The organism is Anabaena sp. AL09 (genome assembly GCF_001672255.1).
GTDB lineage: Bacteria > Cyanobacteriota > Cyanobacteriia > Cyanobacteriales > Nostocaceae > Dolichospermum > Dolichospermum lemmermannii.
The window spans coordinates 1-43,116 of record NZ_LJOQ01000013.1; the positions used below are offsets into that span (position 1 = coordinate 1).

Annotated in this window: 37 protein-coding genes; 15 read left to right on the forward strand and 22 right to left on the reverse strand. The window is 38.7% G+C overall.

Annotated elements, in window-relative coordinates; all coding sequences use genetic code 11:
- Positions 1-98: 98 nt before the first annotated feature.
- Positions 99-338 carry a hypothetical protein gene (locus AN490_RS02360; RefSeq protein WP_299999607.1) on the forward strand — a complete coding sequence of 80 codons (240 nt, stop codon included), beginning with the start codon at positions 99-101 and terminating at the stop codon, positions 336-338.
- A 10-nt stretch (positions 339-348) separates the two neighbouring features.
- Positions 349-2,178, forward strand: a complete 1,830-nt coding sequence (locus AN490_RS02365) for a glycosyltransferase family 39 protein (RefSeq protein ID WP_299999608.1) — start codon at positions 349-351, stop codon at positions 2,176-2,178.
- A gap of 542 nt (positions 2,179-2,720) precedes the next feature.
- Here the strand turns inward: AN490_RS02365 and AN490_RS02370 are convergent.
- Positions 2,721-5,957 (reverse strand): ATP-binding protein, encoded by a 3,237-nt coding sequence (locus tag AN490_RS02370; protein ID WP_299999609.1) that lies wholly within the window; start codon positions 5,955-5,957, stop codon positions 2,721-2,723.
- A gap of 627 nt (positions 5,958-6,584) precedes the next feature.
- Here AN490_RS02370 and AN490_RS02375 point away from each other — a divergent pair.
- The 4 genes from AN490_RS02375 (at position 6,585) to AN490_RS02390 (ending at position 11,446) form a co-directional block, all read left to right on the forward strand.
- A complete protein-coding gene (locus AN490_RS02375; protein ID WP_168653010.1) occupies positions 6,585-7,163 on the forward strand; it encodes a KaiA family protein in 579 nt (192 codons plus the stop codon).
- Positions 7,164-7,262: 99 nt separating this feature from the next.
- The gene (gene kaiB / locus AN490_RS02380; RefSeq protein ID WP_015081529.1) at positions 7,263-7,577 is read left to right on the forward strand and encodes a circadian clock protein KaiB; all 315 of its coding nucleotides are present in this window, start codon (positions 7,263-7,265) and stop codon (positions 7,575-7,577) included.
- A gap of 166 nt (positions 7,578-7,743) precedes the next feature.
- Complete coding sequence (gene kaiC, locus AN490_RS02385; RefSeq protein WP_299999613.1) at positions 7,744-9,300, forward strand: circadian clock protein KaiC; 1,557 nt, start codon at positions 7,744-7,746, stop codon at positions 9,298-9,300.
- A gap of 109 nt (positions 9,301-9,409) precedes the next feature.
- A complete protein-coding gene (locus tag AN490_RS02390) occupies positions 9,410-11,446 on the forward strand; it encodes a TolC family protein (protein WP_299999615.1) in 2,037 nt (678 codons plus the stop codon).
- Between the two features lie 58 nt (positions 11,447-11,504).
- Here the strand turns inward: AN490_RS02390 and AN490_RS02395 are convergent, their stop codons facing one another.
- From AN490_RS02395 to AN490_RS02405, 3 genes are all read right to left on the reverse strand, one after another.
- Positions 11,505-11,873 (reverse strand): helix-turn-helix domain-containing protein, encoded by a 369-nt coding sequence (locus AN490_RS02395; protein ID WP_366925008.1) that lies wholly within the window; start codon positions 11,871-11,873, stop codon positions 11,505-11,507.
- A 195-nt stretch (positions 11,874-12,068) separates the two neighbouring features.
- Entirely contained in the window at positions 12,069-12,860 is a 792-nt protein-coding gene (locus AN490_RS02400) for an RNA polymerase sigma factor SigF (RefSeq protein WP_299999616.1), read from the reverse strand.
- Between the two features lie 682 nt (positions 12,861-13,542).
- The gene (locus tag AN490_RS02405; RefSeq protein WP_299999618.1) at positions 13,543-14,373 is read right to left on the reverse strand and encodes a photosystem II manganese-stabilizing polypeptide; all 831 of its coding nucleotides are present in this window, start codon (positions 14,371-14,373) and stop codon (positions 13,543-13,545) included.
- A gap of 510 nt (positions 14,374-14,883) precedes the next feature.
- On the opposite strand from AN490_RS02405, the gene AN490_RS02410 reads away from it, so the two are divergent.
- The 3 genes from AN490_RS02410 (at position 14,884) to ftsZ (ending at position 18,448) form a co-directional block, all read left to right on the forward strand.
- On the forward strand, positions 14,884-15,246 hold the full coding sequence (locus AN490_RS02410) for a hypothetical protein (RefSeq protein WP_299999620.1): 363 nt from the start codon (positions 14,884-14,886) through the stop codon (positions 15,244-15,246).
- A gap of 231 nt (positions 15,247-15,477) precedes the next feature.
- Positions 15,478-16,419 (forward strand): FtsQ-type POTRA domain-containing protein, encoded by a 942-nt coding sequence (locus AN490_RS02415; RefSeq protein ID WP_299999622.1) that lies wholly within the window; start codon positions 15,478-15,480, stop codon positions 16,417-16,419.
- 721 nt (positions 16,420-17,140) lie between these two features.
- A complete protein-coding gene (gene ftsZ, locus AN490_RS02420; RefSeq protein WP_015081472.1) occupies positions 17,141-18,448 on the forward strand; it encodes a cell division protein FtsZ in 1,308 nt (435 codons plus the stop codon).
- Between the two features lie 443 nt (positions 18,449-18,891).
- Here the strand turns inward: ftsZ and gshB are convergent, their stop codons facing one another.
- The 7 genes from gshB to AN490_RS02455 form a co-directional block, all read right to left on the reverse strand.
- Entirely contained in the window at positions 18,892-19,854 is a 963-nt protein-coding gene (gene gshB / locus AN490_RS02425) for a glutathione synthase (protein ID WP_299999625.1), read from the reverse strand.
- 127 nt (positions 19,855-19,981) lie between these two features.
- The gene (gene grxC / locus AN490_RS02430; RefSeq protein ID WP_213712109.1) at positions 19,982-20,242 is read right to left on the reverse strand and encodes a glutaredoxin 3; all 261 of its coding nucleotides are present in this window, start codon (positions 20,240-20,242) and stop codon (positions 19,982-19,984) included.
- Positions 20,243-20,348: 106 nt separating this feature from the next.
- Positions 20,349-21,971, reverse strand: a complete 1,623-nt coding sequence (guaA, locus tag AN490_RS02435; RefSeq protein ID WP_299999628.1) for a glutamine-hydrolyzing GMP synthase — start codon at positions 21,969-21,971, stop codon at positions 20,349-20,351.
- Positions 21,972-22,133: 162 nt separating this feature from the next.
- Positions 22,134-23,249, reverse strand: coding sequence for a cobalt-precorrin-5B (C(1))-methyltransferase CbiD (gene cbiD, locus AN490_RS02440; RefSeq protein ID WP_299999630.1), 1,116 nt, complete (start codon positions 23,247-23,249; stop codon positions 22,134-22,136).
- Between the two features lie 209 nt (positions 23,250-23,458).
- The gene (locus tag AN490_RS02445; protein WP_299999632.1) at positions 23,459-23,758 is read right to left on the reverse strand and encodes a hypothetical protein; all 300 of its coding nucleotides are present in this window, start codon (positions 23,756-23,758) and stop codon (positions 23,459-23,461) included.
- A gap of 158 nt (positions 23,759-23,916) precedes the next feature.
- Positions 23,917-24,507: a DUF3177 family protein gene (locus AN490_RS02450; protein WP_299999634.1), complete on the reverse strand. Its 591-nt coding sequence runs from the start codon at positions 24,505-24,507 to the stop codon at positions 23,917-23,919.
- Between the two features lie 205 nt (positions 24,508-24,712).
- On the reverse strand, positions 24,713-24,958 hold the full coding sequence (locus AN490_RS02455) for a Calvin cycle protein CP12 (protein WP_213712105.1): 246 nt from the start codon (positions 24,956-24,958) through the stop codon (positions 24,713-24,715).
- A gap of 446 nt (positions 24,959-25,404) precedes the next feature.
- Here AN490_RS02455 and AN490_RS02460 point away from each other — a divergent pair, with 446 nt between their 5' ends.
- Positions 25,405-25,983: a Uma2 family endonuclease gene (locus AN490_RS02460; RefSeq protein WP_015081463.1), complete on the forward strand. Its 579-nt coding sequence runs from the start codon at positions 25,405-25,407 to the stop codon at positions 25,981-25,983.
- Positions 25,984-26,038: 55 nt separating this feature from the next.
- On the opposite strand, the gene pgeF is transcribed toward AN490_RS02460, so the two are convergent.
- Positions 26,039-26,818, reverse strand: coding sequence for a peptidoglycan editing factor PgeF (gene pgeF / locus AN490_RS02465; protein WP_299999638.1), 780 nt, complete (start codon positions 26,816-26,818; stop codon positions 26,039-26,041).
- 92 nt (positions 26,819-26,910) lie between these two features.
- On the opposite strand from pgeF, the gene AN490_RS02470 reads away from it, so the two are divergent.
- Complete coding sequence (locus tag AN490_RS02470) at positions 26,911-27,723, forward strand: biotin--[acetyl-CoA-carboxylase] ligase (RefSeq protein ID WP_299999660.1); 813 nt, start codon at positions 26,911-26,913, stop codon at positions 27,721-27,723.
- A gap of 98 nt (positions 27,724-27,821) precedes the next feature.
- A complete protein-coding gene (locus AN490_RS02475; RefSeq protein WP_299999640.1) occupies positions 27,822-29,447 on the forward strand; it encodes a peptidoglycan DD-metalloendopeptidase family protein in 1,626 nt (541 codons plus the stop codon).
- 218 nt (positions 29,448-29,665) lie between these two features.
- On the opposite strand, the gene AN490_RS02480 is transcribed toward AN490_RS02475, so the two are convergent.
- Entirely contained in the window at positions 29,666-30,325 is a 660-nt protein-coding gene (locus tag AN490_RS02480; RefSeq protein ID WP_299999643.1) for a riboflavin synthase, read from the reverse strand.
- Between the two features lie 406 nt (positions 30,326-30,731).
- On the opposite strand from AN490_RS02480, the gene AN490_RS02485 reads away from it, so the two are divergent.
- Positions 30,732-31,226, forward strand: a complete 495-nt coding sequence (locus AN490_RS02485; protein WP_015081458.1) for a bifunctional nuclease family protein — start codon at positions 30,732-30,734, stop codon at positions 31,224-31,226.
- Positions 31,227-31,726: 500 nt separating this feature from the next.
- The gene (locus AN490_RS02490) at positions 31,727-32,977 is read left to right on the forward strand and encodes a glycoside hydrolase family 10 protein (protein ID WP_299999645.1); all 1,251 of its coding nucleotides are present in this window, start codon (positions 31,727-31,729) and stop codon (positions 32,975-32,977) included.
- 41 nt (positions 32,978-33,018) lie between these two features.
- Here the strand turns inward: AN490_RS02490 and AN490_RS02495 are convergent, their stop codons facing one another.
- From AN490_RS02495 to AN490_RS02530, 8 genes are all read right to left on the reverse strand, one after another.
- Positions 33,019-33,552: a hypothetical protein gene (locus AN490_RS02495; protein ID WP_366925007.1), complete on the reverse strand. Its 534-nt coding sequence runs from the start codon at positions 33,550-33,552 to the stop codon at positions 33,019-33,021.
- A 235-nt stretch (positions 33,553-33,787) separates the two neighbouring features.
- A complete protein-coding gene (locus AN490_RS02500; RefSeq protein WP_299999647.1) occupies positions 33,788-34,393 on the reverse strand; it encodes a VWA domain-containing protein in 606 nt (201 codons plus the stop codon).
- A 35-nt stretch (positions 34,394-34,428) separates the two neighbouring features.
- Positions 34,429-35,034: a VWA domain-containing protein gene (locus AN490_RS02505; RefSeq protein ID WP_299999649.1), complete on the reverse strand. Its 606-nt coding sequence runs from the start codon at positions 35,032-35,034 to the stop codon at positions 34,429-34,431.
- A gap of 323 nt (positions 35,035-35,357) precedes the next feature.
- Positions 35,358-37,961, reverse strand: a complete 2,604-nt coding sequence (locus AN490_RS02510) for an HDIG domain-containing metalloprotein (RefSeq protein ID WP_299999651.1) — start codon at positions 37,959-37,961, stop codon at positions 35,358-35,360.
- 140 nt (positions 37,962-38,101) lie between these two features.
- Entirely contained in the window at positions 38,102-38,998 is an 897-nt protein-coding gene (locus AN490_RS02515; protein ID WP_299999653.1) for an ADP-ribosylglycohydrolase family protein, read from the reverse strand.
- 69 nt (positions 38,999-39,067) lie between these two features.
- On the reverse strand, positions 39,068-39,511 hold the full coding sequence (aroQ, locus tag AN490_RS02520; RefSeq protein WP_168653331.1) for a type II 3-dehydroquinate dehydratase: 444 nt from the start codon (positions 39,509-39,511) through the stop codon (positions 39,068-39,070).
- A gap of 25 nt (positions 39,512-39,536) precedes the next feature.
- Positions 39,537-39,677, reverse strand: coding sequence for a hypothetical protein (locus AN490_RS02525; protein ID WP_015081449.1), 141 nt, complete (start codon positions 39,675-39,677; stop codon positions 39,537-39,539).
- A 173-nt stretch (positions 39,678-39,850) separates the two neighbouring features.
- Positions 39,851-40,069 carry a hypothetical protein gene (locus AN490_RS02530; RefSeq protein WP_299999656.1) on the reverse strand — a complete coding sequence of 73 codons (219 nt, stop codon included), beginning with the start codon at positions 40,067-40,069 and terminating at the stop codon, positions 39,851-39,853.
- Positions 40,070-40,235: 166 nt separating this feature from the next.
- Here AN490_RS02530 and topA point away from each other — a divergent pair, with 166 nt between their 5' ends.
- The gene (gene topA / locus AN490_RS02535; RefSeq protein ID WP_299999657.1) at positions 40,236-42,878 is read left to right on the forward strand and encodes a type I DNA topoisomerase; all 2,643 of its coding nucleotides are present in this window, start codon (positions 40,236-40,238) and stop codon (positions 42,876-42,878) included.
- Here topA and AN490_RS02540 read toward each other — a convergent pair.
- Positions 42,837-43,116, reverse strand: a 280-nt coding sequence (locus AN490_RS02540) for a transposase (RefSeq protein WP_299999658.1), incomplete at its 5' end; no start/stop codon positions are given. The two genes, topA and AN490_RS02540, sit on opposite strands and share 42 nt — an antisense overlap.

Consider the following 43,116-nt stretch of genomic DNA (forward strand, 5'->3'; position numbering starts at 1 on the left):
TGAGTCCTCTACTCAGGCTGGAGAGATCCTGTCTGAGCAAGTCATGTCTTTGATTAAAGAATCCCCGCGTCTTTAGACCGGGGAGTGTCAAAAAATAGGTGATATTGGAGAAGTCAGGAGTTCAGGAGTCAGGAGTCAGGAGTTCAGGAGTCAGGAGTTCAGGAGTTCAGGAGTTCAGGAGTTCAGGAGTCAGGAGTTCAGGAGGAAGAAGGAAGAAGGAAGAAGGAAGAAGGAAGAAGGAAGAAGGAAGAAGGAAGAAGGAAGAAGGAAGGAGTTCAGGAGTTTTTTTGAATTGTAAACTATTGTGTATTGGCAGGACGCGATTTCAGTGTCTTTAAGTATGAATTCATGAGTATAAAATTGAGTGTTTCTTGGCAAGTGGTGGATAAGTGGTTGAATAATTTAGAACAGCGTCCAGTGCTAGCTGTGGCTGTTTCGTCCCTGTGGTTATTGGTAATTGGTTGGATAGCTTTTGGCTGGAATTTGGGTAATGTGGGCTTAATTGATGAGACTGAGCCGCTGTTTGCGGAAGCTTCCCGACAAATGCTGGTAACTGGTGATTGGATTACGCCGTTTTTTAATGGTGAAACTCGCTTTGATAAACCTGCTTTAATTTATTGGTGTCAAGCGATCGCTTACTCTATTATGGGAGTAAATGAATGGGCTGTGCGTATCCCTTCAGCATTGGCAGCAATGGGCGTAATTGCTTTGGCATTTTACACTGTGCAGTGGTACTTTGCCAAAAAAGATGAATTAGAACAAGTTACTAATTTGCCTAGACGTTACTTTACAGCCGCCATTGCCGCTGCTTTAATGGCACTCAACGCAGAAATGATTGTTTGGGGCAGAGCCGGGGTTTCTGATATGTTACTCAACGGCTGTATAGGTTCAACTTTATTATGTTTTTTCCTGGGATATGCTCAGAATAATTCCCCAATCGTCACTGCTAATTGGCGACTTCCCAATAAATGGTATTTAGCAAGTTATGTCTTAATTGCTGGGGCAATATTAACTAAAGGTCCTGTAGGCATTGTCTTACCAGGACTAATTATGATTGCTTTTGCCTTGTATGTGGGGAAATTTTGGGAACTATGGCGAGAAATGCAGCCGATTTTGGGAATGGGGATAGTTTTAGTTATCTCACTTCCTTGGTATGTTTTGGTAACTTGGCGCAACGGCTGGAATTTTATTAATGCCTTTTTTATCTATCACAATATAGACCGTTTTACCGAAGTTGTTAATGGCCATTCAGCCCCTTGGTATTTTTACTTTTTAGTCGTTTTGTTGGGCTTTGCACCATATTCAGTGTACATCCCTGCGGCTCTAGTTAGAATAAATCTTTTGCAGCGATCGCAGTGGTTAAAGCAAGAACGCTCTCAACAATTAGGTTTATTTGTCTGTTTATGGTTTTTGGGTGTATTTGGATTTTTCACAATTTCTGTTACCAAATTACCCAGTTATGTATTACCCTTAATGCCAGCAGCAGCTATTCTTGTGGCATTATTTTGGAGTGATCTTTTCCCCAATTCACAAACTCCGACTCCTCCCAAATTTTTACGCATCAGTGCTTGGGTAAACTTAGCTTTTCTAACAGTTATTTCCATTGCCCTCTTTAATCTTACCCAAATTGCTGGGCCTGATCCTGCTGCTCCTGAATTATACGTACAAATGGAGAAATCAGGAATCCTCAAATTTGCGGGAATAATTTGGTTACTATCTACAGTTACTTCGGCTATCTTAATATTAAGTCACCGTTATCAACAGATAATTACAATTAATTTATTAGGATTTATAGCCTTTATTGCTATTTCCTTAATGCCTGCTGTTTTGATTATGGACCAACAGCGTCAACTACCTCTGAGAGAATTATCAGCCTTAGTTGTTGAATCAAAACAACCCAATGAAGAATTAATTATGGTTGGGTTCAAAAAACCTACCGTGACTTTCTACACGCACAAAAACGTTAATTACATTAAATTTTCTCAACAAGCTCTTGAATATATTCAAAAGCAATCATCACAAGAAAACAGACCACCATCATTGTTAATCTTAGTTGAACAGGGAAAATTTCAGGAAATGGATTTACCACCTGATACTTACAAAAACTTAGCCACCAAAGGCGCTTATCATCTCATTCGCATTCCTTTGAAAACAGCTAAACGAGATAACTTGTCTTAAACTATGATTTTTTTGATTGATGTGATTTATGTGATGATTGATTGTTGTGATTGAAGTGATTATTACATAAAATCATCATAATCATCTTAAACTATGATTTTTTTGATTGATGTGATTTATGTGATGATTGGTCATTGTGAGGATTATTTTCATCATCACAATCATCTTAAACTATGATTCTTTTGATTGATGTGATTTATGTGATGATTGATTGTTGTGAGGATTATTTCCATCATCATAATCATCTTAAACTATGATTCTTTTGATTGATGTGATTTATGTGATGATTGATTGTTGTGAGGATTATTTCCATCATCACAATCATCTTAAACTATGATTTTTTTGATTGATGTGATTTATGTGATTTATGTGATGATTGGTCATTGTGAGGATTATTTTCATCATCATAATCATCTTAAACTATGATTTTTTTGATTGATGTGATTTATGTCATTTATGTGATGATTGGTCATTGTGAGGATTATTTTCATCATCATAATCAAATGAATCAAATGAATCAAATAAATCAAATAAATCATAGTCTAATTTGCTAAAGATTGATTAATCTGAATTAATAGTTCCTCCATTGAAATCGAACGGGGTAATATCTGGGTAGCAATTCCCCGAACCGCAGTTTCTACAGAAGATGTATATCGTTGTTTCCGAGATTTTGTTACATTTTCATAATTGGGTTCATTGAATTTCTGGTCAAGTACCAAAATTGGCGGCAAATTAAATGGTAAATTCCCTAATGATTCAATAGCTTTTTGTACTTCCTTATTCATTGCCGTCTCGTTCAAGCAAATCAAAAGTAAATCAACACTTTGATGACTGACTTGTTGGACAACTTCCGACCAACAACCGGCAATAGAAGCTCTAAAACCAGCAGTTTGTAAGTATTGAATTAAAGCTTGAAACCACTCATATCCTCGATTAATTTGCTCATCTTCAAAATTAACAAAAGAACTTTTGACTGACTGATAATCTTTAAGTGGTTTGCGTTTTACCGTGGATAAATCACTCAGCATACTTATATCTACAACTAAAATATTTATTGGACAACAAATACCAGCAGCAATTTGTAATACAGATGATAAAGCATCTTGTTGATAATTTTGATGATTATTTTTCTGTGTTAAGGGACTTAAACAAGGAAATACAGACAATCCTGGTATTTGGGAAGCAGCTAAAGTAGTCGCAACATCACAAGTTACCAATGGTAAAGTTGCCAATCTTTGATGTTTTGTTAATTGTTCTAAATAAGTGCGAGCAGTAGAAATTTCCATATCTAGTAAAATTACATCAAACTGCCAAACTCGCGCTAATAAATCTGCTTGATCTAAATCATCTACTTCAATAACTCGATGTTCTCGCAGAGAAGGGTAGAGATTAATAGCCTCTATTTCCGGATTTACTAACCTGAGAATTCGCAAAGGAATATTTTGAGAATTGATCTGATGATTTTCCATCACTGAATTCTTAAATTCAGTTGTTGTTGATATTTTTTCTAACAATGATGCCAACGCTTGATGCTTAATTGGTAAACTCAAAAAACTATCAGCCTGTTTATTAAATGCTTGTTCCTTTTCGGCCGCTGTGGCTGTGACAATAACATGAATATGACGAGTTAAAACATCAGATTTTAGTAAAGTCATTACGTCCCAACCAGAAAGTAAAGGTAGTAAAGGATTTAAAAATATTGCCTTTGGTTGCAAACGTCGAGCTTTTTCTAGTGCCTCTGTTCCTGATCTAGCAATAACAACACGATAACCTAAACCTTTAAGTTGTTCAGTTAATTCTTCAATATATTGAGCTACTGCTTCCACTACTAACACCAGTCTTTGGGAAGAACTATTGAGGTTTTGAGGAGAAGAATTGATGATATTGCCTATTTCCCTCTTGGTCGCTATGTCTTCAGACTCATTAAAACTGGCTTTTGGTGGACTTGGAGGTAAAAGCAAAGTAAACTGACTCCCTTTCCCCTCACGAGATAAGAAACTGACATCTCCACCATGTAAACGAGCCAAAGCTCTAGTTAATACTAATCCTAAACCCGTTCCTTCAAACTGACGAGTGAGTGGGTTTTCTAATTGCTGGAATTTTTGAAAGATTAAATGTTGTTGTTGTTCAGGAATTCCAATCCCTGTATCCCAAATAGTAAAGGCAATCCAGCCTTCCCAACGGCTAACCCATAAACCAATTTCCCCAGATATTTCCGTGAATTTAAAGGCATTAGAAAGTAAATGTACTAACATCTGTCGCAAGCGTAATTCATCTGCGACCATTTCTTCTAAACCTGGTTCAATTACTAGGCTAAATTGGTGATTAGAATTAGATGAATTTTGATTTTCTGCTGGGGATGATTGTTTAGTTTTGTGAGTTTGATGATAAATGTTTTTAACGTCTGAGAAAGCCCGTTCACATACTACTTGAATTTGTACCGGGGTGAGGGTAAGTTCCATCTGTCCCGTTTCCATTCGCGTTAAATCTAAAATATCATTCACCACACTCATCAAATGTCTACCACTTTGATGAATTAATCCAGCATAACGAGCTTGACGCTCATTTAATTGTCCCAACTGTTGATCTACCAGAAGGCGAGATAGTCCTAAAACTGCTGTTAACGGTGTTTTTAATTCATGACTAATGCAAGCTAAAAATTCATCTTTTAAGCGATTGAGTTGAATCAAATCGGTATTTTTTGCTGCCAACTCTTTGCAAAGTTGTTGTTGTTCAGTTACATCTGTGGCTAATATTAACCATAGTTCTTCTGAATTTTTTGGTAATTCTGACTCCGAAACCCAAACTTTTAACTCGTTACTATCTAAAGGAATTTTTGCAAATTCCCAAACTCGTTCCTGACCAGTTTTAATTTCCACCACACAAGTACAAATACCCAATTTCTTATCGAAAACACAGTGGTTAGAACCGTCATTTATCGGCAGAGATAGTTCTTGCAAAAAAGGGAAAGCTGATGGTGAGTCAGGAGAAAAAACTGTCGGTGAGATACTGTGTTTGTGCGTCGTGAAAGTATCGGTTTTCTGATTTTCTTGAGGATTGGTATAAATATATTTTGGAGTAAGTATAGTCTCTACCTGTTTTCTAATGCCTTCAGGATCTTTTGATGTTCCTAGTTGTTGCCACCAAGGGAGGTTTTGCATAACTACTTCGCCTTGACTAGTTTGTAACATCATTGGCCAGGGCAATCTAGCTAATAAGTGGACTATAGACTTGTGTATTTTTGGCTGGCATTTATTGGCTGTATCTTTGATGTTTTTTTGGTGTGGAGAAGTTTTGGTGTTTGTCACATATTTGTGACTTTCTTCTGCTTTGGTTAAACTAATGGAAATTTTCTTCTGAGCTAACAATATTAATAGGCTTAAAGTATTTAGGATTCCTAAATATTTACCATCTGAATCAACTAGCGCCCAATCTAAGTTACTTTTTTGTTGTGCTTCTTGATCTTTGAGAAATAAACTAAATTTTTCCAGATTTGCTGCGGCTGGTATGGTCTGTATTGGTGCTATGAGGGATTTATCCACCTGTGAGAGTGGTTGTTGCAAATGCAAATTCAAGATGTGGTTATCAGCATCTGCGGCTAAGAATTGTGGCAGTAATCGAGCAGAATACAATACACCAATTGGGCATTGTTGGGAATTAACTATTACCAAGCGATCGCACTGTTCTTCGACAAAAATATCCAGCACTGCTGCCAGAGTATTCGTTTCCCAGCACATTGGTACAGTTACTATAAATTCATCAAGTGGGTACTGTAGCATTAAAATAAGTCCTCGGTGGTCTTTCTGCTTGTGATCAACTTCAGCATTACCATCAGCACTTGGTTTAGATAGTTTTCAAGCCTGAAGCAATATCCTCCAGGAATATTGAAAATGGGCGACGCTATCAGCGATTCTGGTGACAATTGACAGACCTCTTCAAACTAGCTATTTAGCTATAGCTTGTGGTCACACTCCGTCATGGACATACATTGTCTCGAAGTCAATCACTAATAATTTTTACCCTTGTGATCCAATATGTGAGTTTCTATCCAGAGCAAGTAACCATATTTACCAGAAAAGCTACTGGTATTGGAAATCATCATTTTCTAGGGTGACAACTACAACAATAATTATGGCTCTAAAGATTCGCTTTAGAACCTTGAGGAATTATAATGATTTAAAATGCGACAATTCTTTAAGTTCGTTTAAGTATCTTATCAATAAGTGAAATAATGTCATCTATCTGTCGTCGGATATCCTCATACACATTATCCATTAGCCATGACTCTCTCTCAATGCAATGAGCCATCAAAGAATTTATCAGTTATACTACTTAGCCCCGCTATGTATAATTGATTGCGTGACAGTGTATTGCACTTTCAAAAATTCATGATCTATAAATAGTAGATGTTATTACCTATATTGCTTTTACAAACAAATATAAAACAAATTCTCGATAGACCATTTGTAGAAGAGAGGCACAAAAGTTTAATTGCTCAAATATGGAACTTCCTTGAGAAATTAATCACTCAATGTTACTGGCAACCTATACTTTGTCAAATACACTATTTGCCCCATTGTCAGCCACAAAACCCAGATCAAAAAGATAATTATTTCTTTGCAGTTAGCCAGGAAAAAAAGACACAAAATTTTCAGGACATGGCTGCTATCGAAAAACAGGAAATTTTAAAATCACTTAAATCAGATTACCGTCAAATAATTATCAATTATTTTATCAGTGACAAAACACTACCAGAAAAACTTGATAAATTTGTTAATACCCTATTTTATACAGGTATTCCCATACCACAAATTATAGAAATGCATATGGAAGTCATTGATGAATTTTCTAAGCAATTAAGGATGGAAGGCAGAAGTGATGAAACATTGCTCGATTACCGTTTAACCTTAATAGATATTTTGGCACATCTTTGTGAAATTTATCGCTGTTCTGTTGCTAAAATTCCGTTGAATATTCCAAAGTAGAATTTGCATTTGCATTCATGATGAATTAATGCTTGATTGTGTATGTAAAGAATACGGCTTTTGGTCTTTCACCTCTATGTTTTTAGGAGTTTATATTGTATGAATGAAGCTAAAAAGACCTATGTTCTCAAGCTATATGTAGCAGGAAATACCCCTAATTCAATGCGGGCTTTAAAAACCCTCAAAAATATCTTAGAAGAAGAATTTAAAGGAGTTTATGCTTTAAAAGTAATTGATGTCCTGAAAAACCCCCAGTTGGCCGAAGAGGATAAAATACTCGCCACACCAACACTATCAAAAATTCTGCCCCCACCTGTGCGAAAAATTATTGGTGATTTAACAGATAGAGAAAGAGTATTAATTGGGTTGGATCTGCTGTATGAAGAATTGAGTGAAGAATATGGGAAAGAATAACACAAAATGCAGGAGGCAAGAGTAAAGCCGTGGTGTTAGCCATTCTTTGATGAAAATTCGGGAATTATTTTTACCTGCAATTTGGTATATTTATTTAGTTATTAAAAATAATTAAAAACTTTCTTGATTTTAAAAACCTGGGGTGAATATCCATATTAGACAAACCATGAATAAAAAAGAGCAACCTGAACCCAAAAAAATACCTATTGGTGTCGAAAAAATTCGCACGATGATCGAGGGCTTTGACGATATTAGTCATGGCGGTTTACCTGTTGGTAGAACTACTTTAATTAGTGGAACTTCAGGAACTGGCAAAACTTTATTATCACTGCAATTTCTTTATAATGGCATCACTTACTTCGACGAACCAGGAGTATTTGTCACATTTGAAGAATCACCCAGTGACATTATTAAAAATGCCCATATTTTTGATTGGAATTTACAAGGTTTAATTGATGAAGGTAAATTATTTATTCTCGACGCATCTCCTGATCCTGAAGGTCAAGATATCGTAGGTAATTTTGATTTATCAGCCCTGATTGAACGTTTACAATATGCCATTCGTAAATATAAAGCTAAACGGGTTTCCATTGATTCCATGACCGCCATATTTCAACAATATGAAGCGATAGGAGTAGTCCGGCGAGAAATTTTTCGGTTAGTAGCACGGCTGAAACTATTGAATGTCACCACCATCATTACCACTGAACGGGGTGAAGAATATGGACCAGTAGCATCTTTTGGAGTTGAAGAATTTGTTTCTGATAATGTAATAATTGCTCGTAACGTCTTAGAAGGAGAACGTCGCCGCCGAACTATTGAAATCCTCAAGTTACGGGGAACAACTCACATGAAAGGCGAATATCCCTTCACAATTACCAATGAAGGAGTCAATATATTCCCCTTGGGAGCAATGCGTTTAACACAACGATCTTCTAATGTGCGCGTATCTTCTGGAGTGAAAATTCTTGATGAAATGTGTGGTGGTGGTTTCTTTAAAGATTCGATTATTTTAGCCACAGGAGCTACAGGAACTGGGAAAACTTTATTAGTGAGTAAGTTTATTCAAGATGGCTGTATTAATGGTGAACGAGCCATATTATTTGCTTATGAAGAATCTCGCGCCCAACTTTCCCGGAATGCTTCTTCCTGGGGAATTGATTTTGAAGAATTAGAACATCAAGGATTACTGAAAATCATTTGTACCTATCCTGAATCCACTGGTTTAGAAGATCACTTACAAATTATTAAATCAGAAATCTCCCATTTCAAACCTGCTCGCATTGCCATTGATTCACTTTCCGCAATGGCTAGAGGCGTTAGTAATAATGCTTTTCGTCAATTTGTAATTGGGGTGACAGGTTATGCTAAACAAGAAGAAATTACTGGTTTCTTTACCAATACTACAGATCAATTTCTGGGTTCTAATTCCATTACTGACTCCCACATTTCTACGATTACAGACACAATTTTGATGTTACAATATGTAGAAATTCGGGGAGAAATGTCACGGGCAATTAACGTATTTAAAATGCGCGGCTCATGGCACGATAAGGGAATTCGTGAATATAATATTACGGCAGATGGTCCTGATATTAAAGATTCATTCCGTAACTATGAGCGAATTATTAGTGGTGCGCCTAACCGCGTTACTATAAACGAAAAAGCAGAACTTTCTCGGATTGTCAAACGTTTTGAAGACAACCCGAGTTCGGATGTTTAACACAGGGTATAGTCCGATATTTCTGCTTAAATCTCTAGATCGTGCTATATTTTGTGGTGAAGACAAGTATTCTGCCGCTAAATTAATATTTTTTGTGTGAGGGGATGCGGTGAAAGGACAGCAATTATTCCATTGTTTCTTACCTGGTGTGACAGCAGCAGTATTAACAACTCAGCCCGCTTGGGCTAATGTTATTCAAGTAAGTCAGTTACAGCTAACGTCTTCTCCTAGTGTGTTAATTTCTACTAATAGTGGGAATTCATTAACAGACAATAGCCTACAGCCCAAAAGTAACGTTAAAAGTAACCCAGGATTATTACCTGTTAATTATCTCAGTCAAGGTAGTATCCAGCCTATCGGCAACCACGGTCTACCTGTAGTTGTTGCTGACAATTATCTCAGCATTGACGGAGAAAAAATTTCTAAACAAGATCACAGTAGATTTGTCGGTTTTTCTGATTTATCAAATAATAATTTTCTGGCTGTTAGTAATCCACAATCAAGTAATTTAAGTAACTCTGATCAGCAAGGTGATGTAGAGGTAGCAAAGTTACTAAAATCTGGTAATTGTCCACAGTCTCAGCCAAAGAGTCAAGCGGCTTTACTTTTTACTTCTAACACCTGCTTACCTCAAAATACTGATACTTGGATAGCACAAACAACTGTTCCTACTACTTCAGAAACCAGTACACCTCCGGCGGAGAATGTAAAGCCTACACCTCCGACCGTGGAGAATGTACAACCTACAAGTCAGCCCGTAGATTTTCCTAATGTTTCTAATGATTTGAATCCTAGTCCTAATCCGCTGCTATATCCGACCCAAGCAGAGGAAGTGAAGGTTCAAGGAACTCAGACAATTAGTTTGTCACAGGCGCTGGAACTGGCTAAACGGAATAATAATGATTTACAAGTGTCTGTATTACAACTGCAACGGAGTAAATCAGTTCTCCGCGAAGCGCAAGCCGCTTTCCTACCCAGTGTAGATTTGAGTGGTGATGTTACTAATAGTCGCAGTGTGGGATCTACGCTACAGTTTGACCAAGCTAGGAAAACAAATCCTTTAGTGGGCGATCCTCCCTCCAATACGGCATTTAGCGGTACAGCACAGATAAGATATGATCTTTACACCTCTGGTAGACGTAATGCAGCGATTAAAGAGGCTGAAGAACGGATAAGGGTGCAAGAATTGGATGTGGAAAGGCAATCTGAAGAAATTGGTCTGAATGTGGCCAAGGCATATTATGATCTGCAACAAGCTGATGAAAATGTGAGAATTTCCCAGTCAGCCGTAAACAATGCTCAAGCTAGTTTGAAAGATGCAGTGGCTTTAGAACGGGCTGGTGTGGGAACTCGTTTCGATGTGTTGCGATCGCAGGTAAATTTAGCTAACTCCCAACAGGACTTAACTACTGCCTTTTCTCAACAACAAATTGCCCGCCGCAAGTTAGCACCACTGTTGAATTTGCCTCAGTCAGTGAGTATTAGTGCAGGTGATCCTGTTAAACTAGCGGGTTTATGGCAACAGCCACTAGAGCAAAGTATCATTTTAGCCTATCAAAACCGTTCTGAACTACAACAGAACTTAGCACAGCGTAATATTAGTGAAGCTCAAAGAAAACAGGCATTAGCATCTTTGGGTCCCCAGGTGAGCTTAGTGGGCAGATATAACTTGTTAGATCAGTTTGATGATGGCACAAGCGTCAGCGATGGTTATTCTGTGGGAGTGCAAGCGACCCTCAATTTATATGATGGGGGAGCAGCAAAAGCTAGAGCAGCCCAATCTAAGACCAATATTGCGATCGCCGAAACTCAGTTTTCTGAACAGCGCAACCAAATCCGCTTTCAAGTAGAACAAGCATATTCTACCCAAGCATCAAATTTGGAAAATGTACAAACTTCTAATGTGGCTTTAGAACAAGCTAAAGAGTCTTTGCGGTTAGCGCGGTTGAGATTCCAAGCCGGTGTCGGGACTCAAACTGATGTAATTAACGCATTAAATGACCTCACCCGTTCTGAAGGTAATCGCGTCAAAGCAATTTTGGATTACAACCGAGCTTTAACAGAACTACAAAGATATGTTACATCCAGGGGTTTAAATCAATTAGATAACTCAGGAGTCAAGAGTCAGGAGTCAGGAGTCAAGTAACAGGAAGGGAGCGGGGGAGAATATTTTTCTTCCCAGTTCCTAGTGGTCTGTCAATTTTCTATTTGTGGATAAAGACGCTTGAGACGGATACGTTTGAGTTCGTTTTTTTTAGCACTTGGCGCAAGGTTTCGTGACTAATTGCTGGCACAATTTCTAACTCAACCGCAATGTCTGCCAGTAACCGCAATGTCCAACGAGCCTGACCAGCAGGCGGTTCTCCACAACGCAAGGCGATTAGTTTTGCTTCCACCTCTCCATGAATAATCGGTTGACGAGGCGGCATTTTACTGGGCTTGCGGTTTAATGCTGAATCTATACCTTCTTTTACCAATCGCTCTCTAAGATTTGCGACTGTGTTTCGGTGGCAACTAAAGGCGGTAGCAGCTTCCTCGTCCGTCCATCCCTGTCCATTAACATCAATGTTTATAGGACTTACGCATTGACAGGATCAACCAAATATGGGGTATGGGTTTCGGGTATTTTAACATGATTTTTTGATGATTTTTGAGCGATAGCCGCTATTGATCGGAAGTTAATCGCCAAAAGCCTGAAACGACGGATTTTCGTTCATGCACATGATGGTGAATTTGTACAGTGCGTAAGTCCTAGCCCATATAAACCACTAATCTTCCGCTACACCCATAATCTTTTTCAACATATCTAAGCCTTTTTTAACTTGGCGAGAAACTGTGACAACACTAATGCCTAAATGTACTGCTACTTGTTTTTGGGTTAAATCATACAAAAATACAAACTCAACAACGTCACGAGTCCGCTGTTCTAACTGAATCAGGGCTTGTTGTAACCTAATTTTGTCTTCTTGGGCTAATTGAAAACTGCGATATTTGCTATCTGGAACTAACTCACCCAAACAAGTAGAGCCTTCTTCTCCATCTTGGATAGGTACATCCAAACTCAACGGAGCGCGGTTAATCCATGCTAATTTAATTTCCTGCCATTCACTCAGAGAAATTGCCAATGCAGCCGCTAATTCGCTATCAGTCGGTGGGCGATTATATTGCTCGCACAGAGAACGGGAAAGCCCAACAGCTTGTTGTTGGAGTGCTAACCACCGTCTGGGTATTCTCACAGTTACACCTTTATCTCGCAGATAATGTTGAATTTCACCACGAATATAAGGCATCGCATAGGAACTAAAAGCATTTCCCTTAGAAAGTTCAAATTTCTCAATTGCTCTAATTAAGCCCATACAGGCTACCTGGAGAAGATCCTCATAGCTCTCATTACACTGATTAATCCAATAATGGGCTTCCTTTCTGGCTAGTCCAAGATTGAGTTTTACCAGTTGATTGCGAACTATTTCCGAACGGGATCGCTGATACTCTCGCAACAACTGTGAATTTTCATGTTTCAGTTTGTTAGTAGATGTTTCGTCAGTAGTTTTATTAGGCATAACACTTTGGTTCTTAAACAAGTATATTTGGTATATAATCGCTTTTGAAAATAGCCACTATTTCTGCTCTTGGCTGAATGGTGACAAGTTCTACATCACAGAAAAATCTTGTCCAGACAAAATCGCCGTAAATGCTTTGCACAATACAATTAGCAATGGCAAGATTGTCCTGATATTTTTTTACTCAAATTAGTTGAGTATACTTCCTAATTTATTAAACAACTGTCATAAACTTAAAATATACAATTAGCAATCTAATATTAAACCGGGATTGCGCCTAATTTAACTAATTAACCATGAGATTTACTTATAGGTCTTGAGAATTGGCAATAGTTGATGAGGATCAAGCTTTGGGCTGCGATTATTTTTGTTTATCTGCTGTCTTCTCTGGATTGAATGAGTAATATTACGTAATTAAATAATTAAATTCATCTCCAACTTTTCAGCAAAAAAAAATAAAATTTTAAATCAGTAAATTTACGTGGAAATTAAACAACCCTAGTTTTCCAAAAAAAACCAAGATGCAGATTACCAGCAGAGTGCATCTTGGTTAAGGCATTGCCACAAATAAATTTTCGTGACTGCTGAATTTTTGTTCATTCCCAAACTCATGGAGGTATATTAGATTACTAAATTACCAAAATACTTATGGATTTAAACTCCCATGAGGTTGTATCAATATTTAGGCGCGAGGCTCAATTCGACCGTAGAATAAACCACGAATCTTCACTTCTTTAGGTTCACCTGCACCTAAATCGGTATCAGAAGGTTGTTCACTTTCAAAAGTCCCAGCTATTTCACCAGAAGCGCTATCTACTTTGGCTACTTGCAAGGAAATTTTACCTTTGAGGATTTCTGCCCGCTTGACATTAGTACGAGTTAGATCTTCATTATCAGATCCGGCTGGTAAAGCTACAGCATTGTCATAGCCACTAACAACACCACGACCTTTAGGATCTAAGAAAGCTGCACCACGATAGGAAGGGACTTTAAAAGTTCCTTCAAAGTCAGTGGATGTGTTAATGCTAGTTAAATTAGGTTGTGTTTGTGCAACCAAGCTTTTGATGGTAAACAAGAAAGGTACTAATTCACCACCAGGAAGTTTAACGGTGATAGCTTGAAAATCAAGACCATCTTCTTCCGTAAAAGTCAAGCTATGATCTGGATTGCTAGTTAGCTGACCTTGTACTTGGTCAATGGTAGAAGTATATCTGGTCATAACTTTACCAGATACAAATTCTGCTTTTTGACGTTTGTTAGCAGGTTCTTCTTTGACAAAGAAACTGGTTGGTTCTAAACAAAGTTCTTTGATGCTGTATGTCACATTAGGATCAACAGTAATTGAACCACGACTAGTTTCTGTCAGTTGGGGGCATTTGTTAGCCAACCCTGTGCCGCGAATTTGTTCGTAGGTGAGGACATCACTGACGCTGGCAGAAGGTGCATCACTACAAGCTGTGATTAGCCCTAAGCATAGAGCAAAGAAAGCAACAATTAAAGCGCGATACCTCATGGTTAACCTCAATCTCAAAAATTAATATCTAAGTTGTCAAACTGCTTTACTGAACGCACTTAAACGCATTGCGTTTCTGAGCCTGGAATTCAAACCATAGACTAAGCAGCGAACCGCATCCATTCTGGATGATGTATGTGTTGTCAGTACATACATCAAAAGTGTTTGGATAGGGAAATTAGCCAGATCATACGATTTTTTTTAACTCAAAATCAAAGCACTCTAGTGGTTAAATTCTGCTGTCATCCAGCACAAATCAGGGAAAAGCCTTCTCTACCTTACCATCAAGGATTCTTGTTACCTGAGAATAGTTAAAAAGTTACATAGCAGAAGCCAGGAATTAGAAAGAAGGAGCCAGGATTGAAACTTGAGTGCTATCTGGTGGCTTTTGACCTAATTTTTCTTCCTCATTCCAGTGCATACCGTTATATCTGAAGATATCTGACTCTGTTATTGATCAATTTAGGGACTTTTCCAGTATCGTATTAGTTTTATGGAGTAAAACGTTCCATGAACCATGATCAAAATTGGACATCTGGGGATTTGTCCTGCCAGCTACAAGCGATTTCTGGTGCGGTTAAAGATGTAGCTCAAACTTGCGGTGGAGATATAATTTCTCTACTGGCTTTGTTACGTCATTTAGAAAAGTTGCACAAAGAAATTCGAGATGGAGTGTTTCAAGAAAATTTGCCTGATAATCGCCAAAGATTATACTCGCTGCTCAGAGATATTGAGTCTGAGGGGGGTTGGCCTTATATTGCCCGAATGCGAGTACAGGCGTTATTGGTAAATTTGTCTGAGGAAGTTACTGATGAGGATGCTCTTACCAGCTATACTCATGATGTTTTCAAAATTGATAACTCGTCAGAATAGTTCAATATTTAAAATTAACAAATTAAATATTTTTGGATTTGATGGTGAAAGCATCACCATCAACAGTAAATTTATGAGGTGGGAAAGTTTTACCGAATTTACAATGCGTTGGGTACTATTGTTAAAAGCTAATTTTCTCCATAATACCCATGATGTTAGCTAAATTTAATTGCTAGATAAGCGAATTTAATATCCAGAATAAATTGGACTGATATTTACAAGAGGAAAACAATGGCTGGGATATTATCAGTTTCTCGGACAAATTTAGCTCAACGCCGCCAAAAATTACGTCGGCAGCGACAACTCAAAATTCTTCAGGCTATTTGGCGGACGCTGGCTGTCACTGGATTGGCCTCGGTTTTGTTCTGGGTAGCAATTCAACCAATGTGGGTGTTAAAGGATTCGGGGCAAATAGTGATCAAATCTGGTGGTCAAGTTTTGACCCAAAAGGATATTTATTCATTGTTAGGGTTGTCATCTCCCCAGTCTTTATGGCGGATTGAACCTTCCCTAATTGCTGATTCTTTAAGAAAACAACCGAACATTGCCCAAGCTACGGTTAGACGGCGGTTATTACCTCCTGGTTTAATTATTGAAATCCAGGAACGAGTACCAGTAGCGATCGCCCAAATAACCAAAAATCAAAGGATAACCAGTTGTGTTCTGACTCCTTCATTCACGGGTAAGCCTTCTGAGGTTAAGTCTTGTTTGCAAAATAGCGGTATGGCTAATCAACAAAATGAACTAGGTTTACTGGATGCTAGTGGCGTGTGGATGCCTTTATCAAGGTATATCTCCATTAACCCCAAAGCAAAGTTACCTCGACTCATAGTAATTGGTGCGATCGCACAATACAAGCCATTCTGGACTCAACTTTATGAAGCTATCAGTCACAGTTCTCTAAAGGTGACAGAAATTAATTTTCAAGATCCTACAAATTTAATTTTGAAAACTGAATTAGGAATTGTGCATTTAGGCAGCCTTAGCAATAGATTACCTGAGCAAATTCAAGCACTTGTACAAATGCGCCGTTTACCGAATGAAGTTAATCCTAGTAATATAGATTACATTGATATTAAAAATCCCGCCGTTCCATTAGTACAAATGAATCAAAAAAATCCAGGCTTAGTTATTAAGAAATCAGAGCCACTGCACAAAACACCAATCCGTTGAAGTTCAACATTTTTTCTTTCTACTCCCTTCGGCCTTTGTCTAGCTGAATAGGCAAATCTTTTAAATTAGTAACTTGAGTTGCTAATTTTATATTTTTGTAAATTAGGTATATATTATACATATAGATATAGAATTTTTTAACCGTTAGTTAAAAGATCATGCTAAGGGTTGTAAAATTAATAACTAAAAAATATTCTAAAAAAATTCAGGAGGTTATTAAAACTTATTACTAGGACTAAGCTTAAGCTCTATCAAACAGTTAATAACCAGTTGAATATTTTATATCAACCAGTCATCACAGCTTTTTGCCCAAAGATAGGGTTGTTATAGTGGGATCTGCCCAGGAGTTTAGTTAACGCTATTGTTGAAGTGATCTGCTGCTGACAAAGAAAATGCGATAAATAAATGTCTATAGTTTTTAGAACTATTCTTAAAAAGAATAGGGGGGAGTCAGCAACATGAGCAGCTAGTATCATAAACTGTACAGCTAATCAACAATCCCAAAGGAGAAAGAGTTAGAAGGCACCAGGCTGGATATCTGATTCTGCAACTGAGGTTTTATACCTCTCTCATGGACAAATTGCCACATCTCACCTGCCATCATGTAGGCTAGGGAATAGTAAAAAAATAAAATAGCGTGCCAAAATTTATTTTGGCAATTATTTGACTCTTAGGTGAATCACACCGCAAAAAGTCGTTTATCTACCTTTTCACAAATCCAATGACACTTGATAATAACCAAGGGCTGATTTATAACTCTCAAAATCCCGGACAACCAGGGTTTTCTCTGGCAGTTAACTCAAGCAATCCCTTTAATAATTCTGGAATGAACTTTGCTCAAGGTAAAGATGGCAAGAGAATTTCTCTCGAAAATAGCGGTATTGGTGAAATTGTGCCAGGCCGTGTTGCCAACATCAAAGTAATTGGTGTGGGTGGTGGTGGTGGTAATGCTGTCAACCGCATGATTGAGTCTGATGTATCCGGTGTTGAGTTTTGGTCAATTAATACTGATGCTCAAGCTCTGACTTTAGCGGGCGCTCCTAGTCGCTTGCAAATTGGGCAGAAACTAACTAGAGGCTTGGGTGCAGGGGGAAATCCTGCTATTGGTCAAAAAGCGGCGGAAGAATCTCGTGATGAAATTGCCACAGCTTTAGAAGGTGCGGATCTAGTATTTATTACCGCTGGTATGGGTGGTGGTACAGGTACAGGTGCCGCCCCAATTGTGGCAGAAATAGCCAAGGAAATGGGCGCTCTCACCGTTGGTGTAGTGACTCGACCATTTATTTTTGAGGGACGCAGACGCACTAGCCAAGCGGAACAAGGAATTGAAGGCTTGAAAAGTCGGGTGGATACCTTAATTATTATTCCCAATAATAAGCTGTTGGAAGTCATTCCTGAGCAAACTCCTGTGCAAGAAGCTTTTCGCTATGCTGATGATGTGTTGCGTCAAGGTGTACAAGGAATTTCTGATATTATTACTATTCCTGGATTGGTCAACGTTGACTTTGCTGATGTGCGGGCTGTGATGGCAGATGCAGGATCAGCTTTGATGGGAATTGGTGTGAGTTCGGGTAAATCTAGAGCCAGAGAAGCCGCAATTGCCGCCATTTCTTCACCTTTATTGGAATGTTCTATTGAAGGAGCTAGAGGAGTTGTATTTAATATTACTGGTGGTAGTGATCTAACCCTGCATGAAGTTAATGCTGCGGCGGAAACAATCTATGAAGTGGTTGATCCTAATGCCAATATTATTTTTGGAGCGGTAATTGATGACAGACTCCAAGGAGAAGTCAGAATTACTGTGATTGCGACTGGATTTACAGGTGATATCCAACCTCCATCTGCACAAACTACTGTTACTCCTAGAGTTGTCACTCCTATTCCCACCACTACTACTACCACTAGAAGACCTACACCACTACAACAACCTGTTAATAACCCCACTCCATCTGTAGAACCACCAAAAGAAAAACCCTCTTTGGATATTCCCGATTTTCTGCAAAGACGACGGACACCACCAAGAAATTAATTGATTGTGAATATGAGATTTTAGCTTAAATAGTAGAAGCCTCTCATCTAACCGATAGGGAAGTGATGAGATGAATAGGCGCGAGTGACTTTTTTGACTAACTAGCGAAATCAGCAATGTTAGTCGATGAGGAATGAACACTTTCTTGGTTTCTCTCCAAGTATCTGATATAATTCTAATCAATAGGTGTAACTCAATTAAATGCTGAAAAGCAGCCTATTAAAAAAGTTCAAAAATCTATCTCCAAAAGACCCTAGGGCATAGGGCTTTAAAGCTCAGTCAACGTCTTCAAAGAAGAGTCGCTGAGAAACCCATACTCCCTTTCAGGTGAGTGTGTAGAGTATGTCACATTAAATTCACAGTCTCAGTTGAGGCTAGGTGCTGTATACAAATTATCAGTTATCAGGAGGAGGAAGTAAATAAATTTCTTCCCTGCTCCCTGCCTATTTACTCGCTTCTACCCATTGAATAACCTGATGAGCTATGTGAGTCCCGTCGAGACGGTCAATTTCCCGGATACCTGTGGGACTTGTGACATTAACTTCTGTTAGGTAGCCACCAATTACGTCAATACCAACAAAAATTAAGCCATCTTGCCGGAGTTTTGCGGCTAAATGGCTACAAATTTCTTGTTCTCTTGGGGTAATAGTGGTTTGAGCCACTGTTCCACCAGTGGCCATATTATTACGAAAATCACTACTACTAGAAAGACGATTTAGCGCACCTATGGGTTCACCATTGAGTAAGATAATCCGTTTATCTCCCTCCTTGGCTTGGGGTAAATAATTTTGTACCATAACTGGAACTTGACCTTGGAGCGTGCTAAGTTCGACAATGGAGTTAAAATTGCGATCGCCTGATTGTAAGAATAAAATGCCTTCCCCAGCTTTATTCCCCAAGGGTTTGAGAATTGTTGCTTCTTTAGCTGCGACAAATTGGCGAATAACTTGCTTGTCAGCGCTGACAATTGTTTCGGGAATACATTCGCTAAACTGAAGAGCATACATTTTCTCATTAGCGCTACGAATCCCAGCCGGATCATTTATTACCAAAGTTTTATTTTGGTCAACATAATCGAGAATATAGGTAGCATAGAGATAAGCATCATTAACAGGTGGATCTGTCCGCATAAATACGGCATCCATTGTTTCTAAAGCAGTAAAGGCGCTAGGACTTAATTTAAACCAAGGATTAACTGCTAACCAACGTCGTTCTAGTAACTCCACAGGAACGAGTTCTACCTGCTGCAAGGAAGCCCAGGCTTTACCATCAATAACACTCAGCAAATTTGCCTGAGTTATCCAAATTTCATGTCCCAGAATTTGCGCTGCTTCCATCAAAGCAACACTGGTATCATGACATGGATCAAGCCGATGGATAGGATCAATAATAAAAGCTAGTTTCATCCTTTATACCTCTTTCATCTACGAATTTTAATATTAAAGAATCTTAAAGATCCCCGACTTCTGAAATAAACTTAGTCATCTTCGAGCAAAATTTAGCAAAGAAGTCGGGGATCTGATCCACAATATTTTAAGAAACTAGCATCTGATCTAATTTACCTTGACGGTCTAAAGTATGGATATCATCACAACCACCAATGTGAATATCATTAATAAAAATTTGTGGTACGGAGCGTTTTCCATTAGCTCTTTGGGACATTTTATCTCTGGCTATTTCGTCTCCATCAAGATTATATTCGATAAAATCAATACTTTTACTTTTCAGTAGACTTTTAGCACGAACACAAAACGGACAAGTAGTCCAAATGTAAATTTCTACTTTTGCAGCCATAATATTTTCAAAGAAATGCAATACTTCTTAATTTTAAACTCAAGTTTAGTGGTAATGGGTAATAGTTTTTTAAATTACCAATTACCAATTACCAATTACCAATTACCTATTCCCACTCAATAGTTCCAGGTGGCTTGGAGGTAATATCATAAACCACACGGTTTACACCTTTTACTTCATTGACAATGCGGGTAGAAATTGCTTCTAATATATCGTAAGGAATTCGCGCCCAGTCTGCGGTCATGCCATCTTCGCTAGTGACAATTCTTAAAACAATAGGATAGGCATAGGTGCGTTTATCACCCATCACCCCAACGCTGCGAACTGGTAACAGAACCGCAAAAGCTTGCCAAACCTCATTATATAAACCACGTTGGTTAATTTCTTGACGAACAATTAAATCAGCGTCTCGCAAAATATTCAAGCGTTCGGAGGTGACTTCACCTAAAATACGAATTGCTAAACCAGGTCCGGGAAAAGGTTGACGTTGGACAATTTCTGCTGGTAAACCAATGGAACGCCCAACTTTGCGAACTTCATCTTTAAATAGTTTTCGCAGTGGTTCTACCAGTTTAAATCTCAAGTCTTTTGGTAAACCACCCACATTGTGATGACTTTTAATTTTCACTGCTACCCGTTCACCACTTTTTGGATCAACGTTGGTATCAGCAGATTCAATCACGTCTGGATAAAGTGTCCCTTGAGCTAAGTAGTCAAAATGCCCAAGATCCCTTGATGTCTCCTCAAAAACACTGATAAATTCATGTCCAATGCGGCGACGCTTTTCTTCGGGATCAGTTACTCCAGCAATAGCTGAGATAAATCGTTCCCGGGCATTAACATATTCTACAGGAATATGAAATTGTTCTTTAAATAACTTTACTAATCTTTCGGGTTCTAGTTTTCGCATAAAACCCTGATCAATAAATACACAGGTTAGCTGCTCACCAATGGCTTTATACAGAAGAAAAGCTAGAGTTGAAGAATCTACACCGCCAGACAATGCTAATAATACCCGTTTGTCTCCTACCTTGGCGCGAATTTCCCGAATTGATTCTTCAACAAAAGCGGCTGTTGTCCAAGTTGGTTCACAGTCACAGATATGGTAAACAAAGTTGCGAATTAAGGCTATACCACCCTGAGAATGGACGACTTCGGGGTGAAATTGCACACCATAGAGTTTTTTGTCATGGTGAGCGATCGCTGCACAAGGAGTATTATCAGTATGTGCCAGTAACTCAAAGCCAGGAGGCATATTTGTGACTGAATCTCCATGACTCATCCACATGGTTGCACCCTCTTCGACATTAGTTAATAAGTCTGTGGGGTTATCTATGTATAGAGATGCTTTACCATATTCACCCCGTTCGGCTTTGATAACTTCCCCACCCAGTTGATTAACCATGAGTTGCATACCATAGCAAACACCGAGAACGGGTATTCCCAATTTCCAAATTTCTGGGTCACAATGGGGAGCGTAGTCGCTATATACGGAATTTGGTCCACCGGAAAGGATGATACCTTTGGGGTTGATTTCGCGTAACTGTTCGGCTGTGGTGCGATAGGAAATAACTTCTGAATATACTTGAGTTTCGCGGATACGACGCGCAATTAATTCAGAATATTGAGAGCCAAAGTCTAAAATTACAATTATTTGACCTTTAAGTTTACCCAAATTTTCTGGTGTTTGAGGTATTTTTTCGGTTGGTAGAGTCACCGCTGTATTCATGCTATGGAGGGTGTGTTGTTAAGGATAAGAAGTCTGGACTGTGATTTTTATGATTTTTGTGATTAATGGTGATAACAGATTAATTAATCATCTAAACAAATTAATTATACAAATCATAGTTAAAAATATTTATTTGTGGTACTTACGATAATTCCTATTAATTTAGCACAATTTTTCCAGTAATATCCAACCAGTTTTACTTTTTACGAGAATTTGGCGATCGCGGTCAAAAAGTACAGAACCACAAGCTATCATGGTTTTACCTTGTTCATTATGGCTATTCATATATTCTTGAGTACGGGTATCAATGCTTTCTGCAATGGAGCTATAAACCTGATTTACCCAATTACTACCACTATTACTATCGAGAATTCTCAGATGTTTTAATGCTGCTTCTGCTGTAGGACTCTGAAAAATGGTTTGAATATCGGAAGACCCTAGTCCTACCATAGCAGAATGGGCAGTTAAAATTTCCCGGCGACCATCAGCTAAATGATGATGAGTGTGAAAGATTCCCCCCGCTAGTTTCATCAATTTACCGTGATAACCAAATAATAAAATTTCTTTTACACCTAAGATATCAGCAGCGACTAACATGGGTCCCAACCAATTCGCAGTTTTTACCATTTGTGCGGGGTTGATACCGAGTTTTTGAGCTAAATCTAGGCCATTTTCCCCAATACAAAAGACCAAAGTTGGAAATTGACTGGCTTTTTCGGCTAAATCAGCACGAAAAGCTGTTAATTGATCTGGTGTACTTAAAGGTTGAGAAATCCCTGTTGTTCCTAATAAAGACAGTCCTTCCACTACTCCAAACGCGGAATTAGAAGTACGGACTGCAAGCGATCGCCCTTCTGGTAAAATAATTGTTACCTTGATTTTTTCCGTGGGTTTTAATAATCGCTGTAAATTTTCCTGGAATAACTTTTGGGCATAACCATAAATTGCGGCTTTCCCCTCACCATTGAGTTGCTTCCCAATCCCCTCTCCACCCTGAATAATTACCGCTTCTCCATCTCCCTCGTACCATGCCACCATCGCCCAAATCGGTGTATTCTTTGTTAAATCTAGGTTATCACCTGGATCACTGCGAGTCATAGCCAAAGCCTGATTTTCTGATATTCCTGCGACTTGTTCAATGGGTATTTCGGCAATTTCAGCAGGTGTAATCAAGTCTACAGAAGTCACAGTCAGGGGTTGATGATAGCGTAACCAATGCAAAGCCGCAACAGCAGCAGCACAAGCAAAAACGGGCAAAGTGTATCCAGAACGCGACATATTAACAATTTAAAATTAACAATTCAAAATTCAAAAAATCTTAGAGGATGTTTGAAAAGTGGTATTCCGTAATTTTCATCACATTGCTACCCCCCTTAGTCCCCCCTTGTAAAGGGGGGAAACAATAAAAAGGGGAGGGTTAGGGTGGGGTAAAAAATATTTGATACATCAACCATAACTTTTCAAACACCCTCTTACCCACTCTTCATCTAAATTCCCATTTTTGATAATAAAACCTGCATATCTCCCCAAGAAATATCTTGTTGAAGATAACGGGGTGAGTCAGGATTATAGGGACTTGCTATTCTGTCAATTGCGATAATTGTAGCTGTATCTGGTAACACTGGGACATCTGGATCATAAGCTGTTGGGCGCATTAAAGAACTAGAAAAGCCTTTAAACACAGCAATTTGATCTGGTTCACCATCAATTTTGACAGTGACGATGAGAACTTCTTGGGATTTTTTGACTGTATATTGTTCCAGTCTTTTACCAACAGAGTTATTCATTAATTCAGCAGTCGGAACTACGATTTTTGTGATGAATTTGATTTGGATGATTTATTGATCAGGAAAACAAGTCGGAACTATGATTTGTGTGATTAATTTTATTTAGATAATTAATCCGAATAATCACAGTTCAGAATTTTTTCTAACTTTTCAATTGCTTAATGTGTAGCAGAACGTCCATATTTACCCAGTTTAACCGCGACAAAATAACTTAAATAAATTACGTAAATTGCTAAAGTCACTATCCCCAAAAACCCTAGAAAAGCAGGTTTGCTATTGTGGTGAAAATAGTCTTTAAAGATTAATGGTGCTTCTAACCAGACACTACAGTAAGGAGTTTTAATCGCAGTTCCTGAAAAAGCACAACCTAGGAAGGGTAAAAGGGCTATTGCTCCTAAACTACAATAAACTGTTGTCGCCCAACGCCAAGAAGTAAAAATTAGTTTTAATGGACTATGGGGATAATAGTCAATTTCATCATTGATATCTACCCAAAACCATAGCGCAATTGGGATCAGAATCCGCGCCATTAAAGCAGAGATGAAACTAACTCCAAAGCTACCAATCATTAAGTACATACTAACAATTAATAAACTAGCCACTCGCCAGTAAATCATTAATAAGCGTTGCATTCCTTCAGCTTTTTGCACAAATGCCCAAATTGAAAGAATTAAAGGAATAATCAGCGTAAATAATAACGCTAGTCTATAATCCATCCAAACATAAGGGCGAAACCATACTTGTGTCATAAAGTCAATAACAAAAATAGAAAATTTGTGAATAGATATTTGATAGCGTTAGCTATTCTAGAAAAATTCAGTTTGGGGACTTTTCTCAAAAGCGAAAAACGGGGAGTTTATTCCCCGTCTAGTTCAAATCCATTAATTAATGGAGGTTTAAACCATTGATATTCCAGTAAATTGTTACTTAATGAAAAAAGCACAACTGCTGGTTCTAATCTTCGTACAGACGGCACTCATCTGCTTCTGGATTAGCATCACAATATTGCTCTAAAGCGTTTTTAGGCTTGACTTGACGCTGGTGAGAAGCTTCCGCTTGCAATTCTTCTACAGCATCCCAAGCAGCAGCACATTCAGCGGAGTTGCTACCTGAGATATCACATACAGTGCGGGCTTGTTCAAGTTCTTCTTGGATTTTTTCTTGAATGTCGCCAGTAGCTTGTGTTTGGGTGTTAGTCATGATTATTTCTCCTTATGTTTTGTTTATACTAGTATAGAAAGAATTTGAAAATTGTAGTTTTCTGTCTCTGAGATCACTAGTTTTACACTTTTGGTGATAATTCCAGTGGCTAATATCTTGCAAATAGGCTCTTGGCTCATTCAGCGAGATATGTCTAGAGTATTATCCCATGAATATCATAAGCTGTTATACTTATAACTTACCAGATTTTCATTTTGAATACAGACTTGAAATATCGCTTATAAGCCTCTGATAGTTTAGCGCAAACCAATATATTCGCTTATAAGCTTAAATTTTTATTGATATGAATTGAATTATAACTTTATTTCATGTATACGTTTATTGTCGGTGTAGTAATTTTTAATTAAGCTTAGAGATTAAAATTTAATTTCCCAGATATCATTTTATAATTTAACTAAAGTTGATATCATCCTCACGAGGTTATTATGACAGCTATCACCGTCAACTTAAACCCTATTATCCAATTAAGTGATCAGCAATTTTATCAACTCTGTCGAGAAAATCCTGAAGTCAAATTTGAACGCAATGCCAAAGGAGAAATATTGATTATGTCACCAACAGGAGGAGGAACAGGAAAACGTAATGTGGAAATTGCCGCAGATTTTGTGTTTTGGAATCGTAAATATAAACTAGGGGTTTGTTTCGACTCTTCCACCTGTTTTAAACTTCCCAATGGTGCAAATCGTTCTCCTGATGTTGCTTGGATTAAAAAAGAAAGATGGGATACACTCACACCAGCAGAACAAGAAAAGTTTTCACCAATTGCCCCAGATTTTGTTTTAGAATTAATGTCACCTAGTGATAGTTTGCAGGAAACGCGAGCAAAAATGCAGGAATATATCAATAATGGAGTTAAATTAGGTTGGTTAATTAATCGAAAAATGCGCCAAGTGGAAATTTATCGTCTTGGTAAACCAGTAGAGATATTAGAATTTCCCCAAGAATTATTAGGTGAAGATATTTTGCCAGAATTTATTTTAAATATGGAAATCATTTGGGGATAGGTTGTTGAAATTCAACAACCGGATCATCTTGGTAAGTCATGGTAATATAATGCTATTATTTACCTGTACTCACAATTCCTGACCATTGCACCTTTTTCTCCCGTTCTCGACGATAAGAAAAGAAATGTTCTGGAGTTTGGAAAGTACAATAGGGAGCGATCGCAATTTGTTCTAAACTAATTCCTAATTGTTCCAATTGCAAAGCATTCACCCGCCGCACATCTAAACAGACCTTTCCCGGTTCTGGATCTTTGATTAAAGGTGAATTCGGTAAATTATGTAAAGCAGCAACTATTTTTTCTGGTTCATAATGTGGTAGAATGGTACTGCCAATTTCCGCAGCTACTTCCACAGAAACTTGGTAAACTTCCCCAGCAATAGCCGGACCCATAGCTACGCGCAAATCTGCTAAATTGCTACCGTGGGATTGCATTCTGGTAATAGCTTCAGGAACAATTTTCGCCGCTGTTCCCCGCCAACCAGCGTGTAAAGCCGCCACCTGTCCAGTTTTCACATCTCCAATCAAAACAGGTGTACAATCAGCAGAAGCCACCCAGACAGCTTGTAACGGTTGCCCACTTATTAAACCATCTGCCAACGCCAAATCATCATCACTGGCATTGACATGATCATCAACCTCCTGGGGAGTTAAAACAGTATTGCCATGCACCTGTTTTAAACGATAAGCTAAAGCCTCTGGTTGTAGTGCCTGAGTTAGTTCATGAGGTAAACGAGGCCAAAACCGTTGGGTAAAGAAACCATGAGACCAGGGTTCTAGAAGATTACAAGTCAGGTAAGGTAGACCTTCCCAATTGTGCCAATGCCAAGTGTGCATCTTTAACCAAACCTCAATAGAAAATTAATTACTTTCAATCAATCCTAACTTGAACAACTGCCAAAAAAGATTTAAAACAATGGTGAACTGTGGTGGAATTTAATCGGCAACTTTTGGTAGATAGCTTAAAAGCAGAATATAAGCATCAAGACTTACCATTCTCTCTACATATTTTTAACACTTTATCTTCCACAAATCAAACCCTGTGGCAACTAATCAACCAAGGAGAAAAACCAGGTTGTGTAGTTATTGCCACCCAGCAAACCGCCGGAAGGGGGCAATGGGGTCGTCAATGGCAGTCTTCTACTGGTGGTCTATATCTTTCAATGGCATTAACACCCAACATGGAAGCTACCAGCAGTTATCAACTCACCTTGGCCAGCGCGTGGGGAATTACAGCAAAATTACGAAAATGTGGTATACCTGTCGGCATAAAATGGCCAAATGATTTAGTATTAGATGGTCGCAAATTAGGAGGCATTTTAACCGAAACCAAAGTCAATCAAGGACATATCACTCAAGCTGTGATTGGTGTTGGCATTAATTGGGCAAATCAAGTTCCAGAAACGGGAATTAATCTGCAATTATGGCAAAATTCCCAAAATTATCAGATGATTCATCACCTGGAAATGCTTACCTCACAAGTCTTACTAGGAATTAAGTCCGGTATCGAGTGTCTACAGGTAGAAGGAATAAACATCCTCTTATCTCGCTATCTTGATCTACTCACAAATATGGGTGATCAGGTTTATGTCAATAATCTTTTAGGTACAGTAGTTGGAGTAACTCCACAGGGTAATCTCCGCTTAAAAATGACAACTTATGATCCAAAAGCAGCCGTAACACCAGAAATTTTTTGCCAACCAGGTACAATCAGTTTGGGTTATCGTCAAGCTTCTGTTTAATGATTAAATTTGTTAAAAATGTCACTTCATAGGATAGTATATCCAGCATGAAATGATATCATTTCTTTAGACTTATTACACACAACACAAGAGAAAAAATGACGCAGCACCATAAATCTGCCCATAAAAATTTTTACTACGGTGGCACGAGTAAACGTTTTGCTTCTAGACTACCAGCACAAAGCCTCTGTTTGTTAAGTAGCTTTAGTCTTCTTGGTAGCGGATTTGTAACTGCTCAAACTGAAACTGCATCAATAGACAATATTGTTCCCACTATTGAGAATTCCCAACCAGCAGTAGTTACAAATCCAGTTCAGAAAGAAACTATTGTTCCTGAAACAGCCAAGCCACAGCCAGATTTTTCTGACCGACAAGCTAGGCTGAAAAAGAAGCTAAATAGCAAAAGTGTTGCTGAATCTACAGAAGTTGTCAGAGATGCTAAACCCAAAGGTGAAAATACTCAACCTACAGCCAGTGTGAGAATTTCCCAGCCCAAAGGTGAAAATACTCAACCTACAGCCAGTGTGAGGATTTCCCAGCCCAAAGGTGAAAATACTCAACCTACAACCAGTGTTAGTGAACCTGACCCATTGGTTAAAAAACTCCCAGAAGTCGCTCAAACAACCAATAATTCGCAAAATACTGTCAAGGATACAGAAAGTAGTCTCAAGGATTATAACAACGCTTATATTGATCCCACTGACTACAAAAATGCAACCACAGATAACTATGAACCGCCCAGTTCTGTAGTCGTCACAGAACGTTCTAGCGGTTGTAGTGCCAATGTAGTTCCAGGGCAAAGTGCTTGTGCTAAAACTACCCAAACTCCTGCCGTGGCTAAGTCTAAAGATTCATCACCGACTTGGCTGAAAAAAAGTGAAACTGCTAAATTACCAATCGTGTCCCCAGTGAGGACAGCCATAACTGCAAACCGCAATCAACGTGAGAATGTTGGTGAAGCTGTTGCTACTAGTGTGAGCAAAATTAGTCAACCTCAAAATAATTGGCGGATTTCCAGAACTAACACCAGCAGTCATACAAAGGCTGCCTATCATGCCAATAGCTTTATCCCCAGTCCTAGTGAATTTAGCACGACAAAGGTGAGTTCTATCCCTATTGCTCCCCAAGTAGGTAGTTTACCAGCACCGATGATTGAGGGTAATCTTGCTCCTCGTCCCAGTCTGGTGTCCTATGATTTTTCACTGGCATCTGTATTACCTCAAGTTCCTTATACTAATACCCTGGCTTATCGTGGTGGTGGTGGTTCGGGAATTGTCTTCCCTCTGTCTATGGCTGCACCAATTACGTCTTTATTTGGCTGGCGTGTTCATCCTATCACGGGCGATCGCCGTTTTCACGCTGGTACAGATTTAGGTGCGCCCACGGGAACACCAATTTTAGCAGCGGCTAAAGGTCAAGTAGAATCAGCTAACTGGTTAGGTGGTTATGGTTTAGCCGTAATTATTAATCATAGTTCAGCGCAACAAAGTCTCTACGGGCATATGTCAGAAATCTTTGTTCAACCTGGTCAATGGGTAGAGCCTGGAACTGTCATTGGTCGAGTTGGTAGCACTGGTAACTCTACAGGACCTCACCTGCACTTTGAAATCCGTCACCTTACCCAAAATGGATGGGTTGCTGTTGACCCAGGTGTGCAATTAGAAGGTAGCCTTAGCCAGTTGGCACAAGGCACACCAGGCACGAAAACAGCCCAAGCTCGGTAATTGGGGGAGTGGTCAGTGGTCAGTGGCCAGTGGTCAGTGGTCAGTGGTCAGTGGTCAGGGAGCAGGGGAGCAGGGGGGAAATTTCTTCCTTCTTCCTTCTTCTTCCTCCTGAACTCCTGATAGCGAAGCGTGGCGTTAGCCATACTTCTGATAGCGAAGCGTGGCGTTAGCCATACTTCTGATAGCGAAGCGTGGCGTTAGCCATACTCCTGAACTCCTTACAAATATCCGTTTTCTGCTAAGAATGCAGTTGTAATTTCCGCTTGTTGGTGGTGATTATTGCCAGGGGTGAGGAATTTTTCCACGTATTTACCCAGGATATCTCCTTCTAGATTTACCCAACTACCCGCTACTAAATGACTGAGATTGGTTTCGCTGTATGTTAGCGGGATGACGGCGACTGTAAATTGAGATGATTCTGATTTATATTTAGCTACGGTGAGGCTGATACCATTGACAGCAATGCTACCTTTAGGAACTATATAACGAGCGATCGCTTCTGGGGCCACAAAGGTCATTTCCCAGGAACTAGCAGTTTGTTCAGATGTGATTAACTGACCAATTCCATCTACATGACCCATAACAAAATGACCACCGACTTTACCACCCACCCGTAGTGATGCTTCTAGATTGACGTATCTTTGTTGAATTTCTTCTTTGCCTAATGTTGTGCGTCCTATGGTTTCCGGTGAAGCGGTGGCAATAAATCCATCTTTTAAGATTTCTTCAACTGTCAAACACACGCCATCTACCGCCACACTATCACCATAGGCCAAGTCATGAATGATCATCTCTGGCTGACTAAGATAATTAATCTGCCACGAATCTCCTGTTAAGGGTTTTATGGTTCCTAAACCTTGAATTAATCCTGTAAACACAGCTTTTGGGAAACTAATTTTATTTATTGCTTAATTTTGGCGGAAATCAACTAATAATTCTCGGAAAAAATCTAAAGCCCGTAAGTTTATTTTTTTTCCTGGTTTTGGTAAATGAATATTAACATATTAACATCAATCCCCAGGCATACTTGAATTAGGAGCTAAAAGAAAGATGAAGGATAAAATATGAAGGATCAATAAATTAGTTATTAACAAGGTGTGAAATTAGTTTATTTATACCTGATTTCTATGACACCACAGTAAGAGTCAACTAACCATTAAAAATTCCTAAAAAGCTGGTTTGATTTGCTTTTTTAATTTTTAATTTTTAATTCTTAAATTCGGAAAAAAGTGGATTATTTGTTACATATTTCCAAGCGATTAAAGAACTTTAGAGGCTGAACCAATGATAGAAATGAAAGTCGCTGGTATAGCATTAGATGCGATCACTCGCAGCCCGATTGTGCTTCTGAAGGATGGTTCAGATCGTCGCGCTTTGCCCATTTACATCGGTCAGGAACAAGCAAGAGCAATTATGGGGGCAATGGAAAATCAAAAGCCCCCCCGACCTTTAACCCATGACCTAATCGTGAATATGCTGGAAACATGGAATATGACTTTAGATAAAGTTATTATTCATACCTTACAAAAAGATACCTTTTATGCTGCGTTAATTCTTCAGCAAGGGGATGTCAAAAAAGAAATTGATGTTCGTCCCAGTGATGCGATCGCTATTGCACTCCGCACAAATACTCCCATTTGGGTCATGGAAGAAGTAGTGGCTAATGCTTCTATTCCTGTAGATCGTGATGCTGATGAAGCTGAACAGGAAGCTTTCCGCGAATTTATTTCTAATCTCCGTCCAGAGGATTTAATCAAGCGGTTTGGGAATGGTGACTAAGTTGTAAATGCTGAGAATGGAGAAAAAATAAGAAAGTAGCAAAAAAGCCACAATTTCTGGATTTTTCCTCAAACTCAGCAATTATGACCATTTTAGATTCTAGATTATTAGGAAAATGCCGAGAACCCTGAGAAGAAGAGCGGGCTAATTTAATCGCTTCCTTACAGGCACAAACTGAGCAGGCACTATTTTGGATTAAATCCGTCAAATATAGCAATAGAAAAGGTAGTTAGGATATCAACTAATATAGCGGTTATTGGTTGAGTGAAATACAAGAACCTCTCCCCCTTTGGATGGATGCCTCCAGTACGCTATGTATTAGCAAAGCTCCACGAAGTGGCACACCAGTCCGCCTACAGTGCTAGTTCACCGCAAGCGGGGAGGAGAATTATCATGTATCTAATTTAATTGCATACCGCTATAATGAAACTTCGTTCACAACAGGGTTTTACCTCTGACTTCTGACTCCTACTATATCATTGTAATAGTTTCAAATTAAAATGAGATTCAATTTCTATCCATTTGGTTTTCGGAAAATACTTAAAAAGTTATTTCTGCCTTTGTTTTTAATTTCTTTACTGATGGTTTTTTGGGGAAACACTTTTACACCTGTTACCGCACAAGAAGGATCACGTTCAGAAATTCGTGGTGTGTGGATGACAAATAATGATCTCGATATTCTTAAAGATAGGACTAAAGTTCAGGAAGCAGTCACACAACTCCAAAAACTCAATTTTAACACTATCTATCCCGTAGTTTGGAATTCTGGTTATGTCATGTATCCTAGTGAAGTAGCCAAGCGGTTAGAAATCCAACCGTTTGTATTTCAAGGTTTAGATGGACATGATATTCTTGCCGATTTAATTAATAAATCTCATCGGCAAAATTTACTGGTAATTCCTTGGTTTGAATTTGGGTTTATGACTCCTCCCAGTTCAGAATTAGCAATGAATAAACCAGAATGGTTAACACAAAAAAAAGATGGTAATCAAACATCTATTAGTGCCGGCGGTGAGGTTTCATGGTTAAATCCGTTTCATCCAGAAGTACAACAGTTTATTAGCAATTTGCTTGTAGAACTTACTAACAAGTATGATCTTGATGGTATCCAATTTGATGATCACATGAGTTTACCTTCTGAATTTGGTTACGATAAATATACGGTTGCCTTATATCAACAAGAAACTAAAAAAATGCCTCCCAGTGATCCTCAAAACCCAGAATGGGTAAATTGGCGGGCAAATAAAATTACAGAATTCATGGTGAGACTTAATCAAACAGTCAAACAAATCAAACCGAAAATGATTTTCTCTGTCTCACCTAATTACTATAATCATGCCTATAAATTTCAACTCCAAGATTGGTTGAACTGGGTACGATTAGACATAGTAGATGAGTTAATTGTGCAAGTTTATAAGGAAAATTTAGATCATTTTATTGACAAGCTTTCCCGTCCAGAAATGGAAGAAGTAAAACAAAAAATTCCTGCGGGAATCGGTGTTATGGCAGGTTTAAGAACTAAACCCGTATCAATTCAACAGATTCAATCTCAAGTCCGTGCCGCCCAACAACGGGGACTAGGTGTAGCTTTTTTCTATTATGAAAGTCTTTGGAATACTGCACCAGGAGCATTAAAAGAAGAACGTTTTACTGGATTTAAAAGTTTATTTCCATATCCGGCATTACGAACGGCAGTAGAGTCTGAGGAAGGGGAAACGAATCTAACTGTGACTGACAAAATACCATTTTAGTGTGTGAACGCAAAAACCAACAATTAGCAGTAAATTGGGATTTATGAATTAGTTTGCAAATAATCAATTGCGGCTGCTAATTTGTGAGGATAACTTTCGGCAAATCTTTCAAACCATAATCCTTCTGATGATAATGGATCTAATTTAGCTAACCATTGTTTAGCAGGTTTTTGTAAAGCTTCTCTTTGTTTAGCTTGAAGTTTTTCTTGACGAATTTTCTCCTGTGTTAATTCTTCTTGTTTTTGCAGTGCGACCGCCGCATCTTTTGCCAAAATATCAGCTTGTACATCTGCTAATAATTTATTTACAAATACATCAGATTTAGTATCAGGTAAATGGACAAATTGAATGGTTTGTAAATTATTCTGTGGTTCTGTGGGTTTGGATTGGATATATGCAGTTTTATTTTCAGCCAAATCAGCTTGTACTTCTGATAACAATTTATCTATAAATACATCTGATTTTGCAGTTGATGAAACCGATTTAACTGGGGTTAAATTATTTTGTGGTGGTGTGGTTTTTGGTTCTGTATATTCAGTTTTGAGTTCAGCTAATAGCTTGTCAATGGAATCCATATTTGTAATTCCTAAAAAATATAAGATCCCCGACTTCTATTTTCATCTTATCAACAAATTATGAATTGATGTAAAAAGTGGGGAATCATTTTTAATTCACGAATTTTTAATTCACGACTGTGCTAGTACAGCACGGCGTAAATAAGCCAACTATTCTTATCTCCATCGCTAAAAAAGCCTACTGTATATTACTTTTGACCTTTGACTTTTGAATTTTGACTTCTGCATAGCAGTGCTAGTCATTAATGGCATTGAGGAGAACTTCTGATAAACTCATATCTTCCATATCATCCATTGTGATAGTGTCGCAAATATCAAACTTAGCACCTGCACTTTGCAATTCATCATCCAAGATTTTCAAAAAGCGGGTAGCTTGAGCATCATTACCGACTTGAATAAAGGAAATAGCTAATTCTTCATCTCTATCCAGACGACGAGAAGCTTCAATAATTACCTTCATTACGGCTTTGCGATCATCTGGTTCACCGTCAGTAACTACTAAAATTGTTTCCCCATTGTGTTGACTTTTACCAGAGGCTTTACGTTGCAGATAATCATCGGTAGCGTGTTTTAAAACACCTGCTAAATCTGTTGTTCCTGAAGGATCATTTTCCGTGAAAATTTGTATTACTTTAGCAGATGTGACATTTTCATAACGTTTAAATTTCCCAGAAAATAAGTAAATAGTAATGCCATCTGGATCAAATTGTTCACATTTACTTGCTAATGCAAAAGTAGATTCTTGTGCTGTTGCCCATCTAGTTCTACCACCTTTTTGATCTGGGGTAGCCATGCTACCGCTTTTATCAATAATTAAGGTGTAATCACGGTTTTCTAGCATGACTAAACTCTCCAGATATTAGGAATTTTTGTTAATTAATCAGTGATGGCATTCATTAAAACATCAGCCAAACTCATGTCTTCTAAATCATCTAAAGTTACGGTATCACAAATATCGAATTTAGCACCAACACTTTGTAATTGATCATCTAAGGCTTTAAGAAATTTGGTGGCTTGAGGATCTGAACCGACTTGAATCATGGAAATTCCTAATTCTTCATCTTTTTCCATTTGTTGGGTAGCACGAATGATAATTTCAAATACGGCTTTGCGATCATCTGGTTCACCGTCAGTAATGACTAAAATCGTTTCTCCATTGAGTTTGGTTGTACCAGCGGCTTTGCGCTGAAAGTAGTTATTCAGGGCATCTTGGAGTACACTTCCTAAGTTAGTCGTACCTGATGGATCATTTTCCTGAAATATCTGGGCTACTTTAGCAGCAGTAACATTTTCATAACGTTTAAATCTGCCGGAAAAAACGTAAACTGTAATGCCATCAGGATCAAATTCTTCACACTTTCTGGCTAAAGCAATGGTAGATTCTTCAGCTATCTGCCATCTAGTTCTTCCACCCGCTTGGTCGGGTGTGGACATACTACCGCTTTTGTCAATAATTAAGGTATAGTCACGATCGCTCATCATAATCTTCCTATTGTCATTTTTCTATCTCTAGTTTAACCGTTAAGTATGAATACAGCAGGAATAAAGGAGTCAGGAGTCAGGAGTCAGGAGTCAGAATGAAGAAGGAAGAAGGAAGAAGGAAGAAGGAAGAAGGAAGAAGGAAGAAGGAAGAATGAATAAGGAGTAAAACTGGCTTGCTGTCTGGCTTTGAATTTAGATCCTGTACCTCATTAATCTGCAATCTGCTGTGATTCATCCGTCCTTATCTGCGTTTATCTGCGTTTATCTGCGTTTGTCTGCGTTTGATTATTCTTAAATTCTAATTCTATGCAGATTAATCTTAACTACAAATTACCAGCTTTTGACTTAGGATAAGCAATGCGTTTGTGATGAAATTGTTGCCAAACATCCACAAATATTTGGGCAATTTTTGGCATTTCTTCTCTTGTCAAGCCTGAATCTATTAATTGTTCATCTTGCCATTTTGCTTTGAGAATATTATTCAGCATATTCAATGCTTTTTCTGGAGTTGCATCTTTAAGACTGCGTAATGCGGCTTCACAAGAATCTGCTAACATGACGATTCCTGTTTCCCGTGATTGGGGGATAGGACCATCATAACAAAAATCTGCTTTATCTACGATGATATGGGGATTTTTTTGGGCTATTTGTTGGGCTTGGTGATAAAAATAAGCGATCGCCATTGTTCCTTGATGTTCGGGAATAAAAGCCTGAATTGCCGTTGGTAAACTGTGTTTCTTCGCCATTACTACCCCTTCCGTCACGTGCTTTTTAATCAATTCGGCACTTTTCCAAGGATCTTGAATTTCTGTTTCATGTTTATTGGGACTGCCAATTTGATTTTCAATAAATCCCAAAGGATCGTGCATTTTGCCAATATCATGATATAGAGTTCCCGCCCTAACTAATTCTACATTACATCCCAATTGTTTAGCCGCAGCTTCAGCCAAAGTAGCCACTAATAAAGTATGTTGAAAAGTTCCTGGAGTTTCCGTAGCTAGTCGCTTTAATAATGGGCGGTTGGGATTAGCTAATTCTGCCAAGCGGATAGGAGTAATCACATCAAATAATGTTTCTAAATAAGGACTTAAACCCAAAGCCACAATACTCCAAGACAAGCCAGATACAGCAAACAAACCTGCTTCTTGGAAGATATACCAACCCGAACCAAATACCCCACCTGTGAGGATTTTTAATAGTAAGAATACACCACCTTGGGTTAAGGCAGAGACAACACCTAATAATGCTAATTCTTCACGCGATCGCAATCTATGAGCGACATAACTACTTAACATTCCCCCCATAGCCCCAGCCAACAATACCAGAATATTTGTATCTGTGGTAATTGGGAGTATCAGCGACAATAACCCCACTACTGTTATCCCTACAGTTGGTCCATAGAAACTGCCTAATAATAAACCAATAGCACTCCAAGTAGTATAGGGTAAACTCATTGCCAATACTCCAGGAACACTGAGGCTAAGAAGTAAAACTAATAGGCGATCGCGTTGTCGCAAATAGTTATGACTTTTTCTTTCTATCCAGACAAAAATCCAAATTCCTCCAGTAACAACCATACCGACAATTGTTAAACCCATCCAATTCACTTGGCGGCCAATCAGGCGATAATGTTCTAATACCTGAAATTTCCATTTAGTAATTTTTTCTCCTTTACTAACAATTACCTCTGCTTTTTTCACCCGGATCATTACAGATGGTATTTGATTAGCTACCAGTTCACCTTGTTGTTTTGTTTGGGCTTCGTCTTGTTTAATATTTGGTTGGAGTACCGCTAATAATAATTTTGTTGCTAGGGGTTCAGCTTCACTAGGTACAGATGATTGCACTTGCAAATTAACTGCATTATTCAAAATAGTTTTAGGTAATCCAGCATATATACCTTGGGCAAGAATTCGCTCGGCAATTTTATGAATTCCAGCTTGTGTTTTTAACCAATCATCATCAGTTAAATCTAAAATAATAGGTTCTGTATAAAAGTTTTTAAGTTTTCCAGTTTCTATTTGTGATGCTTTCTCAATTGCTTGATTATATTTTTGTCTAACTTGAGAGATTTTGGTAATCAATGCTGAAAAATTAGATTCTGATCCAGTAAATTGATAAGCTTCTAGTTCTGATAATGCTTGAATAAAACTAGCTTCATCACTCTGCTTTCCATAAATAGGAAAAGGTTTAGACAATTGCAATACCGGAAAATTTGATGATATTTGTGGAGACAACAAAAATTTTGAATTTTGCTTTTCTAAATTTTGTTTTCTATTATTTTCTAAAGTTACTTTCAGCTTTTGCCATTCTGATTCAGGAAAAGTCCTAAGATAACGTTGAATAGAAATTGATAAAACGGCAGGATCAAAAAATGGAAACCCGTCAACTATATCCCTAAGTTCATTAGTTGTATCTAAAAATTTTTCCACCTGTTCATTAATTTGTTCATTTATATGGTTATCAATCATGAGAACAGGCACAGATTTATCTATAGCATCTTTTCGTTTCTGTTCTGTTTCTTGCTGATCTTCAACATCATCTGTGAAAGGAGCAGTAAATGTTTGTAAAGCAATATTATCAACTTTCATTCTTGGTTGGTTATATAAACCATGTCCCATTACACTTGTGAGTGATAAGATTGCCAATACCAAAATTATTGAAGAGCGTTTTTGATGTATCCATAGAAGAATAAATTTATCAATACCACGAGTTTTCTTAACTAATTTAACAGTTGATTGTTGTGTCTGTCTCTGTTTGCCTTGTTTTCCTTGATGACTATTTGCTGATAAATACAGAAGTAGATTTTTTAGAAAATTCCCATGCAGTTTATGCTGATACTTTCCTTTTCGGAATAGCACTTTATACTGCCGTTGCCATTGCCTCAGTTGCTGGCTCAAGGATTGCAAAAATCGCTGCGTTTTCATCTTTCCTTCCGCGAAATACCCCAAATATGGCTGATGTCTCCGCCATGCTACCGCGAACGCCACTCTAGCTGGATAAAAAGTTAGGGAATGATAGCAGTTCCCATTTGACCGTTAATTAACCTTTGCTGAATCAGATCATTTCAACGTCTACGGATAATATGAGGAGCAGCAAAGATAGTATATCCTGTGTCCACAAATTCGCCACAATTATCGCTCAAGTCATATACTCCAGACCACACCGCCATCATTGTATCGGCTAATGTGAACATTTGGGCAAAACTCTCAAGTCCCCAAGCCGGGGAGTTAGTGACTGACGGAGAAATTTGCCAATTTACAGGTATACCAACTGTACTGTTATACGCGCCTGATAATGCTCCAGCAATTGCACCTGTAATATTTTGATTGGCAAAATTGTGATTTTGATTAGCTCTTAATACGGTCAGGGGAAAGTCTTCTAATGTACTCCCAAAGCAGTAAAAAGCTAAACCAATATTGCTAATTAATTTTTCTGGACTACTCAATTCCCTTTGTGCTGTTTCTAGTCCCACCCCTTTTTTTAATAAATCATTGACTTTTATTAATTCTTGTGGTAATAAAGTTGATGTTTTATCTAAAAAACTCACTGTTCCCGAAATCAGGCTGTGGGGGTTAAGTTTTTCATTCAGGGATTGAGCGATCGCATATCCTATAATTAAACTAGCATCTCTGATCATCGGCTCATTTTGCCAATTGAATATCCTTTGCACGTCTAAAATATTTTCTCGCATTCTATCGGTATTGTCATGAAAAAAAATTGCCACTGGTAATGTAGCGAGAATTATTTGTCCCCAGAAATTAATATTTGTTTCTAATTCAATACCTGCTTGTTCTTGACGCTTTAACCAGTCATCTACATCTAACCTGCCCAAACTGATTAAACTTTCCGTCCCCAAAACCGCAATTTTACCCAATCTAAAACTATTCTGGCTAGATAAACCCTCTCCCAAGAAAGCTCCCAGAAAAGTTCCCCTAACCCGATTCACAAGAGAATAACGCATAATTTTTAATCGGTGATTGGTAATTGGTAATTGGTAATTACTTCTTCTTCCCTGTCACCTGTCACCTAATTACTGCCTTAAATGGTACACCAGTGCTTGTAACCCTAACAAATAACTTTGAGCGCCAAAGCCACTGATTTGGCCAATTACCACTGGTGCGATATAAGAATGATGGCGGAAATCTTCCCGACGATAAATATTACTTAGATGTACTTCGACAGTAGGTAAATTAACGGCAGCGATCGCATCCCTCAAAGCTACACTAGTATGAGTGTAAGCCCCAGCATTAATGACAATCCCCTGATGCTTTCCTAATGCCCCGTGTATAGCATCTACTAAAACCCCTTCATGATTTGACTGCAAGGGCAATATTTCAGCTTGTAGTTCCATTGCTTTGGACTCTAACAAGCGATTAATTTCTGCCAAAGTTAAAGAACCATAAATTCCCGGTTCTCTGAGTCCTAGCAAATTTAGATTTGGACCGTGCAGCACAAGAACACTTAAAGCTGGCAAATTCAACTCTCACACCTTCAATATTTTAGCGTCGTCGCCTAGAACGTTCATGTACAGGAATCGGAATCAGTTCCGGTTCCGGTTCAGCCTCTGGACCTAGCAGGCTATCAATTAACTTCCGCGCTAATTCTTTCAGCTTTTCCAGTACCTTTTCTATATAATCCATTAAACTGACCGCTCCTGAGATAGTACCTCAATTTTTTTTAACAGGGTCGCAGAAACTGGCGTATTATCACACCTTTAGCCTACAAAAAGGTTGACACATTTCCATAAGTATGATATATGCTACTAGGAAATTCTAATTTTGTGTTCTCCCTTACTTATTAGATTATCACATCCTTAATTAGTAATGGGTAATTGGTGATAAGGAATAGAAGTTTGGGAGTTCAGGAGTTCAGGAGTATGGCTAACGCCACGCTTCGCTATCAGGAGTTCAGGAGGAAGAAGAAAGAAGGAAACTTTTGCCGATATTTTACAAACTATAGTCGTCAAATATGTACTAGATAAGTTAAAGATGGAAATAACTGACAATTGACTCTCAAAGGTTACTTCTAGCATTCTCAAAAAGATCACTGTACCTGAAGTTGAGAAAGATTTACCCCTGTTGGGCAGTTTGTGTAAGTATACAATCACTGCTGAGGCGTGATATTTCATCTTGACATTTCGCAAAAATTAATCCAACTTAACTATTTAGCTGCATAGCTATTATTCTTTTTAAATTTCCATGTCAACTCTTGTTATCGTCGAATCTCCCACAAAAGCTCGTACCATTCGCAACTACCTACCAAAAGACTATGTGGTAGAAGCTTCAATGGGTCATGTCCGTGACCTTCCCCAGTCGGCCAGTGAAATTCCCGCAGCCGTCAAAGGGGAAAAATGGGCGCAGCTTGGGGTCAATGTAGAAGCCGACTTTGAACCGATTTATGTCGTTCCCAAAGACAAAAAGAAAATTGTCACTCAGCTTAAAGAAGCCCTCAAAGGTGTAACTGAACTGATTTTAGCAACAGATGAAGACCGGGAAGGGGAAAGTATTAGTTGGCATTTATACCAATTGCTCAAGCCGAAAGTGCCAACAAAGCGCATGGTCTTTCATGAAATTACCAAGGAAGCCATTCAAAAAGCTTTGAAAGACTGCCGTAATATTGATGAGCAGGTAGTTCGCGCCCAAGAAACCAGAAGAATTTTAGACCGATTAGTAGGATATACCCTATCGCCGCTGCTGTGGAAAAAAATTGCCTGGGGGTTATCCGCTGGGCGAGTGCAATCTGTAGCAGTACGCTTATTAGTAATTAAAGAACGACAACGCCGGGCTTTCCATGAAGGTACATACTGGGATTTAAAAGCCAGTCTAGAACAGGAAAAATGTCCCTTTAGCGCGGTTTTAGTGACTCTTGGCGGTACGAAAGTTGCCACAGGCAGCGATTTTGACTCAACAACGGGCAGAATTACCGCCGGGCGTAATGTTGTATTACTCAACGAGGAACAAGCCGAAGCCCTAAAAGCCCGCCTAGAAGGGAAAACTTGGACAGTGACGGATATGGAAGAACGTCCTGTCACCCGCAAACCAGCACCACCGTTCACAACTTCCACACTGCAACAAGAATCTAACCGCAAATTGCGCTTATCGGCACGGGATACCATGCGGGTTGCTCAAAATTTATATGAGCAAGGGTATATTACCTATATGCGGACAGATTCGGTACATTTATCCGACCAAGCGATTACCGCCGCCCGTGCTTGTGTAGAACAAAAATACGGGAAACAATATCTTAGTCCCCAACCTCGCCAATACACCACTAAATCTAAAGGCGCACAAGAAGCTCACGAAGCCATTCGTCCCGCTGGTAGTAGTTTCCGCACACCCCAAGACACAGGTTTAGCTGGACGAGAATTTGCTGTTTATGATTTGATTTGGAAGCGCACCGTCGCCTCACAAATGGCTGATTCTCGCCAAACTCAAGTTACTGTGCAAATCCAAGTTGAAGACGCTGGTTTTCGTTCCTCTGGTAAGCGCATAGATTTTCCTGGCTATCTTCGCGCCTATGTCGAAGGTTCTGATGATCCTGAAGCCGCTTTAGAAGACCAAGAAGTAATTCTACCTGCTCTGAAAGTTGGTGATCATCCCAAATGTAATGAACTGGAAGCGGTAGGTCATGAAACCCAACCTCCCGCCCGTTACACCGAAGCAACTTTGGTGAAAACCTTAGAAAGTGAAGGTATTGGTCGTCCTAGTACCTACGCCAGTATTATTGGCACAATCATTGATAAAGATTATGCCCAATTGGTGAATAATGCCCTAATTCCCACTTTCACGGCTTTCGCTGTGACTGATTTACTGGAAAAGCATTTTCCAGATATTGTTGACCCTAGTTTTACTTCTAAAATGGAGCAAACCTTGGATGAAATTTCCACGGGTGAAGCTCAATGGCTTCCCTACTTAAAGAAATTTTATCTTGGTGAACAAGGTTTAGAAACTTTGGTGAAGGAACGGGAAACCGAAATTGATGCCAGTAAAGCTAGAACTGTAGAATTAGAAAATTTAGATGCTAAAGTCCGCATTGGTAAATATGGTCCTTATATCGAAGTTACCAATGGTGAGGAAGTAATTACCGCTTCTATCCCCAAAAACCTCACCCCGGCTGACCTGAACCCCAAACAGGTGGAAATCCTCCTCAAACAAAAAATTTCCGGACCTGACCAACTCGGTCGTCACCCGGAAACTGGAGAACCAATTTATATCAAACTTGGTACTTATGGTCCTTATGTTCAATTAGGCGATAAAACTGAGGAAAATCCTAAGCCTAAACAAGCTTCTTTACTCAAAGGTGTGACACCGGAAACCGTCACTTTAGATATGGCTGTGGGTTTATTATCTCTCCCCCGTGCTTTGGGAACTCACCCCGAAACTGGTGGCAAAGTCCAAGCTAGTTTAGGAAGATTTGGCCCCTATGTTGTCCATGACCAAGGGAAGGAGGGGAAAGATTACCGTTCTCTAAAATCTACGGATGATGTCTTGACAATTTCCTTGAATCGTGCTTTAGAATTATTGGCAGAACCGAAAAAAGGACGGGCTGCTGCTAAGAGTAAGTCTAAAGAAGCTTTACGCGAGTTGGGTACGCATCCAGAAGATGATTCACCAGTCAATATCTATGATGGTCCCTATGGTCCTTACATTAAACATGGGAAAACTAATGCCAGTCTTCCTGAAGGTGAATCAGTAGAAAATATCACGCTATCTACAGCTATTGAATTACTGTCAACTAAAGCATCTACAAAATCTCCCCGCAAAACCACTAAATCAACTACTAAGTCAACTACTACTAAATCAACTACTACTAGAGGAAAAAAGAAAGACGCAGCAAGTTAGGGGTAGGGAGTAGGGGGAGTAGGGGGAGTAGGGGGAGTAGGGGGAGTAGGGGGAGTAGGGGTTATTAGAGCCTTTAATTTTCCTGCTCACACTACGCTGTAAACGTTTCATGCGTTTACTCTTATGGCGGTAGGCTTTAGGATTCTCGAATCCTTCACCATTACTGCAAACTGCTAATTCTTTGATACCAATGTCAACACCAATGGTCGGTCTGTCTGCAAGTATAGGAGGTTTTTCA

Excerpts from the sequence above, each read along its gene's own strand:
- AN490_RS02365 (WP_299999608.1), top strand. The coding sequence starts at position 349 with ATGAGTATAAAATTGAGTGTTTCTTGGCAAGTGGTGGATAAGTGGTTG.
- AN490_RS02370 (WP_299999609.1), bottom strand. The coding sequence starts at position 5,957 with ATGCTACAGTACCCACTTGATGAATTTATAGTAACTGTACCAATGTGC.
- AN490_RS02375 (WP_168653010.1), top strand. The coding sequence starts at position 6,585 with ATGTTATTACCTATATTGCTTTTACAAACAAATATAAAACAAATTCTC.
- kaiB (WP_015081529.1), top strand. The coding sequence starts at position 7,263 with ATGAATGAAGCTAAAAAGACCTATGTTCTCAAGCTATATGTAGCAGGA.
- kaiC (WP_299999613.1), top strand. The coding sequence starts at position 7,744 with ATGAATAAAAAAGAGCAACCTGAACCCAAAAAAATACCTATTGGTGTC.
- AN490_RS02400 (WP_299999616.1), bottom strand. The coding sequence starts at position 12,860 with ATGCCTAATAAAACTACTGACGAAACATCTACTAACAAACTGAAACAT.
- AN490_RS02405 (WP_299999618.1), bottom strand. The coding sequence starts at position 14,373 with ATGAGGTATCGCGCTTTAATTGTTGCTTTCTTTGCTCTATGCTTAGGG.
- AN490_RS02410 (WP_299999620.1), top strand. The coding sequence starts at position 14,884 with ATGAACCATGATCAAAATTGGACATCTGGGGATTTGTCCTGCCAGCTA.
- AN490_RS02415 (WP_299999622.1), top strand. The coding sequence starts at position 15,478 with ATGGCTGGGATATTATCAGTTTCTCGGACAAATTTAGCTCAACGCCGC.
- ftsZ (WP_015081472.1), top strand. The coding sequence starts at position 17,141 with ATGACACTTGATAATAACCAAGGGCTGATTTATAACTCTCAAAATCCC.
- gshB (WP_299999625.1), bottom strand. The coding sequence starts at position 19,854 with ATGAAACTAGCTTTTATTATTGATCCTATCCATCGGCTTGATCCATGT.
- grxC (WP_213712109.1), bottom strand. The coding sequence starts at position 20,242 with ATGGCTGCAAAAGTAGAAATTTACATTTGGACTACTTGTCCGTTTTGT.
- guaA (WP_299999628.1), bottom strand. The coding sequence starts at position 21,971 with ATGAATACAGCGGTGACTCTACCAACCGAAAAAATACCTCAAACACCA.
- cbiD (WP_299999630.1), bottom strand. The coding sequence starts at position 23,249 with ATGTCGCGTTCTGGATACACTTTGCCCGTTTTTGCTTGTGCTGCTGCT.
- AN490_RS02445 (WP_299999632.1), bottom strand. The coding sequence starts at position 23,758 with ATGAATAACTCTGTTGGTAAAAGACTGGAACAATATACAGTCAAAAAA.
- AN490_RS02450 (WP_299999634.1), bottom strand. The coding sequence starts at position 24,507 with ATGACACAAGTATGGTTTCGCCCTTATGTTTGGATGGATTATAGACTA.
- AN490_RS02455 (WP_213712105.1), bottom strand. The coding sequence starts at position 24,958 with ATGACTAACACCCAAACACAAGCTACTGGCGACATTCAAGAAAAAATC.
- AN490_RS02460 (WP_015081463.1), top strand. The coding sequence starts at position 25,405 with ATGACAGCTATCACCGTCAACTTAAACCCTATTATCCAATTAAGTGAT.
- pgeF (WP_299999638.1), bottom strand. The coding sequence starts at position 26,818 with ATGCACACTTGGCATTGGCACAATTGGGAAGGTCTACCTTACCTGACT.
- AN490_RS02475 (WP_299999640.1), top strand. The coding sequence starts at position 27,822 with ATGACGCAGCACCATAAATCTGCCCATAAAAATTTTTACTACGGTGGC.
- AN490_RS02485 (WP_015081458.1), top strand. The coding sequence starts at position 30,732 with ATGATAGAAATGAAAGTCGCTGGTATAGCATTAGATGCGATCACTCGC.
- AN490_RS02490 (WP_299999645.1), top strand. The coding sequence starts at position 31,727 with ATGAGATTCAATTTCTATCCATTTGGTTTTCGGAAAATACTTAAAAAG.
- AN490_RS02495 (WP_366925007.1), bottom strand. The coding sequence starts at position 33,552 with ATGGATTCCATTGACAAGCTATTAGCTGAACTCAAAACTGAATATACA.
- AN490_RS02500 (WP_299999647.1), bottom strand. The coding sequence starts at position 34,393 with ATGCTAGAAAACCGTGATTACACCTTAATTATTGATAAAAGCGGTAGC.
- AN490_RS02505 (WP_299999649.1), bottom strand. The coding sequence starts at position 35,034 with ATGATGAGCGATCGTGACTATACCTTAATTATTGACAAAAGCGGTAGT.
- AN490_RS02510 (WP_299999651.1), bottom strand. The coding sequence starts at position 37,961 with ATGAAAACGCAGCGATTTTTGCAATCCTTGAGCCAGCAACTGAGGCAA.
- AN490_RS02515 (WP_299999653.1), bottom strand. The coding sequence starts at position 38,998 with ATGCGTTATTCTCTTGTGAATCGGGTTAGGGGAACTTTTCTGGGAGCT.
- AN490_RS02525 (WP_015081449.1), bottom strand. The coding sequence starts at position 39,677 with ATGGATTATATAGAAAAGGTACTGGAAAAGCTGAAAGAATTAGCGCGG.
- AN490_RS02530 (WP_299999656.1), bottom strand. The coding sequence starts at position 40,069 with ATGCTAGAAGTAACCTTTGAGAGTCAATTGTCAGTTATTTCCATCTTT.
- topA (WP_299999657.1), top strand. The coding sequence starts at position 40,236 with ATGTCAACTCTTGTTATCGTCGAATCTCCCACAAAAGCTCGTACCATT.